Origin of the sequence: Paraburkholderia mimosarum LMG 23256 = NBRC 106338, from assembly GCF_000739815.1 — a bacterium.
GTDB lineage: Bacteria > Pseudomonadota > Gammaproteobacteria > Burkholderiales > Burkholderiaceae > Paraburkholderia > Paraburkholderia mimosarum.
Genome location: NZ_BBJJ01000057.1, coordinates 1 through 45679, shown reverse-complemented (window position 1 = coordinate 45679; position 45679 = coordinate 1). Strand labels below are relative to the sequence as shown.

Annotated in this window: 38 protein-coding genes and 2 pseudogenes; 23 read left to right on the top strand and 17 right to left on the bottom strand. The window is 61.6% G+C overall.

The window, feature by feature from the left end; all coding sequences use genetic code 11:
• Positions 1 to 619, top strand: a pseudogene (locus BMI01S_RS28280) (glycosyl transferase); the annotation flags it as partial.
• A gap of 449 nt (positions 620 to 1068) precedes the next feature.
• On the opposite strand, the gene BMI01S_RS28275 reads toward BMI01S_RS28280, so the two are convergent.
• Positions 1069 to 1521, bottom strand: coding sequence for a hypothetical protein (locus BMI01S_RS28275; protein WP_028231070.1), 453 nt, complete (start codon positions 1519 to 1521; stop codon positions 1069 to 1071).
• A 38-nt stretch (positions 1522 to 1559) separates the two neighbouring features.
• Positions 1560 to 2342: a COG4705 family protein gene (locus BMI01S_RS28270; RefSeq protein WP_028231069.1), complete on the bottom strand. Its 783-nt coding sequence runs from the start codon at positions 2340 to 2342 to the stop codon at positions 1560 to 1562.
• Between the two features lie 404 nt (positions 2343 to 2746).
• Between BMI01S_RS28270 and BMI01S_RS28265 the strand changes: the two genes are divergently transcribed.
• The 8 genes from BMI01S_RS28265 to BMI01S_RS41120 all read left to right on the top strand — a co-directional run bounded on the left by BMI01S_RS28265 (position 2747) and on the right by BMI01S_RS41120 (position 12007).
• A complete protein-coding gene (locus BMI01S_RS28265; protein ID WP_244145410.1) occupies positions 2747 to 3220 on the top strand; it encodes a hypothetical protein in 474 nt (157 codons plus the stop codon).
• Between the two features lies 1 nt (position 3221).
• Entirely contained in the window at positions 3222 to 3884 is a 663-nt protein-coding gene (locus BMI01S_RS28260) for an ABC transporter ATP-binding protein (RefSeq protein ID WP_028231067.1), read from the top strand.
• Positions 3877 to 4596, top strand: coding sequence for an ABC transporter ATP-binding protein (locus BMI01S_RS28255; RefSeq protein ID WP_042291288.1), 720 nt, complete (start codon positions 3877 to 3879; stop codon positions 4594 to 4596). Before BMI01S_RS28260 ends, BMI01S_RS28255 begins: the two co-directional genes overlap by 8 nt.
• Positions 4596 to 7244, top strand: a complete 2649-nt coding sequence (locus BMI01S_RS28250) for an ABC transporter permease (RefSeq protein WP_028231066.1) — start codon at positions 4596 to 4598, stop codon at positions 7242 to 7244. The genes BMI01S_RS28255 and BMI01S_RS28250 overlap by 1 nt, the downstream gene beginning before the upstream one ends.
• Before the next feature lie 1451 nt (positions 7245 to 8695).
• A complete protein-coding gene (locus BMI01S_RS43245) occupies positions 8696 to 9238 on the top strand; it encodes a hypothetical protein (RefSeq protein ID WP_244145409.1) in 543 nt (180 codons plus the stop codon).
• On the top strand, positions 9239 to 9712 hold the full coding sequence (locus BMI01S_RS43240) for a hypothetical protein (RefSeq protein WP_028231063.1): 474 nt from the start codon (positions 9239 to 9241) through the stop codon (positions 9710 to 9712).
• Positions 9713 to 9715: 3 nt separating this feature from the next.
• Positions 9716 to 10678, top strand: coding sequence for an ATP-binding protein (locus BMI01S_RS44440; protein ID WP_154671254.1), 963 nt, complete (start codon positions 9716 to 9718; stop codon positions 10676 to 10678).
• 558 nt (positions 10679 to 11236) lie between these two features.
• On the top strand, positions 11237 to 12007 hold the full coding sequence (locus BMI01S_RS41120; protein ID WP_154671253.1) for a hypothetical protein: 771 nt from the start codon (positions 11237 to 11239) through the stop codon (positions 12005 to 12007).
• A 25-nt stretch (positions 12008 to 12032) separates the two neighbouring features.
• Here BMI01S_RS41120 and BMI01S_RS28230 read toward each other — a convergent pair whose 3' ends face one another.
• The 8 genes from BMI01S_RS28230 to BMI01S_RS28190 all read right to left on the bottom strand — a co-directional run bounded on the left by BMI01S_RS28230 (position 12033) and on the right by BMI01S_RS28190 (position 22865).
• Positions 12033 to 13205, bottom strand: a complete 1173-nt coding sequence (locus BMI01S_RS28230; RefSeq protein ID WP_028231061.1) for a TniQ family protein — start codon at positions 13203 to 13205, stop codon at positions 12033 to 12035.
• Positions 13206 to 13917: 712 nt separating this feature from the next.
• Positions 13918 to 14361 (bottom strand): hypothetical protein, encoded by a 444-nt coding sequence (locus BMI01S_RS28225; RefSeq protein ID WP_051381420.1) that lies wholly within the window; start codon positions 14359 to 14361, stop codon positions 13918 to 13920.
• A gap of 1268 nt (positions 14362 to 15629) precedes the next feature.
• Positions 15630 to 17300, bottom strand: coding sequence for a phage integrase family protein (locus BMI01S_RS28215; RefSeq protein ID WP_028231059.1), 1671 nt, complete (start codon positions 17298 to 17300; stop codon positions 15630 to 15632).
• 564 nt (positions 17301 to 17864) lie between these two features.
• A complete protein-coding gene (locus BMI01S_RS28210; protein ID WP_028231058.1) occupies positions 17865 to 18956 on the bottom strand; it encodes a UvrD-helicase domain-containing protein in 1092 nt (363 codons plus the stop codon).
• A 1-nt stretch (position 18957) separates the two neighbouring features.
• Positions 18958 to 20583 (bottom strand): ATP-dependent nuclease, encoded by a 1626-nt coding sequence (locus BMI01S_RS28205; RefSeq protein WP_028231057.1) that lies wholly within the window; start codon positions 20581 to 20583, stop codon positions 18958 to 18960.
• A 73-nt stretch (positions 20584 to 20656) separates the two neighbouring features.
• A complete protein-coding gene (locus tag BMI01S_RS28200; RefSeq protein ID WP_028231056.1) occupies positions 20657 to 21454 on the bottom strand; it encodes an AbiJ-NTD4 domain-containing protein in 798 nt (265 codons plus the stop codon).
• 12 nt (positions 21455 to 21466) lie between these two features.
• A complete protein-coding gene (locus BMI01S_RS28195) occupies positions 21467 to 22276 on the bottom strand; it encodes a TIGR02391 family protein (protein ID WP_028231055.1) in 810 nt (269 codons plus the stop codon).
• 409 nt (positions 22277 to 22685) lie between these two features.
• Positions 22686 to 22865 carry a hypothetical protein gene (locus BMI01S_RS28190; RefSeq protein ID WP_036045015.1) on the bottom strand — a complete coding sequence of 60 codons (180 nt, stop codon included), beginning with the start codon at positions 22863 to 22865 and terminating at the stop codon, positions 22686 to 22688.
• Positions 22866 to 23341: 476 nt separating this feature from the next.
• Between BMI01S_RS28190 and BMI01S_RS28180 the strand changes: the two genes are divergently transcribed.
• The 7 genes and pseudogenes from BMI01S_RS28180 (at position 23342) to BMI01S_RS28150 (ending at position 30137) form a co-directional block, all read left to right on the top strand.
• Complete coding sequence (locus tag BMI01S_RS28180; RefSeq protein WP_051381419.1) at positions 23342 to 23758, top strand: DUF2471 family protein; 417 nt, start codon at positions 23342 to 23344, stop codon at positions 23756 to 23758.
• A gap of 118 nt (positions 23759 to 23876) precedes the next feature.
• Positions 23877 to 24659 (top strand): annotated as a pseudogene (locus BMI01S_RS28175) (efflux RND transporter permease subunit); the annotation flags it as partial.
• A gap of 69 nt (positions 24660 to 24728) precedes the next feature.
• A complete protein-coding gene (locus tag BMI01S_RS39435; RefSeq protein ID WP_306303740.1) occupies positions 24729 to 25268 on the top strand; it encodes a P-type ATPase in 540 nt (179 codons plus the stop codon).
• 84 nt (positions 25269 to 25352) lie between these two features.
• Entirely contained in the window at positions 25353 to 27551 is a 2199-nt protein-coding gene (locus BMI01S_RS28165) for an alkaline phosphatase family protein (RefSeq protein WP_161635528.1), read from the top strand.
• Between the two features lie 104 nt (positions 27552 to 27655).
• Positions 27656 to 28678: a type 2 periplasmic-binding domain-containing protein gene (locus BMI01S_RS28160; RefSeq protein WP_036045012.1), complete on the top strand. Its 1023-nt coding sequence runs from the start codon at positions 27656 to 27658 to the stop codon at positions 28676 to 28678.
• 455 nt (positions 28679 to 29133) lie between these two features.
• Complete coding sequence (locus BMI01S_RS28155; protein ID WP_028231048.1) at positions 29134 to 29700, top strand: hypothetical protein; 567 nt, start codon at positions 29134 to 29136, stop codon at positions 29698 to 29700.
• Positions 29701 to 29702: 2 nt separating this feature from the next.
• A complete protein-coding gene (locus BMI01S_RS28150) occupies positions 29703 to 30137 on the top strand; it encodes a hypothetical protein (RefSeq protein WP_409372324.1) in 435 nt (144 codons plus the stop codon).
• Positions 30138 to 30303: 166 nt separating this feature from the next.
• Here the strand turns inward: BMI01S_RS28150 and BMI01S_RS28145 are convergent, their stop codons facing one another.
• Positions 30304 to 32766, bottom strand: coding sequence for a cation-translocating P-type ATPase (locus BMI01S_RS28145; protein WP_028231046.1), 2463 nt, complete (start codon positions 32764 to 32766; stop codon positions 30304 to 30306).
• Between the two features lie 541 nt (positions 32767 to 33307).
• Between BMI01S_RS28145 and BMI01S_RS28140 the strand changes: the two genes are divergently transcribed.
• On the top strand, positions 33308 to 34609 hold the full coding sequence (locus BMI01S_RS28140) for an ATP-binding protein (protein WP_028231045.1): 1302 nt from the start codon (positions 33308 to 33310) through the stop codon (positions 34607 to 34609).
• Between the two features lie 18 nt (positions 34610 to 34627).
• Here the strand turns inward: BMI01S_RS28140 and BMI01S_RS28135 are convergent, their stop codons facing one another.
• The 3 genes from BMI01S_RS28135 to BMI01S_RS28125 form a co-directional block, all read right to left on the bottom strand.
• The gene (locus BMI01S_RS28135) at positions 34628 to 35434 is read right to left on the bottom strand and encodes an ABC transporter permease (RefSeq protein WP_028231044.1); all 807 of its coding nucleotides are present in this window, start codon (positions 35432 to 35434) and stop codon (positions 34628 to 34630) included.
• On the bottom strand, positions 35431 to 36072 hold the full coding sequence (locus BMI01S_RS28130) for an ABC transporter ATP-binding protein (RefSeq protein WP_042291303.1): 642 nt from the start codon (positions 36070 to 36072) through the stop codon (positions 35431 to 35433). The genes BMI01S_RS28135 and BMI01S_RS28130 overlap by 4 nt, the downstream gene beginning before the upstream one ends.
• A 123-nt stretch (positions 36073 to 36195) precedes the next feature.
• Positions 36196 to 37167 (bottom strand): YVTN family beta-propeller repeat protein, encoded by a 972-nt coding sequence (locus BMI01S_RS28125; RefSeq protein ID WP_028231042.1) that lies wholly within the window; start codon positions 37165 to 37167, stop codon positions 36196 to 36198.
• Between the two features lie 120 nt (positions 37168 to 37287).
• Here BMI01S_RS28125 and BMI01S_RS28120 point away from each other — a divergent pair, with 120 nt between their 5' ends.
• The 4 genes from BMI01S_RS28120 to BMI01S_RS28105 all read left to right on the top strand — a co-directional run bounded on the left by BMI01S_RS28120 (position 37288) and on the right by BMI01S_RS28105 (position 40430).
• A complete protein-coding gene (locus BMI01S_RS28120) occupies positions 37288 to 37593 on the top strand; it encodes a PadR family transcriptional regulator (RefSeq protein WP_028231041.1) in 306 nt (101 codons plus the stop codon).
• Between the two features lie 52 nt (positions 37594 to 37645).
• Positions 37646 to 38875, top strand: coding sequence for a chromate efflux transporter (chrA, locus tag BMI01S_RS28115; RefSeq protein ID WP_028231040.1), 1230 nt, complete (start codon positions 37646 to 37648; stop codon positions 38873 to 38875).
• 73 nt (positions 38876 to 38948) lie between these two features.
• Positions 38949 to 39941 carry a sterol desaturase family protein gene (locus BMI01S_RS28110; RefSeq protein WP_028231039.1) on the top strand — a complete coding sequence of 331 codons (993 nt, stop codon included), beginning with the start codon at positions 38949 to 38951 and terminating at the stop codon, positions 39939 to 39941.
• A gap of 75 nt (positions 39942 to 40016) precedes the next feature.
• Entirely contained in the window at positions 40017 to 40430 is a 414-nt protein-coding gene (locus BMI01S_RS28105; RefSeq protein ID WP_028231038.1) for a hypothetical protein, read from the top strand.
• A 40-nt stretch (positions 40431 to 40470) separates the two neighbouring features.
• Here the strand turns inward: BMI01S_RS28105 and BMI01S_RS28100 are convergent, their stop codons facing one another.
• From BMI01S_RS28100 to BMI01S_RS28090, 3 genes are all read right to left on the bottom strand, one after another.
• Positions 40471 to 40980, bottom strand: a complete 510-nt coding sequence (locus BMI01S_RS28100) for a hypothetical protein (RefSeq protein WP_051381417.1) — start codon at positions 40978 to 40980, stop codon at positions 40471 to 40473.
• Between the two features lie 61 nt (positions 40981 to 41041).
• Complete coding sequence (locus BMI01S_RS28095) at positions 41042 to 42406, bottom strand: ATP-binding protein (RefSeq protein ID WP_051381416.1); 1365 nt, start codon at positions 42404 to 42406, stop codon at positions 41042 to 41044.
• A complete protein-coding gene (locus tag BMI01S_RS28090) occupies positions 42403 to 43125 on the bottom strand; it encodes a response regulator (protein WP_028231036.1) in 723 nt (240 codons plus the stop codon). Before BMI01S_RS28090 ends, BMI01S_RS28095 begins: the two co-directional genes overlap by 4 nt.
• Positions 43126 to 43644: 519 nt before the next feature.
• Here BMI01S_RS28090 and BMI01S_RS28085 point away from each other — a divergent pair.
• Complete coding sequence (locus BMI01S_RS28085; protein WP_255217827.1) at positions 43645 to 45111, top strand: nucleotide sugar dehydrogenase; 1467 nt, start codon at positions 43645 to 43647, stop codon at positions 45109 to 45111.
• A 94-nt stretch (positions 45112 to 45205) separates the two neighbouring features.
• Positions 45206 to 45625 carry a c-type cytochrome gene (locus BMI01S_RS28080; protein ID WP_169745490.1) on the top strand — a complete coding sequence of 140 codons (420 nt, stop codon included), beginning with the start codon at positions 45206 to 45208 and terminating at the stop codon, positions 45623 to 45625.
• The last annotated feature ends 54 nt before the right edge of the window (positions 45626 to 45679 follow it).

Sequence of the window (45679 nt, the reverse complement as noted above, 5' to 3'; positions counted from 1 at the left end):
GTTGTTCGGTAGCGCGGCGGCGCTCAGCTGGAGCGTCTGGTCGATCATGAGCAGTCCGACGAACTCCCATGCCCAACTGCATCTGCTCGGCCGATGGCTGCCGCTCGACTGGGTGCTGCCGGTCAAACCGGTGCCAATCGCCGCCGCGCTGCTGATGACGTTCGGCTGGCTATGCCTGCTGCCGCTCCTCAGGCGTACCGTCAAATGGCGCGGCGCGCTGAGCTGGTGCGCGGGCGCGATACTCGCGTGGGGACTGGTGAGCACGTTGCTGCTGCCGTGGCTCGATTACGCGAAAAGCTATCGCTCGGTGTTCGAAGAGTTGGGCGCGAAGATGAATACCGCATGGAACGACGGCGACTGCATGGCCAGCGCGGGACTCGGTGAATCCGAAGCGCCAATGCTCTACTACTATACCGGCATCGAGCATCGGCCGAGCGCGGATACGCGCAACACCGAGTGCACGTGGCTGATCGTAGAAAGCCGCCGCGACAATGTGCGTGCACCGGCGGGCGAATGGCGCCTGTTCTGGTCGGGCGCGCGGCCAGGCGACACGGATGAACTGCTGCGGGTGTTCGTGCGCACGCCGGCGGCTGCACCAAGGGGGCGGCAAAGGCGGTAGCGCGGCGCATCTTCGATGACTTGCGCGCGTCGCAATGGCGATGGCCGTCTCTTCCTGGCCTTGACTGTGGCCAACATCGCCGGGAGGCCAAGCCCTCGATCCGCTTCGTGCAGAAGACCGTAGCGGCCCATAAGGCGGTCATTTATCGCATCGCGGGCGGCCGACCGCTCTAGGTCGACTGGTGTCCGACGCGGCCGATCTATGGCGGACCACAACCACCGGTCTGCGTCGGGCTGTGGCCATGAGGCGTCGTTCGGCACCTTCCTTGCTGAGGCGTTTCGGGCGCCTGGTCCACCGCAAAGCCGCCGTTCAATTGGCGAGACGACGCGTCCTTCAACGCAGCCTGGACAGCTTCGCCAATCATCGGGTCGTCTTCGACAAGCAGTATTCGCATACCTCCACTCCACGAGTGACAACCGGAATCAGCGTCTGCGATTTCCGCACGCGCGTCATGAGGTCTTGCCGGCGAGCCTGTCGAACGTGTGCAAGAGGTCGGTCATCGCGGCGGTGCAGTCGGTCTGCGTCGGGTGGTCGGCGCGCAGCGCTTCGAGTGCGCGGTCGATCGCCTTGTCGAGCACGTGCCAGTCGTCGGCCGCGCGTGGCTTCAGGCCAGCTTCGGCCTCGTCCCACGCGACTTCGAGATCCTTGATGCGTGTCTTGCCGCCAGGCAGGTCGCCCTTGGCGACGAGAACGGACACGTCGGCCGCAATCGTGCGGAACTGAGAGAGGTCGCCGAGCTTCGAAGTGCTCGCGGGCGAACTGCCTTGTGCAGCGGTGGAGGCGGACGCCGTGGTCGATGCGGCAGCGCTGCCGGTCTGTTTGGAGCAACCGGCCGCGAGGCCGAGCACAGCGCAAACGGAAACGGCAACGAGCCGACGCGAAAGCGTGGTTGGATAACGCATGAAAAATCCTCGATTCGATAGTGAAAGAAACGTGACGGTCATTCGGCGGTCTCGACGCGCGCGCGGCTGCTGGCGCCGATCTGCGCGACGGCGACGAGCACGACGATCACAGTGAGGAACAGCAGGCTCGTCGAAGCGGCCCCCATGCCGAACCCGCCGTAGGTGCGCGACTGCGTGAACAGGTCGCCAAGCGCGGCTCCGAACGGTCGCGTCAGGATGTACGCGATCCAGAACGTCAAGACCGCGTTGGCGCCACAGCGCCAGGCGGTGCAGACCGCAGCCAGCAGGATGCCGAACGATAGGGCGCCGAGCGAGAAGCCGAGACCCAGCGCTTCGGTCGCGAGATCGCCTGCAGCCGTGCCGAGCGCAAACGTGCAGAGGATCGCGGCCCAGTAGAACAGTTCGCGACGCGGCGTGTCGATCGCGTCTATCGCCAGGGTGCCCTCGACGCGATACCAGATCGCGAAGAATGCCGCGAGCACAATGGCGAATACGCCCGTGCTGATATAGAGGCTGACACCGAGGCCGTCGGTGAGCAGATCAGTGATCTGCGTGCCGACGACGCTCACGAGCACGACCGTAAGCCAGTAGATCCATGGCGTGTACTTGCGCGTGCGCATCTGCAGGATGAGCGCGATCGCAAGCAGCGACGTCATCAGCGCGCGCGTTGCGCCCTGGCCCCATCCCGCGTTGACCGCGAGAAAGTCGGCGCCAGTCTCGCCGACCGTGGTCGACATGATCTTGATGACCCAGAACGCGAGGGTAATCTCGGGAACCTTGTTGAGCCAGCGTGTGGCCGGTCGATCGGATGCGTAAGTCATACGGACGACTCCTCGGAAATCGGGTGACGGACGTGCAGTCTGAACGCCCAGACTTAGCAGATCCTTAACTGGGTGATCGGACGCCTGCGTTTGCCGGCGACCTCGATATTAAGAGAATGCATAATTCATGTCCTTTGCAGTAACGCCTCATCGAGAATGGAGTGCGACCTAAGCATCCGATAAGTCTTCACGGCTACCATGAACCATCTCGATCACAGTCGAGCCGCTTCCCGCGCCGTCAACGCCGATCCGGGACCGGCAATTGGGCGAGACGCGGTCCGGCGAGGCCAGCTTCGATGAAAGCCTCATACGTCGTATCCATGCTGAGCGCATGTTGCGCAATAACGGTTGCCTGCGAATCGTATGGCGACGTATTGCCCGCTGCCGGGCAGCAGTCTGCCGTCGTGGAAAAAAATCCGCCGGGCGATATCCCCGACAACCAGGTCTTCGTGCAGTACCAGTCGCCACTCGGGTTTTCGATCAAGATTCCCGAGGGCTGGGCCCGCCACGAAACGACAGATTCGGTCACGTTTTCGGACAAGTACAACACGGTCGCGATCGCGGTATCGCAGCGATCGCCGCCCCCGACACTCGACGACATCAAGGCCCGCGAAATCAGTCAATTGCGTCAGAGCGGCACGGCCGTCCAGGTGAACGCCGTCAAGACCGTCCGCTTGCCTTCCGGCAGCGCGTTCGTCGTTTCATACGCATCGAACTCGGTGCCCAATGCGGTCACCAACAAATCGATTCGCCTCGAGAACGACCGATATTTCTTCTGGAAGGAAGGCCGACTCGCAACGTTGACGCTCTCGGCGCCGTCGGGCGCTGACAATGCCGACCAATGGCTGCTGATGGCGAGAAGCTTCGGGTGGCGATGATATGGCAGCCGTTGCGGCATTCGACCTGTACCGCTTCTTTCATGCTCGCGAGGCCGAGACACTCGCGCTGCGCGGCGTGAGCCTGACGCTGGAAAGCGGCGAACTGGTCGCAGTCGTCGGCCCGTCGGGAAGCGGCAAATCGACTTTGCTCACTTGCCTCGCCGGCCTCGACGAGCCCGACGGTGGACACGTCGAGGTGCTCGGCCAGCGACTCACACGACGGCCGGAAGCCGAGCGTGCGCGAATCCGCGCGGCAGCCATCGGCGTACTGATGCAGAGCGACAACCTGATCCCGACGCTCACTGTCGCCGACAACGTCATGGTGCCGATGCGACTCGCAAGCTGTGTGGACACAACCCGCGTCGACCTGCTGCTATCGCGCGTCGGACTCACGGAACGCCGTCACGCGCGGCCCGGTCAACTGTCCGGCGGCGAGCTCGCCCGGGCAGGCCTCGCAGTGGCCCTGGCGGCAACGCCGAGCGTGTTGCTGGCCGACGAACCCACCGGCGAGGTCGATGCACTCACGGAAGCACGCATCCTCGAATTCCTGCAGGCCGAATGCGTCAGCGGCATGGCCATCCTGATCGCGACCCACAGCGTTGCGATCGGCGCCCGGGCGGACCGTGTCGTCAGGCTGCGGGACGGGAGAATTGTCGATGCCTGAGGTGTTCGTCCGCGGCAACGATGTGGCACGGCGTTTCCAGACCGGCATTGCCCGGGTGGATGCGCTTTACCCGGCTTCATTCGTCGTTTGCGGCGGCGACCGCATTGCGATTGTCGGCCCCTCCGGGAGCGGCAAGTCGACACTGCTCCATCTGATGGCCGACCTCGATGCGCCGACGAGCGGCGAGCTCGCGTGGCCGGCGTTGGGCATTTCGGGCACGCTTCGTCCGACGCGCATCGGTGTCGTGTTCCAGGCGCCCAGTCTCGTGCCGACGCTGAGCGTCGTGGAGAATGTCGAGCTCCCGCTGCGGCTCGCCGGCGCGGTGACGTTCGCACGGGAGAACGCATTGCGCGCGCTGCGCACCGTGGGACTCGACCCGGTTGCCGACAAACTCCCTGATGAGCTGTCGGGTGGCCAGGCGCAGCGCGTAGCGGTTGCCCGTGCGATCGTGACGCGACCGCGACTCATTCTGGCCGACGAGCCGACCGGACAGCTCGATCAGCGGACAGCGGAAGAGACGATCGATGCGCTGCTCGCGGCGACGGAGCCGACGGGAGCGGCACTCGTCGTTTGCACGCACGATTCGTCGATTGCACGACGGATGCGCATGACATGGCAGATGGATCATGGCCGTTTGCATGCGCCGAACGTCGGGACGGCACACACCGGAACCGCCTCCGGGCCGGACGCCAGTTCCGCGGAGCGGCGGTAATGGCGCTCTGGCTCAGATTCATCTTCTCCGGGCGCGCGGGCCGGGTGCTCGGTGCGCTGATCGGCCTGACCCTGACTGTCGGCCTGCTCGCCACGCTCGGCGGATTTGTCGTGTCGTCAGCGGAAAGCATGACGCGGCGGGCGACGGCCGGTGTCCCTGTCGACTGGCAGATCCAGGTGGCGCCCGGCGTGGACGTATCCGCGCTGATCGCTGCAGTCGGCGCAGCGACGCCGTATACCGCGCTGCAGCCGGTCGAATATGCGGACACCGCCGGGTTCGCCGCGACGACGGGCGACACCACGCAGACGGCCGGGCCCGGCAAGGTGCTGGGTGTGGAACCACGCTACGCGTCCCTTTTCCCCGGGCAGATCCAGCCATTACTCGGCGCGTGGGACGGCGTGCTGATTCTCGCGCAGACCGCGGCGAACCTGCACGTGTCGCCCGGCGATACCGTCACGATCATGCGCGTGTCTGCCCCGCCGGTGGACGTCAAGGTGGCCGGCGTGATCGCATTGCCGAACGAGGACGCCATGTTCCAGGCGATCGCGATGCCGAAGGGCCTTGCGCCCCAGGCACCGCCCGACAATGTGCTGGTGATGCCGTCCAACGCGTGGCACCGTATGTTCGATGTGCAGCGCGCGGCACGTCCGGACACGGCGACGACAGAGTTGCATGTGCGCATGGCCCATGAGCGGCTCGCGTCAGATCCCGTCACCGCGTACATCGACGTGCAACGTGCCGCGAACAACTTCGAAGTGCGTGCGGCAGGCCAGGCCGCAGTCGCAAACAACCTCGCCGCGCGGCTCGACAGCGTGCGATCCGACGCGCTGTACGCGAGGGTGCTGTTTCTGTTCCTCGGCGGGCCCGGCGTGATACTCGCATTGCTCGTGACGCTCGCCGTGGCGGACGCTGGCATGCAACGCAGGATTCGCGATCAGGCGTTGCTGCGCCTGCGCGGCGCGTCGATCCTGCAGATCTTGCGGCTCGCGTGGCTTGAGGCGGCGGTGATGGGAACGCTGGGCGTGCTTGGGGGGCTGGCGCTCGCTGTCGTGGTCGCGACGGCCGGGTGGGGCTTGACCAACCTTCGGCTCGTGCTGCCGTGGTTTGCCGGTGCCGCGCTGGTCGGTCTGGTCGCGGCGGCGGCCGCATTTCTGTTGCCGGCATGGCGCTATGCGGCCGGTTCGACGGTCCTGGCCGCGCGCACCGGCGCGAGTCCCCGCGCAGTGCCGCTGTGGCAGCGGCTTTCCCTGGATTGCGTGCTGCTGGCGATCGGCGTCGCTGTGTTCGTCAGCGTGGCCCGTAGCGGATATGAGCTTGTCCTCGCACCCGAAGGCGTGCAGCAGACGGTCATTCATTACGATGCGTTCATTGCGCCGCTGTGCCTGTGGATTGGAGCCAGCCTGCTGTGGATCCGTCTCGTGCGCTTCATACTTCATCAAGGGCAGCGCAGGCTCGCATCGGTCATCGCACCGTTGGCGCGCGGCCTCGCTCCACTGATCGCGGCTTCCCTGTCGCGTCAGCGGGACCGCATCGCACGCGGCGTCGCCCTTGTCTCGCTGGCATTCGCGTTCGCTGCCACGACGGCAATCTTCGACGCGACATACAGCGCCCAGTCACATGTCGATGCAGAATTAACCAATGGCGCCGACGTGACCGTGACGGGCAGCACCGGGCATCCTGCGGGCGCGTTGCTGGCGCGATTGCGCGCGACCGCAGGCGTGGTGGCAGCGGAGCCGCTCATGCACCGCTACGCATACGTTGGGGCGGACCTGCAAGACCTGTTCGGTATCGATCCGATGCAGGTCAGCCGCGCGACGACGCTCTCCAATGCCTACTTCGCGAACCACGACGCAGCGAAGACACTGGCGATGCTGGCCAGCACGCCAGACGGCGTGCTTGTCTCCGACGAAACCGTCGCGGACTACGAGCTCAGGCCTGGTGACCGGGTGAATCTGCGACTGCAGAATGTCGTTGATCACCAATACCACGTGGTCCCATTTCGTTTCGTTGGGGTTGCGCGCGAGTTTCCGACCGCACCGAAAGATTCATTTCTCGTCGCGAATGCGGCGTACATCGCACAGCACACGGGCTCCGACGCTGCCGAAGTCGTCCTTGTCCGCGCGCCGACCGACGCGGACAGCGTCGCCCGAGCCGCACTCCGCTTGACGGCCGGTGCGCCGGGGCTGAAAGTCACGACCCTCGGCGAGACGCACGCCCTCATTGGTTCCAGCCTGACCGCGGTGGATCTTGCCGGCCTTACGCAGCTCGAGCTCGGTTTTTCGGTGCTGATGATCGCCGGCGTGACAGGACTCGTGCTGGGACTGGGTCTTGCGGAACGCCGGCGCAGCTTCACAATCCTCTCGGCGCTCGGCGCGAAGCGGTCGCAGGTGGGCAGTTTCCTGTGGGTCGAGGGACTGTTTGTCATCATCGCTGGCGCTGTGCTGGGACTCGGCGCCGGAGCCGGCATCGCGGGCGTGCTGGTCGCCATACTGGCAGGCGTGTTTGATCCGCCGCCAGAAGCGCTTTCTATACCGTGGCTTTATCTCGCGTCAACCGCCGTTACCGGCCTGGTGTGCGGCGCACTTGCGATCGGTCTGATTCAGAAGCTGTCGACACGGCCAGACCTGGAAGCGTTAAGAGGTGGATAAGGCATGCGGACTGCGCACGCGTGTGTGACGATCGCACATATCGACCGCTATTTCCCGTCCTTTAGAAGAATATTTTGTCCGCAAACCCAAGGCCTTAAGGCTCCGCTAAGGTGTTCCGCCGCCAACGTCCAAATATTCTGCACGACTAATTACCGACATCAATCGTTGGTTTGCACAATTTTGTATCCGTGACATGGCGGTGGAAGCGCCGCAGTCCGGGCCTGCGGGAACAAATTTACGTCGCGAAATTCTGCACCATTTTGTTCCTTCGGCGAACATTCGAAGCAATTTTGTATCTTCGCCAACGTTTCTCGTATGCTCGCCGTGCGATTTCTCCCGTAGATGCCCTATGGTTTATAAGCATCGCCCCGTTGGGCGATCGGCCCGTCTTGGAGACGTTCCATGGAAGAGGGCATTGACGACAACAATTCCCCCTGGTCACGCCGAATGATAGACGGGCGAACCGTCAACACCTCCCAGTGGGCAACCCCGGACGAGGGAGCACTTACTGGTGACAGACGCGTCCTGTATCTTGCGAGAAAGCGGGCGGTTTCGCTGTATCTGTCTGGTGCCTCGGCCGAAAGCATCAGGCGGTTGACGTCACTTGGCGCAAAACAGGTGTATCGCCTCATCCGGGAGCGCTGCCTTCAGCCGCATCCCGACGGACGTCCTTTTGGATGGCGCGGGCTTGTACCATGGCTCCGAGTCACGCCGTACCGTCGTAGCAGGAAGGTCCATGTCGACCAGTTCGGCCGCGGCGCTGCGGGCGCGATGCAGGCGCTGCTCGACTGCCAGCCGGCGCTTCGTCAGGCATTTGAGGCGCGTATCCTCGCGAGTGCCTCAGCCAAGCGACTAGTCGAAACTAAGCAGTCGAGAAGGCGTCATTGCGCGTGGTTTCTGGACCAGTTGCGTAGCTTTGGGTATGAAGCGCGAAATGATTGGCCGTTCAGTACGGCGAGTCTTGGCTACTCTTCAATCTGTCGGTATATCGACAAGGTGCTGTCGGCCAACCCAAGGGCGCTGGCTGCGTCGACCGGTGGACCAAATTTGGCTTTGAAGCTGAAGACCGGGGACGGAGCTTGCCGCCCGGTGCTGAGGTTCATGCAACGCGTCGAGATGGACGCGCGCAAGCTGGACGGACGTTTCTGCGTGTCGCTTCCCCTCATGGGGGGCGGCTTTCGGGAGAAGATCGTACATCGCCTCTGGGTCGTCGTAATCATCGAGGTCGTTTCGCGCGCGGTGCTCGGGTACTACTTTAGTGTGAGACGGGAAGTATCGAAAGATGACGTCCTGCGCGCGCTGAAGCGGGCATTGGGCAGATGGTGCCTGCGTCCGGTCAGTTTTTGCGATACGCCGTACCTGCCTGAAGCGGGGCTTCTTTCCGCTCTGGGTAACGATTTCGTCGGGCTGTGCTGGGACGAGACCAGCGTAGATGGTGCGCTTGCCGAGACTTGTCAGCACGTGCGGGATGCGCTGCGCGACAGCGTCGGCTCGGCGCTACTGGACCCGAAGACCTACTGGACCCGAAGACATCGTTCTCCAAACGACGAAGCAAGGATGACCGCCCGTTCATCGAGGCGTTTTTCCGCAATCTGGCCGGACAGGGATTTCAGCGTTTATCCAACACCACTGGCGGCAAGCCTCAGGACCGCAGGGGCCGGCAGCCGGAGGAGGTTGCCCTCGCGAGCCGATTCCAGTACGAGTATGCCGAAGAGCTGTTGGACGTGCTTATCGCTAACTACAACGCGACACCGCACAGCGGCATTGGCAACCGCACGCCGCTCGCGTACGCGAAGTTCCTGTATCAGCATTCGCAGCAAACCTTGCGCCGAGCCGACCCGGCTGTCGTAGACGCGCTATTCAGCATCCGCAAACGCTGCGTCGTCCGCGGCGGCGCCGAGACCGGGCGCGCCCCGTTCGTCGAATTCTATTACGGCCGTTACACGAACGAGGTGCTACATAACCGGCACTACCTGGTGGGATCGGAGATCTGAGTGGTCTGCCACAAGGAGGACGACTGCCGGGTGGCGCTTGCCTCCACCCTGAACGGCATGGCACTTGGAGTACTGCGTGCGGCACCGCCCTGGAACATGTCACCGCACAGCCTGTCGCTGCGTGCCGCCATTTGTCAGGCGTGTGCTCGCGGACACTTTGTGATCCCGGCAGGCGCCGACGCCATCGATGTCTTCATGCGCTACGTGGAGAGTCAGGCCCACAATCGCTTGCCGGTCCATCCTGGCTACCTTGAGGCACGGCGCATTCTGGCAGCAGGAGTCGATTCATCAATCGGGGCCGCCATGCTCGATGCGGCAATGTCGCTGGCCGAGGAGGGCAGAACTTCTTCGGACCGCGGCAAGGGGGTGGCGCAGGAACGGACGTCCCGTCTCGCGCAGTCTGACGCCGCACACCAGCCGAAACCTCCGGCGGGTTCTAGTTTGCCGCCACGTCGAATGGCGCAGTCGAGGTGAGCCATGCCGTTTTCACTGCCGGAGCACATCGATCCGCGGCACTGCATCGTGACGAAGCAATACGCGGTGTATACGCCGCCCATGCACGAAATGATCGGGCAGATCGGCGAATGGATCGATCAGCAGTGCCCTGGAGGCTATATCTATGGCGCGTCACGCCTCGGCAAGTCCCGCTGTGTGCAGTGGTACGTTGCAAACGAATTGCAGGAACGCTTCAAGGCCGTGGTGCCACTGGTGGTGTGGAATCGTCGTCCGGATAGCCAGACAAGCGAAGCGGGATTTTGGCATCAGCTGTTGCTCGCCTCGCGCTTCGAATTCGCCCATCCGACGAAACCGCCGAAAAAAGTCGAAGGGATCCACCTGTGCAAGCAACGCCTCATTGCAATTGCCAACAACGCGCAACTAAATTATGTCGTACTACTGATTGATGAGGCGCAAGATCTGACGTTCCGGGAGTGGAAATGGCTGGTCGCGCTTGCGCTTCACCCGGACAAGACGAGGCTACCGGAATTTGGCCGCTATGCAGCGGCAAACCGCCAAAGTCGTGGTCTTGGACGGCCGGAGACCTTCACCTTTTTGGGTTTCATATTTATCTGCGGCAAGTCTCGTCGCGGTGCCTTCCAGCTTCAACGGAAGACTCGTGGCGACCGCATGCGGGAGAAACTCAGGCAGGTCAAGGAGGTGCTTCGGAGGCGTATGCACGACCCGATACCCGTGCAAGGAAAATGGCTAAGGCAGGTGGTGCGCGGGTACTTTGCGTATCACGCGGTACCTACCAACTCGCGCGCGCTCGGCGCGTTTCGTCACCACGTTGTTAACCTCTGGCGGCGCACGTTGAAGCGTCGCAGCCAGAAGGACGCGATGACGTGGGAGCGAATAACGCGGATCGCGAACACCTGGCTCCCACGACCTCGAATCCTTCATCCGTGGCCCGACCAGCGCTTTGCCGTCAAACACCCGAGGTAGGAGCCCAGTGCCCGAATTGGGCCCGCTGGGATCTGTGCGGGGGGTGTCCGGTAACGGGCATCCCTACCGCGATTGAACCAACGGGTCCGGCTGTCCGCCGGTGCCTGCAATACTGTATTTAACATAATTAACATTATCGCATTTTAGAACGATCGTGCTTTTTAGCTTCGATGTCTGGAGAGCGCCTTGACCGCCAGCATGCACATCGCGAACCTTGACATCTGATCGCGGGGCGTGGTCTTCCGCCTGCCATCGACATCAGGCTCACCGCGTCGGCTGGCCAAACAGCCGCGGATCCAGCGTAAAGGGTTCCGAGCCCGCCTACGTAATGTGTATCGGATATCCCTCACAAATCGTTGCGGAATTCCGGGATCCGATTTCCAACACGAATTGCGTCGAGGGTCGCTCGGTCGCAACCCCGAATTCCGACATGAATTCCGTCGGCAAAGGCCGTCGACCTGCGAGTTTCGACACGAATTACGTGGACAAACTTGATGATCTCACCCAAACCCAGGTGGGTTTGTATAGTAAACCAGGTTTCGTTCAAGGGACCGCTCTATGGGTCGGCCGGCCATTACCTTTACGTCAGACGAATGGCGGGCGATCGCTGCGGCAGCCACGTCCGCCAATGAGGCTGCACCTCATCACGAGAATAACGAATTCCTCGACCAGTTTATCGCGGCCGTTGCACGCACTACTGGCCAGGTGTATGGCCAGACGCTTTATGAACGGATGCTATCAGCGGTTGGGATTCGCCGGCGACCGTCGGGGCTGACTTGGTCAAAAGCTATCCGTCGCGCTCGGGAGGCAGGATTGCCGGAGCCGCGGTCGCGTAATGTGCGCGAGGCTGGGGAGCCGATCGCGCCACCCCCGGCGGCCAGCCCCGGCCCGCTGCCGGCTGATGAGCGAAGCGACGAAATGATGGACCTTCGCGTGCGCGTGGAGGTCTCGGAGATGGCATTGCGCGACGCCTACGCTCGCATGGCGAGATATGAAGCCGAATGCACAACCGTTGGCGTGCGCGCGATGTCAGCGGAGGCGCAGGTGCGGGAACTCACGCAGCAACTCGAGCGGGAGCGCGCCGAGCATGACCAACGGACGGCGGAACTGGTGCAGCGCCTTGATGCATTGACCGGCGCGGTTCAGCGCATGGCGGGACTGGAAAACCATATGCGTATGCAGACGGACAACCTGAGGCAGCAGATGTCCGAGCAGTGCCGTTATTGGAAAGGTCGAGCAGAAGCGCTTGACAAGGCACTGGCCGACGAGCGCGTCAAAGCCGATGCAATGCGACGAGCGCTTGGTAACCGAATCCTCCCGTCTGCATAGTCGTCAAGAGCGGACGGGGCCATGCTCAACCGTTACCGCCCTTCCGCAAAGCGCAACGATCGAGTATCGACGACGCGGCAATGAGGCACTCCAACTGATACCGCCGCAATGGCGAATGCGGTACGTCGTCATTGCCCGGAAAGACAATCAGGCCGCTGAACAGCTTGCCCTCCTGTTTGCGCACGCCGGCGGCGGCCGGCCCGGATTGTCGCAATTGCTCGCTTGACAGGCTCCTCCCCTGCTCGGTTGCCCGGCGGACGTCGTGGAGAAACGCTGAGCAAATCGCGCTCGTAAATGCCTGCATCTCTAGTCTCAAGACTGGCTGGCGTAACGCGCTCAGCAGGGGCACATCCGACCGCAGTGCATGGCGATGCGGATCGGTTGCGTGATAGATGTCCCAATTGTGTCCTTCAAACCAGTATCTGGTTAACCCGACAGCTACTACGGGCGGTGAATAAAGCGTGACGTCCGTCGCCCAGCGCTGTTCGAGCGCCCTTCCGATGTCCCGGAGCTGTCGCACGTGATCGGGCTCTCTGATGGCCCATCGGAGCAGCTTGCCAAGCGCGTTGCTATAAGCCGAACTTTTCACATGGTAGTCCGCTCGCATGCGGCCAGGGCGATTGGCCGACGCGCACCACTGAAACACATTCAACCTGCCGCTTGAATTCGCCGGATACCCTGGCATCGGCGCAAGGATATCGAACAAACTGGCGATCAGGTATTTCCCGGAATATCGGCCCGCCTTCCGGTCGGGGGATTCTATCGGCTCGAGCTCCGAAATCAGGCCGAGGACACCGGCATAGTCCCTCCACCATTTGTCCAGCACTCCAAAGTGAGCGGCAAGCGTGCCCGACTGATCTCTGAGGTCGATGTGAGCGTTCAGATCCGGCGCGGCGCCCGCGAGATATTGGCCACAGAAAACGCAGCGCATCCATCGCGCGTTGTGGCGGAAATAATCGTTGACGATCAAGGTGCCTGCGCCGCAATAGGCGCAAGTAGGTAACAACTGGCATGAATGAATCGGGCAGATGTGGAGTCCTCGAAACTGGTGCCAGACACTGTGGTACGCCGATTCGAGACAAATTGGACAGATTCGTAGCCGCTTCTCGAAGAGGAGATCGCGCAGCTTAGCTGAACCTTGGCTGACTTCTGTCGCGTTCCAGCCGGTCACGTTTGAGAATTTGCCCAGATCGACCATGCCGAGCTTTCGTTGTCCTGCCGTTTGGGAAAAAAGGTCGCGGGCGTCCCGGCGTCCAAGAACGTTTCGCCAGCAAGATCGCCAGAAAATGGAGATCGCTGATTCGAAAGGCAACGGGCCCAGGTCCGCCCCCGCCCGTCGATGGTGGTTATCGTCTCGAGCCGAGGAAGCGAAACTTATCGGTGGCATGACGTTTGGGCGCGTGTTCCATGAACGTGTCGGACTGGCTCGCGGGTCATCACGTTGGCCCATGTTGCCAACGCTGGCAGCGCAGGGAGCCGATGCCAGCGCCCTACTCTCGTGTGCCGCTCCATTGTTCTGCGTAGTTGATATGCGTGCCGATTCGTGAATTTGACCGGGCGGCACTACATGCTTATGCCAAAACTTTGTCGGCACGAACACGCCCGCTTCCACACTTCCATTCAGGCCCGACGCCGCAGATTGAGGGTGAGTCGGCACTTGGCGTACCAACGGCTCATGGCTACACGGACGGATGTCAAGAAGGTTGCGTCACGGGGCTTCCACAAACCAATTCAAAATTGAACTCCTTTCACGTCTGGCCTTGCCTGCCACGCTTTCACATACAGCAACTCATCAATTCGATGCCAGTGTTCCGCGTAATCGCGCAGTAGTTTGCCTACACGAAGAGATGACTTGATCGGTCAAACTCCGTGTAGGCGGCGGACCGCCAACTGTGCGCTGATCCGAACCCTCAGGCAACGTAGCCACCGTGCATGAACTGTACCGCTCTGATGACATCCTCTGGGCGGTCAAGTGCATCCATCGGCGCGACCGGCTCGCCATCATGGTCACCCGTGCCGGCGATCCAACCGTTTGGGAAATGAAACCAGGCTGCGATTGTCCAAGACTCGTATCGATCGCCAAACACAGCAAGAAGGTCTCGAATGATCGGCAATGGCTGGCACATGGAATCGAACTGGTAGCCCGCGAAGTATTCCTTGTCGTCGAAGGCCACGCCGAATATCCGGCGACTTTTCTGCCAATCACTAGCCGGTTGCTTCTTGTCAACAGGAGGCGCACTCTGACGCGCGTTAATCTGCTCGGCCGTGAGCCATTCACCTGCGGCCATAATCTCCCTGTGTGTCGCTTCTTCGCGACGTCGACCATCTTCAACGATCTGGCTTAGACTCTTCATGATTCTCTGGATCCGCGAAACTGCCGAAATAAAATCACCATCTTGCTGAGCTCAGCTGTCACCACAAACAGGCAGTTGAAGATGAAGAAAATTACCGGCTCCAATCGACAAGACGTCACGAAAGTTGTCACGGCGTCAGGTGTCACGGGCTACCGCGCCAAGTCGATCGCGACCTTGCGCGCGAAGATTGCCCAGCCGTGCAGCGAAGACCGGTCGGTAAGACCAATCATAGACCCCGACCGACTACACCAGCAACGGTTCGCGCCCGATCGCCAGTTGGCCAGGGGGAGCTACGCGTGGCTGCTCACGCCTCCGGCTCAGCCTATCGCGTGCCCCAAGGTCGACGTCGGCGTGCAGATTGGTTTGCCTTGCTCGCGGTCGAGGGCGGGAAGCGGATTGCTCAGGAATTCGCGAATCCGCGACTGGCGGCAGTGGACTACCTCGCTGGGGTACTGATGCGCTTGTCGTGTGGCGAGATACATGCGGCCGCGGTGGCTCCACGAACAGCTGTCGTCCTCTCGGGCGGCGTGGCGCCGGGAGATCTGCTCGCGTGCGCACGAAAGACGATTCGCCCTCGAACAGTACGCGCCCCCCGGCAATTTGGCGCTTCTCGGTGCGCGTGATGCCTGTCGCAATGCGCGTTCGATCAACGAAGAGCGTCGCGATGGCGAGTTGTGCGCGCCGATGCCCCCGGAAAGTCGCGCGGATTCCGCTATCCGAAGTGCCAATTCGATGTGGCACCGGAACGCCTCCGGACGGTGTTGCGCATGTTCGCGGACGCACGTGCAAACTGCTGGGTGGTGCACGCTTTCATGATGCGCAGGCGCGAAACGCCTCGACGGGAAATCGCCCGCCAAGGTCATTCCCGACAACCCACGGGACGTGCGGCGACTGATCGAACTCGTGGCACGCGACCTCCCCAGCGAACACGACGCCCTCTGGCAATGTGTCAAAGCAGTCCGTGGCGGGCCGATCCCCCCTGCCGCCGATCGGCCCGACGCATATCCTGCGCTGCCCACCCGGTCAGCAAAAGGACGTCGGCGCGCTTTGCTTTAGCAGAAAGCGTTGGTTTAGCTGCACAGCTAATACAGCTAATACAACACGCACAACGACCAGCGTGAACGGCAAGGACCGGAACATGCCGATCCAGAACATCGTGTAGAATACGATGTGCGGCTGCTGGAAAAGTGATGGCCGCGGAGCCGAGCTCCAACACACACTGGAAAACTCTCGCGCGTACCCGCAAATCGATATAAACCGCCTTCCACTCAACTCCGTGCGGCAAACGCTTGGTCGAACTGCCGGGCTCGCTGCACTTCGTCGCTGTGCAGATAGGTCGACGTCGTCGAAATTGACGCATGGCGCAGATTGTCGCGCACCATGATCAGCTCGGCACCCCGCGCGAGCGCGTGCGAGGCGTGCGTATGCCGCATCCAGTGCGGGCTTGCGCGGCGCAACTTTTCCCCCGTCGCGGGCCGTTCGCCCTCGATCACATCGGCGACCAGCACGAAGAACCGCCTCAGCACGCGCCAGAGCCTCGTGCTTTCGATGTGTGCGCCCTCCTCCTCGAGACTCGCGACGAGCGGCGTCGCCGGGTTCCAGCGAATGGGTGTGACCGGCAGGCCGCGCTGCACGAGATACTGATCGAGTGCCGTCCGGGCAAGCGGTGGCAGCGCCACCTTACCGCGCTTGCCACCCTTGCCGAGCACGTGCAGCCAATGATCGCCGTGCTCATCCCGGCGAACGTCGGCGAGTGTTGCGCCAACCAGTTCGCTGGCGCGCAGGCCCGTCGCATAGCCGAAGTCCAGCAGAAACCGCAGGCGCTGGGCGGCCGGCGCGCTCCAGCCGTACGACCATTCAAGCCCATCGGCGAGCGCGCGGATCAGCAGCCACTCGCCTTCGGAGAAACCACGAGACACGTCCAGTCCCGCGCGCGGCGCGTGGCTCTTGACCTTCACGCCGGCGAACGGATTCGCAAGGACGTAGCGCTGCTCGACCAGCCAGCGAAACAGCGCTGACAGGACGTTCAGTGCGTACGCCGCCGATCGGGCGGAGAGCGCGCCGGTAAACGGCCGCCATTCGACACTGTGCCGCGGCCGCGACGGCCCGACCCAACGCTCGTGCGGCGTGGGCCGGCGCAAAAATCCCCGGTACGCGATCGCGTCGTCGGTATTGAGCGACGACAGCGCGCGGCCGCGCTCGATGATCGCCCACAAAATCAGGCGTTCCGCCTCTTTCCGATAGGCGCGCTGCGTAGCGGCCGACTCGTGCAGCGATAGCCAGGACTGGATCGCTTCGTAGTCGTTGGGTGCGTTCAGCAGACAGGCGGTCTGCGGCGCCCGGAACTGTCCGTGCGATCCATCGACTTCGTGCGGCACGCGCAACTGCTCCCACGGCACGATGTTGCCGGTCGGTGCCGCGACAATCAACGCCCGCGCACGCTCGGTCAGCGCCGGGTACGTGGCAAAAAACGCCTCCACGCGACGCGCGCCGGCGCCGCCGAGACCGGCGATCGCGGTCCACCAGCGGCGCCGGCGCGGAATCCGCACGGTCAGATCGGCCAGCGTGCGGATGCCATGCGCCTGCAGGGCGGCTACCGCGCGCGGGGGCAACCACCGGTCGATCTCGTCGGCAATGTGCGGCACCGGTGCCGGCAGGCTGCGCAACGTCTCAATCGCGTGCGCGACGGTGGCGGCCGACACGGCGGATCGCTCGCCGAATGTTTCTGCGAGGTCGACCCGCTGGCGGCTCGTCGCGAATGCGACCAGGGTGCGGCGGATGTGGCCGAGCACGCCGCGCGCGGAGGCGCCAGGCGCCATGCGGTCGCCCAGATAGCGCGCGACGGCCGCGCGAGCGTCGAGCCCGGCATACCAGGCGCGCAGCGCAGCCAGCTCGGCGTCGTTGGGGAAGCTGATGGGGGCGGTCTCACGCGTTTTCATGCTTGCCAGTTTAGAGCAAAAACAGACATGGACAGATAATAAGGTTTATCTGTCCAGCATCGATTATTCCCTGACCGATCTCTTCCGTTCGCCCCCCGCTAAACGCTCGCGGCCGCCGGGAGCGCTGAGCGTCGTCGACTCACCATGAATTGCTGCAACCGCTCCCACGCTGCCCGGTACCGGTACAACCGCTCTCTGCAAACATTTGCCGCCTCACGGCCTTCACGGAATTTGCCAATTTTTCAAGCCATTGAATTACCGTCGAGCGGCATCGTCTGGATCCGTCGCGCAGCGATCGCGACTCCACGGTGAGATGGGCCTCGTGGTCGAGTTCGACGGCCATGATTACTACATCGCGCGGTAGCTTCATCCCAGGACCGCGATCGGTCTCGCGCGGGCGTTGCGGCGCGCCTTGCGTCTGGCCGTCGGCGAAGCCCGTCGAGTCTGATTTGCGGTGTCGCTCGGGTGTCGCGTCATCCGCCGCGTTTCGCGAGACAGGCGCCGGTGGCCGCCGTCCCGACCATGCGCTCGGCCTTTTCCGCTGCCGCCCGGGCTTGCACCCGGTCAGGGTGTCCACACCGCAATCTCGGGGACGTCGATGTTGTCGCCGATCACGATTCCCGCGCTGGAGCGTGCACGAGTCAGGGCCACGTAGCACTTCGCCCGAACGTCCGGCTTGAGTTCCGTGGTCCCGTCCTTGAGCCATCCCACGAAATTCTTGGTCGGATAAATCAGGACTCTTTCGAACGTGAGTCCCTTGGACTCGCCGAAATTCAAGACGGTGGTATCGTCGGACACGGACGTGCTTCGCGAGTAGCGCAACTGCATCGGCGCGAAGGCGCGGAGGTATGCCTTCACGTCACGTTCACGCACCAGGAAAATGCCGTCGTGCCCCGTGGCGTCCGTATTCGACGACGTCGAGCGGGGAAAATCCGGAAAGAGCGCGTCGGACAGCTCGCACAGCGCCGGATGGCAGCGATGGTTGACCGACAGGGAGGTTTCGTCGAGGAGGGTATCGGTCCGCGCCGCGACGAGCTGTCTGAAGTACGCAACAATGCCCGACTTCTTGAATTTCGTGTACTTCGGCGAATCGCTGGTCGAATACGTACCCTGACGGGGATCTCCGACCAGCAGGACGCCGGCGGCGGAGTCCATGAGAAGCTCGATGAGCTCGAGATCGTATCCCGCCATGTCCTGCACTTCGTCGATGAAGATCGCATCGAAGATGCCAGCGATGCGCCTGAGCACCCTCCCTTTCGACAACCCGTCGCATTTCAGGGCGAACTTCGACACCTTGTCGCGGTAGATCTGGTTTTGCCCGTTCAGGTAGTGTGCAAGACTGGTTTCTTTCGTGTACTGCGCCGAGATACCCTGATTGAAATGCAATCCCGCTATGCGCGTTTCGGTGACGCAACCTTGATAGGGGCGAACGCCGTGCTGCAGCAGAAAAGCGAACCACCCCGACAACGTGACGTTCGACGGTACGCATCCGTTCTTTTCGATGAATTTTTTCTCGATCTCGGCTTCATTGGCCTCGGTATAGGTGGTGATCAGGATTCTGGAGTCGGGCCTCGATAGCGCTTCGTTCACGAGGCGCGTCGTTTTTCCCGACCCGGCGACGGCGATGATGATCCTGTTCTGCTTCGCGTCTGCCATGTCAGTCGTCGATCGCGGCCGACACGTACGCGGGGAACGTCACGCTCTTGCCAGACGTGAAGATCTTCAGGGCGCAGTCGGTCTTGTTCGCGCGCATATGCTTCATGAGCTTTTCGTTGCAGTCGAACGCCGTCCCGAGAATCCGATTCATCGCGTCGCGACCGTTTGCGGCGAGCATCCTCGGCTCAAGCGTGTTGAAATTGAAGCTCTCGCCATCGATCTCCTTGCGCATGTCGATGGCATCGTCGAAGCAGATGCGGATATGCGCTTTCTCGTTCTCGCCGAGATAGCGCTCGTACTTTTTCTTCAGTGCGTCCACGTTGCCGTCGTTGTCGGTGACCACGGCGACGGACTTCTGCAGCTTCTCGGCGATTTCCAGGAAACGCAGAAAGCTCGTGCCAACGGAAATGATGTCGACGCCGCGCTCGATCGGCAGCTTGCCGTACTTGAGCTGGTAGGCCTTCTGGACGACGAGTTCGTCGGAATCGCCTTCGACGAGTATCGCCCTCTTGCAGAGCAAAAGGCGCAGCGTGTCGTATCCGGCGAGCTTTTGAAAGAACGTCGACGTCTCCGGGTCGAGCTCGCTTAACTGCGTTGTCTTGCCGTCGTGGAGCATGATGAGATGCGAGAGGTTCGCCTTGTTCGCGACGAAGCTGCTGTGCGTCGTCATGACGATCTGCTTCGCGCCGTTCGCAGCGGACATCATGTCGATCAGCTGGTTCAGGCGCGAATGCGACAGGTGGTTCTCCGGCTCCTCGACGAGCAGCACGTTCGCATCCTGTGCCCGCTTGTGCGCGAGGGCGATCGCAATCTTGGCGAGTGACTGTTCGCCCTTGCCGATGAAATGAAAGGGTATCCGGTCAATGCACGTGATGAGGTTCGATTCCCATGCGCTACGGGCGGCCAGGTCGACAGCAAGCGACAGCTCCCGTCCGTCGAGCAGATCATTGGCCTCATTGATCTTCCTGTTGACCTCGCCGACCGCGCCGTTCTGCCGGAACGCATCCGCCATTTCGCGATGAACCTTCGCCAGCGCGACGCGTTCCTTGTCTTCCAGAAAATCGCGGATGATGCGCGATACGTAGGCGTCGGAGCCGTTCTGATATCGGGCGCTCGAGGAATCGATGAACGCGGCCGACAACGAGATGCCACGCGTAGTGAGCGCCTTTCGCGCGAAAGATTCGACGACGATCTCGTAGTATTCGACCGGGAGCCCGGTGACGCCGCTCCTGAGGAACTGTTCATACTCGTCGCGATACTGCTCGTCGAGACGAACCGCGAACCTGATCCCGGCGGCGTCCTGGTCCTTGCGCGAATTGCCGTTGCCCTTGTATTCGTCGACCCCTTCGCCGGCAAGATAGAGCTCGATCAGCAGCTCGGGCGGACCCGCCTTCGGGTCGGCGACATATGCTTCGACGGCTTCGCGGTTGAATACGTGTTCAGAGAGGTCGTTGCGCAGGAAACGTCCATGGAAAACGCCCGAGAGCGCGAGATTGATGGCCTCCAGGATCGTCGACTTGCCTGAGTCGTTGTCGCCGACGAGGACGTTCATCCCCTCGTTCAATTCCAGTACAAAATCGCTTCTGAAACACTTGAAGTTACGGATCAGTACTTTAGAGATGTGCATGGGTCGGATTGAGACAAAATGATTGTCCGCGAAGGGCATCGGATCGGATTCTTCCTGTCGCCCCGGCGTCGGGTCATCCGCCGAGTTTCGCGAGATAGGCGCCGATCGCCGCGGCCAGTCCGACAATGAGCTCGGCCTCTTCCGCTGTCGGCTCGCGTCCCTCGATGAGATGGCGGCCGCGTTCCGACGTGAAGCCCCAGATCTTTTCGATGGCGACATCCAGGGGCCTGGGCATCAGATCACGGTGCGCCTTGATCACGTCGCCCAGCGTTGCCGTGCTGCCGGCGACCTCGCGCGCAACGCACTCAAGCGACGCCATCGCATGCTGGATCGCGCCGGTGCGATCGGGCTCGGGTCGGCGCGACAGATCGCCAATGGCCTGGTGCAGTTCGTTCGCGGCGGTCAGGTGGCCGTGCGCCGATACGTCGGTCTGCGCATGCTTCACCACCGTCTCGAAGCCTTCCGGGCCGCGATAGCGCAGTCCATCGTCGTGCAGTTCCCAACCGATGCCGCGCTCGACGAAATAGGCGTTCAGTTCTTCGCGGAAGTGCTCGGCGGCCTTTGTAGCATGGCCAGCCTGCACGGCCCGGTGGATGGCTTCCGCGATATCGTAGACCTTGTACCAGGGCGCGTCGTCGACGAGATCGCGCACCTCATTGTCGACGTTCGGGAAGTCGGACCAGTTGCCCGGGTCCGCGCGCACGCGCAGCGCCGGACACACGATGTTGCGCAGCGTCGTCGGCCTCAGTCCGCTCTCGTAGGCCAGATCGACGAGCACGCCGCGCAATTCGTGCGGCGCATCTTCCCGCACGGAGATCGGTGCGGGGCTCGAGGCCGCACCATAACCGAAGCGCCTGGAAAACGAAGTCATCGGTTGTCGTCCCTATAGTCTCGCGGGCATCACCGCCGCGTCGATTCGTCGGTGAATCAGTGACGCCAGCGTCAGCAGATCCTCGGCGTCGCTCCTCGTCATGTTCCAGTGCATGCGCGGCGCATGCGCCGTGGTGTTCCTGAACATGCCAAACATGCCCTTGACCAGATTGGCGAACCCCCGTTGTTCGCTCAGCTGGCTCTCGTCCCCCAGCTCATTGACCGCGAGCATCGGCGGATTGCCACCGAGGGCGCGGTCGACGAGCGCCGCGCCATCATCCGTCAGTCCGGTCCGTTCGCGAAGTTTGGCCGCCACGCTCTTGGTCGCCTCGAGCACCGCATGGAAATAGTTGTCAGCGACGAGTTCGGACCGGCAGAACGCGAGCACGTCCGGATGCGCGCCACGCGCCGCGAGGTCCGCGCGCAGGTCATTCGCCCGGCGGATGGCATCCGGGAGCGTCGATGCGCGGTCGCCCGACACGAGTTCGCCGCTCTGCTCGACCTGAAGCGCGGCGAACGCGAGACTGCGATTGAGATGCGCGCGCATGGGCTCGAATCGCTCGGGACTGCGCGCGTATCGTTCCGGTTTCATGGCAAACCGGATGAAGGCCAGGATGTGCCGGCGGTGTCCCAGCTCGTTCTGGCAGTTCAGAAAGGCGTTGAGCAGGCGCTTGCGTTTCGTGATGCCGGGGGCGATGTCGTCGATCCTCGCATTGGCGAGCAGCAGCCCGATCTCTGGCCCGGTCAGACCGTCAGTGGTGTCGCCCAATGCGTCCGCGATGCCCTCAAGCTGGCTCAACGAGAATGTCACGTCGTCGTTCACGCCGACTCCCCTTCTTCGTATTGATGTTGGACCGAGGATGCACGGCACAGGCAATAGACTTCGGCATGCTCTAGATATTACCGATCGCTGACGGCGTGCGCCTAATTCGGACACCGGGCGCGTTGCGGGCGTTCTCAAAACAGCGAGGTGTGCATCACATCGTCCTGCAACATCGAAGGTGGTGCGCCGGTGCGGACCCGACGTTGCGGCCTGCTGACCTGTCCAGCCAGTGCCGCACGCACGCGGGCCAGTTGCCGGTCGCGGTCCGACCCGTCCGTGGCCGCTGAAGTCGCCGTAAGTTGGGGAAGCCTCACCGCGAGCTGGGTGCAGAGATGGGTGGCCGCTGCCAGGCGCCGAACATCGTGATGATCCAACCTTCCCTCCCTGGTGGCCGAAACGCTGCCCTACTCTAGCATGCGTCTTCGTTCTCATCGTCCGGGAAGTCGAGCGCGAGCTGGGGTTCGCGCACCACTTGTCCCGGCTGGTTGGGTGCTGCGGCGGGAATGGCCATGCGCAGCACGTCGCGATGAAATACGACGTCGGCCGATATCTGCAGGAGTTCACCAGATTGTTTGAGGTCGTTGTCCATGCGTTCATTCATCTCGCCGACTCGGACGAACTGGCCGACACTGGCGCATTTACCCAGAAAGCGCGACGCGTGTCCAGCACGCGACAGTCCGCCTTGCTGTCCTCAAAAATGCTGTATATATTTACACCTGTATGGATGAACAGGGGCGAGCATGGAGCACCTGGTCCGGATCCTCAACGACGACGATCGGCAAACCCTCGCCTGGCTGCGCACACATGTCGGCGATGCCCGCGTTGCCGACGCCGCGCGGCGGGTGATCGCGCAACGCGAGCAGTCCGACGGCGGCTGTGCAAAACCGTATATATCGGCCGTTTGCCGGCATTTTGGCGTGTGGCCGCCGACGCCGCGTCGGTCGACTCGCGCAGACGCCGATCATGGGGTTGCCGACCGGCATCTCGCGCAGATGCGTCACCTGCTCGCGCAATGCACGGCGGCGGTTCGCCGGTCGGCACGATAGTCATCTGCGGGAGGCAAGGATGGTCGAAACCCTGGATACCTCGATGGACCAAGGCAATGCCGACCTGGCGGTTGATCCCGTCGCCCTTGAAAGGGCGATCCAGCGTGCGGCCCTCGACCTGCAGCGCATCGTCGTATTGCTCGCGCAGCGTTACGCGGGCCTGCGGCGGGGATTGCCGGGGCACCGGGTTCCGGCGCCGACGTGGCGCCTGCTCCTCGATATCGAGGAGCAGGCGTTCGCGGATCTGGGTTTTCAGGGGCGGCATCCGGCTGCTGTGCGTGAGGGTTTTGCGCGCCTTATCGAGTGCCGTCTTGCCGGCCCAGATCTCGATGCGCCCGTTGACTGGCAGCGTGATGATGATCCGCTGCCAGCGGTCTACGCGATTGTGCGCGGACTCGTGCAGGAATTCCCCATGAATATCGACCGATCAGGATAACTAATGTTGAAGTCATGATCGAAGCCGACTGCTGGACCGAAATCAATCGTATGCGGTCGATTAAGCACGCCTACCCAGTGACGCTTTGAGAGGCCGGCATGTGTCCACCAATCGGTTCGATCCCGCGAAGCTGATGCATTACGGCCTGTCCATCCAGGACGTCATTGCCGCGGCGCGGCAATCCACCGGTGTGCGCGGCACAGGATTCATCGAGAACGACAATCAGCGCATCGCGGTCAACGCCGATGGGCAGATTGGCACGCCGGGCAAGCTCGCCGGCGTAGTGCTGCGCTCGAGCAACGGGGCAGCGGTCCGCCTCGGCGACGTCACCAGCGTGACGTGGGGTAGCGCACCGCCCGCGGGTGGGGCGTCGATCATGGGCAAGCCTGGCGTGATGTTCCAGTTGGAGAGCCAGTACGGCACCAACACGATGGCCGTCACGCGCGACATCGAAAAGACGCTTGCCGGGCTCGAACCTGTGCTCGCACGGCAAGGCATCGATGTGACCGCGAACGTTTTCCTGCCCGCCAGTTTTACCGAGGCCGCGGTGGGCCACCTGCGCACGGCGCTCATCGTCGGTGCCGTGCTTGTTATCGCCGTGCTGTCCCTGTTCCTGCTCAACGTGCACACTGTGGTCATCTCCGCCGTATCGATTCCGCTGTCGCTGCTGGTCGCGATCATCGTGCTGACCGCGTTCGGGGTGAGCCTGAACCCGATGACGCTCGGTGGCCCGGCGATCGCACTCGGCGAGGTGGCGGACGACGCGATCATCGACGTCGAAAACATTTATCGGCGCCTGGGAGAGAACCGCAAGCTGCCCCTGCCGCTTCCCGCGTTTCGCGTCGTGTTGCGTGCGGCGCTCGAGGTCCGCAGCGCCGTGGTGTTCGCCACCTTCATCGTGTGCTGATCTTTAGTTCTCGGGCGTGGGCGGACGGCTCGCCTCGCACTGTTGCAGCAACCTCATGCGCGCGTGCGCCGCGTGGGCCACACGATCGAGGTCGAGATCGCCGACATCGCGAAAGACGACATGATTGCGGTCGAGCGCGGCGACCAGATCGTGGGCGACGGTGTCGTCGCTGCTTCCTCTGGGCTGCAAGTCGACGAATCGCTGCTTACCGGCCAATCCGTCCCGCAGGACAAGGCGTGCGAGGCGCCGTTGCTGTCCGGCAGCTTTGTCGTTGCGGCACAGGGCTCGTATCGGGCAACGGCTGGCTGCGCCCCTGATCCTTGCACCCAACGTAAATCGTCGGAGGCTCCCGTCGACACCGGGTCGACGGGTCAATATTCGGCCACGCCAGGATGCGAAGCGTCATCAATGGACACCACACATCCCATATACCGCGTACTGCGATCGCCTCTCCGGAGGCCGGGGGCGTCATGCGAGATACCAAAGAGCCAGCATTGGCGCGGCTTGAAGGGGATTCTCAATTTTCGGGTATGGCAGAAGGATCCAGGCCGTGCGACACCTCCAGGTGGGAACGCGTTTCGCGATGCTCGCCTCAATCGGTAGTTTTCCTGCTTTGTACGTCATCGTCCTGACATGACGTAAAAGCAAGAATGCCGGGATTGGCCGATTCACATGGGGAGGGTGAACATGTCTTTTGCAGAGTCCTTTAGGCGTACGACTGGCTTGGTCGCGGCGCTAGCGCTGCTGTCGAACCCCACGGTGTCGTTTCCGCAAGACGACTGGCCGCGAGACGATGGACAACAGCAAGGTCTCAGGCATGACGACGGCCAGCACGACAACGATGACCTTGACAAGTTGTCGCTTAAGGAAAAGATCGAGCTGCTGCGCCGCAAGGTGAAGTTTGTTTTCGTGATTTATCACGAGAATGAGTCGTTCGACCACTTCTTCGGCACCTACCCGGGCGCCAACGGCCTCTTCAGTGCGCCGCGCGGCGCGACGCCTGCCAAGGCGACGCCCGGTTTCACGCAAAGATACCTCGACACCTCGCTCCGCACGGTGACGGTCTCCCCGTACCTGATGCCGCAAGCGGTCAAAACCGCCGCCGGGCAGATTGTGCCGATCTATCCGGCCGACGAGATTTCGGTCGATCACAGCCACCAAGGGATGTCGAACAGTCTGCATGTCGACCCGGCCACCGGTATCGCGGCGAATGACCGTTACGCTATGGACCAAGAAGGTCTCACGACTGACGCGCAAGGCAACATCGTCGCCAAAACGGGCGTACCCGCGACCGCAATCTCGCTCGCGCAAAAGCAGAAAGCCGAGACGGATATCGGCCACATCGACTGCGACACGATCCCCTTCATGTGGCACTGGGCGAAGAACTTCGTGCTGTTCGATAACTTCCGTCAGTCAATCGTCGGGCCTTCGACCCCGAATGCGATCGCGCTTATCGCCGGCCAGTCCGGTCAGACGCAATGGGCACGGCACAATAATGAAGGCGCGACGGTGACCTATGCGAACCCAGCCTTCCCGAATCCCATTGGCGCGAGCTATGGCTCGCAGGTCATGCCGAGCACCAGCAATGCGTTCGTGCCGGTTGTCAACGATCCGGGCCCGTTCCCAGGTTCAAACCTCGACACCAACGCGGTCAAGCCCCCGTTTAACTTCGACGAGAATCCGGCCAACCCGACGTTGAATCTGACCTTCGCCAGCCAACCGTTGTCGTTCATGGGTAAGAACGTCAAGAAAATTACTGCGACCGACCAGAATCCGACTGCAGACCTCGCGGATATCCAGGAGGACATGAAGGTAGTTTCGGACCTTGACCCGGCGGTCAATTGGGGTTGGTACCAGCAGGGCTTCAATAACCATGATGCGTCCGACCCGTACGAGCCGCAAAACTCGACCACGCCGAATCCTGCCCACGACCCGGGCCTGAACACCGGTTATGTGTTACATCACAACGGTCCTCAATATTTCGGCTATCTCGCCGACAATCCGCAGGTACTGAACAATAACCTGCACGGCGCCAAGGACTTTTTCGACGCCGTTGAAGCCAGGAAGCTGCCGCCAGAAGGAGGCGTGTTCTACCTGCGCGGCGGCTACGACAACAATGATGGGCTGGTGCCAGTCAATCCAACGCCGGCCATTCAGCACGCGTTCCTCGGCAACGACGATCACCCGGCCTACTCGGATCAACAGATCTCCGAGGCGTTCGCGGCCAAGGCGATCAACGACATTGCCAATAGTCCATACTGGGCGGAAAGCGCAATCATCATCACTTACGACGAGACTGACGGGTTCTACGACCATGTTTCGCCGCACCGGCGCAGCACTTTTGCTGACGGCTCGCCGCTTGCGGCCGGTCCGCGTATTCCGACAATCCTGATCTCGCCTTATGCAAAGGCCGGCAAGATATCACATCGCTACAGCGAGCACGGCTCGGTGATCAAATTCATCAACGAACTGTACGGTCTCGTGCCGCTCGCCTCGCTGCCAGACGAGAAGCGGGGGCGCGAGTTGGGCGCCACGACACTGGGACAGCCGAACCTCGGTCCTTCGGATGATCCGGACAACGAGGTTGGCGACCTGACGGAAGCCTTCGATTACGACATTTTGCGGGGGGAAAAGGAGCCCATCGCAGCCGCGCGAGCGACCTTCCCGCAGAACGTCGTCGCAACACTGCCTCACCTGGCAACGCCAAACTATGCGCCGAACGGCTATACGAATGGTGCGTGCGAGGCGATCGGCATCTTGCCAACCGACTTTCCGTCTCTGGCAGCCTACAAGGCGGGTGAGCCGATCGATCCGTATCCGGTTGACGTCAATCCGCGTCCGACCCAATCGCCTGGCACGCCTACTTCCGGAACCTGGACGCCCTGATCCTGCTTCGCCTTGAAATGTTGCATGCGGGCTGAAGATCGCTCACGAGGGATGGAGAACTCGACCTCCATCCTTTTCGCTTTCCGACTTGGTTGGACTTTTGCATGCTTCGCCTACTCTCAGGTCTCTTGTTCCCCGGTCTCCTGGCCGTCGGCTTGATGGCGCTCGCCAGCGCCGTGCACGCGCAAACTTTGGATTCAATCCGCGCCACTCACCACCTGGAATGCGGCACGGTCCTCGGCGCCGACGACTGGAATGGAGAGGACATCCACGGCAATCTCTCGGCCCTGGAAGCTGAGGTGTGCCGTGCTGTGGCCGTCGCCATCTTCAACGACGAAAGCAGCCTCACGATTAGGTCCTTTCCTGCCGAGCCGGAGGCGTTAAATGCGCTGAAGGAAGGCACGATCCAGGTTGCAATCGGCATCTCGCCTTCGGCATCGACGGCGATGCATTTCGGCGTCGGGTTTGGACCGCCCATCTTTTACGACGCCCAGCGTTTGCTGGTCTCGAAGCACAGCGGCATTACGGATCTGCCGGGCCTGCGTGACAAGCTCATTTGCGCACTTGACATGAGCCCGACAGAACGAGTTCTGCGTGACGAAATGACTGCGCGAAGAATTCCTTACGGGCTCATGAGCCACTCTGAGCAGGGTGAAATGGACGCGGCCATCGCTGTCCGTCGGTGTGATGCTGGCGCAGGCACGGAGTCCCGGCTCGCGCAGTCGCGCGCGAACTTTCGTGGACCCAACGATTTCGTATTCCTCCCGGAACGGTTCGGACTTAATCCAATGGTCCCCGCATACCGCTTTGGCGACCAGAAGTTCGCGCTGTTGATCGATTGGACGGTCAGCGCATTGATCGAGGCGGAAGCCCTGGGAATCACGCAGGGTAACGTGGCAGCGGCGTCGAAACGGAAAGACATGCGGGCCGAACAGTTGCTCGGCCGCGACTTCGCGACTGCTCAGGCGCTGGGGCTGGCACATGATTGGGCCGCCAGGGTTATTGCTGCGACCGGCAATTACGGCGAGATATTCCAGCGTACGACGGGTGGGCCCTACCATCTGGATCGTGGTCTGAATGCGCTTTGGACCGACGGCGGGCTCATGCGTCCGCTGCCAATGAGATGACGAGGCAAGTGCCGTGTCGTTCCCTTCGAAATAGATACCGGAGGCCGCTCTCGCCCGAACGGCTGTCGGTCCCGAACCTGAACCTGGCGCTGCATAGCGCGCAATCTGCTGGACGAGATCGGCCGGTGAAGGGACATAATTCATAATTCAGCGCCCCAGCTCTCCGCCGCCCATGTTCAATCGGCAATCGACCGGCGAAGGCGCCGGCGATTTACGCCGACTCGGAATTGAAACATCAAAACACCCTCCAATGCCGTTCGATGGCCGTTTAGCTTTCATTTAGACAGGTTTCGGTTGCCACGCGATAGCAGTTCCCGTCATGCCGAATGTCTCTACGGCGTGGCACGCGGTCGCACGTCAGACGTAGTTTTCTTTGATGCACGTCAAGCGTGCAAAATCACGACCCGGCACGATATCTCACAAAAGGGGAATCCTAAACGCAGCGGAGTCTGATCATGGAAATCTCGTTACGCGACCTTGTGACCGTCTTGCATGGCATGGGATTTGGCGCACTCTTCATGCTGGCCTTCTCGGGCGCCATTTCCGAGCTATATCGGATGACGGCTCCCGGCGCACCTGCCGTCCCCAGTCCTCGAGAGCACAAACTGTTGATGCTCTACCTTTCCGCAATGGTCATTCTTGCGTGGGCCACTGTGTTTTCGGGCGCCTACGTCGTGTACCCGTGGTACAGAGCTGTGCCGCCTGCCGGCCTTACCGATCTGTCGGCATATCCGCAGCGATTCCTGCAGTCAAATCCCAACACGTCCGGTTGGCATGATCTCGGTATGGAATGGAAGGAGCACGTGGCCTGGCTCGCGCCAATCTCCATGACCATGGTTGCGTACGTCTTCGGGAAATATGGCCCAGCATTGGCGAAGCTCCGGCAGATTCGTCACGCCGTTCTCGCTTTCGCCGTCGTCGCGTTCATTGCAACCGGCGTTGCCGGCGCCTTCGGAGCCTTCTTGAACAAGTACGCGCCGGTGCGTGGCGGAACGGCCATCCATATCATGAAGGGAGAATGACGATGAATGCCTCTCATACACAAAGCCCCGCCAAGCGTATCGCGGAGAGGGGGGAACAGACCGACATCACCTCGGCTAAACCGGGCGCTGACTTATCACATAACCAGGAAAGCATGCTTTCGCTCAACAACGGTCCTGCTGCTGCCGCAATACTGGCGGCCGGTATCGGGTGTTTCGCGGTCGGCCTGTTCGCGCTGCTGGGTGATGCATTCAAGCCGGTTGCGAATTTCTTCAATTTCTACCACCCGACCGGTCCGCTTTCGGGAGTGACGACGAGTGCGATCGTGGTGTGGCTGCTTTCATGGTTCGCACTGTCACGTCAATGGCAGTCGAAATCCGTAGCACTCGGGCGCGTGACAGGGATCGCCTTTACGCTGCTCATTCTTGCCGTGCTCTTGACCTTTCCGCCATTCATGGATCTGCTGCAGGGCAAATAGATAGCAGCCCGTTGAGATGCGAATCGCGCTCCTGCACACTTCAACTTCGAGTGCAGGAGCAGCGCGATAGAGATCCCGTGTTACGGGGCTCGGCTGGATTGGCGACTCCCATGACGATCACACGCGCCGAGAACTTCTGTCAGCCTGTCCCCGCAACTTGCGGTCGTCAGGTCCGGCGACGCGCCGTTTCCTTCGGTGCGCGCGGCTTCTGCAATCTAATCAGGCTTTTCCTCAATTCCACCGGCACAAGCAACAGCAGCGCCAGCGCGATGGCGACGATCAGGTCGCCGGGCGCCAACGCTCCAAAGTGGAGCGCTTCGCGCAGAGGTGGCAGATAGACGGCGAGCAGCAAGAAGCCGATCGCTGCTATCGCCCACAGATTCATGACGCGATTGGAGAAAAGACCGTCGCGTAGAATCCAGTCGCGATCATTACGCGAAATAAAGGCCAGAGCCATATGGCCCGCCATCCAGGCAGCAAATGCACAACTTTGCACGGAAGCCACCGGCAATCCACGCCAGCGTGCCCAGGCATATGCGGCCATGACTGCGGCGAAGAGCAACCCGCCCTTGAGGAGGATCAGGCGCACTGCAGCGCCGTCGATGAGCGCGGCACCCGCGCGGCGAGGTGGACGGAGTTCGATATCGGCTTCGGCGGGCTCAGCGACGAAGCCGGCCGAAGCAGCCAGGTCCATGAAAAGCTCCAGAAGGATGATCTGGATCGGCGAGAAAGGAAGCGGCAGCCCAGCCAGAACTGGCAACAGAAAGATGGCGATCAGGCCGACCTTGACGGCAAGGTAGTAGTTAACACCTTTTCGCAGATTATCGAAAAAGTGGCGACCCTCAAAGATGCCGCGCGCAAGGGTGGCGTAGTTGTCGTCGGCGAGTACAGCTTGGGCGGCCTCCTTGGCCACGTCCGTTCCTTTGAGTCCCATGGCAACGCCGACATCGGCGGCTTTCAGCGCCAGCGCGTCGTTGACGCCGTCGCCGGTTACTGCAACGATCTCGCCATTCGCTTGCAGCGCGGTCAACAACCTGTATTTGTTCTGGGGCGTGGCCCGCGCGAAGACCGACACCTGGCTTGCGGTCCTGGCCAACTCTGCATCGTCGAGACGATCCACCTCTTCTCCGCAAACAATCCGATCCGCAGGAATGCCAACCTCGCGAGCAATGGCAATAGCGGTTGCGGGGTGATCGCCAGTCACCATCATTGTCCGAACGCCAGCGCCGGTCACTCGTGCAAGTGTCTCCTTGACGCCTGTGCGCGGCGGATCGGCCAGGCTAATGATGCCTACGACGTCGAGGTCGTGCTCGAGATCGTCGAGAGATTTGCCAACATCAGAAGTGTCGACCGCGCGTATTGCCACCGCGATAACCCGTCGTCCCTGGGCAGTCTGCGCATTGAGCTGAGCGGAAAGTGCGGCCGGCACACTGCGGGAGCGCCCGAAGACTTCCTCTGGTGCGCCGGTCAGGTGGAGCCGTAGTGACCCGTCATGGTGACGCCACAACGCGGCCTTGGTACGCCGGCCATCGCCAGGATGACGCAGACGCAGGATCTCGCCCTGCAGCGGCATTATGCCAAGCGCCCGGGCGCGCTCCGAAACGGCATGCTCCAACGGGTCGGGCAGCGCGAGCGAGGCTGTCGCCAACGCGGCGTCAAGCACCGCGTGCTCCTGTGCCGCGGGCCAAATGACGGCCACGTGCATGCGGCTTTCAGTCAAGGTGCCGGTCTTATCGGTGAGGATCACGGTGGCATCGCCCAGCGTCTCCGCGGCGCGCAACCGCTTCACCAGGAAGTTCTCGCGTGACAGCCGATAAGCGCCCAGGCCCAATACCATCGTGATGATGATCGGCAACTCCTCGGGAATGACCGCGAACGCAAGCGACAAACCGGTAAGGACCATCAACCGCACGTCGCCGCCGCGCGCTATGCCGATCAGCGGGATGGCAATCGCAAACACTACCGCCACCCACACCAGCTTTCCGGCCAACGATCGCATGGCCAGTTGCAACGGCGTCTTGGGCGGGCTTACGACGGCAAGCTGCGTGCCCATTTGGCCGAGGCGCGTCGCGCTGCCCGTTGCCGTTACCTCAGCTTCGCCTTCGCCTGTTACCACGATCGCGCCGGCACTGACGGCGTCGCCCACGCGTTTCTCCGACGGCAGGGATTCGCCCGTGAGCGTCGACTCGTCCATACTGAGGTTGACCGCGCTCATGAGCTTGCCGTCGGCGGCCAGCCGGGCGCCTTGCACCAGAACAAGAACGTCGCCGGGCACCACCGACTCGATGTCCGCCATCGTGATCTTCCCGCCGCGACGTACCCGCACCTTGGGCGTGGAGAGACGTTCCAGAGCGGCGATGGCGCGCTTGGCGCGGAACTCGTTGCCGATTTCGGCGCCGACGAGCAGCAGGATCACGGTGAAGATCGTGAGCGCGTCGCCAAGCCCGCCCCAGACCGTGTAAAGCACACCCACCACGACGAGCAGCAGGATCATCGGCTCGGTGATCTCTTCGGCCGCAACGGCCCAGAAGCGGATGGCAGCTGGCGTGAACAGACGGTTCGGCCCGAAACGAGCGAGACGAACCGCAGCTTCGTCTGGCGTAAGGCCGGTATTATCGGTGCGGCTCACGTCTGCCCCCGTTACTCTCGGTAAACCGCCAACCACTATGGAATCCAATGGTGAGCATGGCATTGAGGCAGATCAAGGCGCGTCGAGCCTGCCATGCCGAATGAGCTGCTCGTGCGAGCTTCCAGTCCGAGCGGCACTCAGCCCCAGCGGCGGTCGCACGTGCCAAGATGGATAACAAATGGCCTTGGCTGTAACCGCGCGTAATCGCATGGAAAATGTAATGCATGTTCATGGGAGCCAGGTGCACGCTAGACTTCCTCTATAGACATTTTGAATTGCGCGTTTGTTACCTGATCGCCTTATGCGCAGGTCGAAACATTTCTCGAGCTGCACGCTAATTCCGTCGGGCGGTGAGATCGATCTTCCTGAACAGGGCGCAGAGATTGGCAATGCCTCCACCGGTGCGAGAACAGTTGGACTGCGCATGGCGTTTCCGTGTTCGCGGTTGCCGGACGACGCGTCAATTGCGCAAGCCAGCAGGACGCTCACCCGCGGTTCGCGTTAGTTGATGTCAGCGTAATTCCATGGATTGCCAGGCGGTATGCGACGACCATTTGATTCGTTGTTCGGGCGCCTCGCGCTGCTTGTCGTAGCGGTCCTGCTCGCCTCCCATTTCGCTTGGTTCCTGCTCCTACGTATCGAACGAAGCGAATCGCACACGCTCCGTGCCGTGGAAGAGACGGTTTTTTTGCTTGATGCGGTACGCGATCATCTAGCGCATGAGCCGAATCAGCCGCTTCCGTCACGTGTGCATCTCGTGGATTCCACCCGTGCCGAGGCGATGACGAGTACCCTTCGTGTACCAGTCGAACTGACCAGTTTTGTCGAACATGTGCGCGATCGCCTTCCGAACGGATCAATGGTGCGTATCGGTTTGCAGGCGGGGTTGCCAACGCTCTGGGTACGCGAAGCAGGTGACGGTAGCTGGATCGTCATGCCCTTGCCCTCGCTGCGACCGCCGCATTCGCAGGGCCGGAAGGTGGTGTGGCTCGGCATCGTCTTCTCGCTCGCGGTCATGGCTGCGCTCCTTTCGGCGTGGCGGCTCCAGCAGCCGTTGACGGTCCTTACGCAAGCAGTTGGACGTTTCCGACGTGGAGAACAGGTGCCTCGACTACCCGAGCGGGGACCAGGAGAACTCCGTGCGCTCACGCACGGCTTCAATCAGATGGTACAGGAGGTGGCGCGCACCGAGAGCGATCGCGCGGCGATGCTGACGGGTGTCGCTCACGACTTGAGAACGCCGCTCGCGCGGCTGCGTCTGCGCGCCGAGTTGACGGACGATGTCAAGCTGCGCGACTGCGTCATGCGTGATGTCGACGCAATGGCTCATATTGTCGACCAGTTCCTCGTCTTCGCCCACGGCAATGCAGACCGAAGCGAACCCGTCGAGGTCGATGCTCAGTGTGTCCGCGTCACTCGCAGTTACCGGGCCGTATCCCAGGGGACATCACCCGTTCAGACCAAACTCATGGCCGGATCAGACTTTCTGCTGCCGGCCGCGACGCTTGAGCGTATCGTGACCAACCTGCTCGACAACGCATACACCTATGGGGCGCCCCCCATTCGCGTGGCGACATCGAGAACGCCTTCAGGGTGGCTCCTGTCGGTCAGCGATCAGGGCCGAGGTATCGCGCCAAAGGATTTGGCCGATGTGAGCCGCCCGTTCGTACGCCTCGACCCCGCACGCGGCGGAGACGGACATAGCGGGCTCGGTCTTGCAATTGTCGAGCAGCTTGTGAACAGTGCGGGTGGCATCCTCGAAATCAGCAATGCAAAAAGCGGCGGCCTGCGGGTAGCCATGACTTTCCCAGGCAAATGCCTTGGCAACGCGGACGAATCGTGACAGCCAGGTCGCAGTAAGTCACCGCGCACTGCGTTCGACGAGTCGTGCAACAAGGAAACGATGTTCGGCCGAAAACAGCCTTCGCCAGGCGAGCAGCACGGCACCGACCGTGCCAAGCGCCGATGACGCGGCGATCAGGAACATGATGACGATTTGGTAGCGGACAGCCTGAACCGGCGATTGCCCGGCCAGCACCTGACCCGTCATCATGCCCGGCAGGCTGACGATGCCGACCACGGCCATCTGGTTAAGCGTCGGGATCATCCCCGCCCGCACAGCCTGACGCGCGGGTTCCTGGACGGCTTCCCAGCGAGTTGCACCCAGAGCCAGCGCCATCTCGATCCGGTCGCGTCGCGAGGTGAGCTCCTCCGTCATGCGTTCGACGCCAAGGGACACGCCGGTCAACGTGTTGCCGAGGATCATCCCGAGAATCGGAATGGCGTAGTGCGGCGAGTACCACGGATGGATTCGAATTACGACGAACAGCGCAATCGCCGAGACGACCCAGGAACTCGCCCAGATCGCCATCACGCTGTCCACGCGCTGTCCGGTGTAGGTCCTCGCTCCCCGCTGCGCACCGGACAACCCAGCGATGACAGTCATGAGTATCGTCAGGGGAAGCACCGCATACCAGCGGTCGAATGCAAACACCCAACCGAGCACATAACCGATCAGCAGCAGCTGTACGACGGTGCGCACCGCGGCTATCGCGAGCTTTCGCTCCAGCCCGAGAGACAAGGCGACCGAAATCGCGCCGTTCACAATCACCAGCAATGCGGCAATCGCGACATCCAGCAGGCTGAGGTCTTGCAAACCGGCGTTCATGGATATACCTCGGCAGCCGCTCCGAGCACCCCTGCCCGCATTGACAGGCGCCGCTCGCTCATTCGCTCTGCCTGCGCCGGATCGTGCGAAACCCAGACGAAGGCGCGCGAGGCCGGGGTTGCCTCGAACCATGCCGTGACAAGCGCTTCTATTGCATGCGACGAATCAGGATCAAGCAACGCGGTCGGCTCGTCGAGCAGGAGTACCTCCGGCGTGAGTTGCAGCACGCGAACCAATGCCGTGACCTGCGCTTCCCCGCCTGACAGTTCACTCGCCCGTTTGCTGAGGAAGTCGCTGTCACGCCCGGCTCGTGTGGCGAACGACACAGCCTGCGTCCGGTCGAACTGCAAGTCACGATAGACCCGCAGCGAGTATGGGTAGCGCAAGTTGTCTTCCACGGTTCCGTCGAGGATCGCGGGACGCTGTCTGACATAGGCGACGTTGCGTCGAAACCGGAGAATGGCCGTCCGTCCCACCGGCCGACCGTGCCAGAAGATCTGCCCGGCATCGACTGGATCCAGTAAGGCCAGGGCGCGCAGAAAGACGCTCTTGCCGGATCCGGAGGGTCCCGTGATCGCCACGCGGTCGCCGGCGACAAGTGCGAAATCGGTGGCGCCGAGCAGGGTCCGTCCACGCATCGAATCGCGGCGCGTCAAGCCGCGCGCCTCAACGAGAATACGAGTGGCCCCAGGCACCGTAAGCGATGAACAGGGTGTGCCGCTGGCGATCGTGCCGCCCGCGGCAGCGAGCTCATCCACGGGTTAGTTCATCCACGGCTTGCGGTTGTAGAAGTACAGGCCGTGAGGTGAACGGCCCACAGGAATGACGGAAACCAGCTTGTCATTCGTCAGGTCGACCACGCCCACGCTCTTCGAAAAGCGGAACGTGACCCAGAGGAAGCGTCCGTCGGGTGTCAGCTCCATGTCGTCCGGTCCCGGGCGAAGGCCGGTGATGTCCTTCACCTTGGTCAGAGTGAGCTCGTCGAGTTCACTGATCGTGCTCTCGACCCGGTTCGTAACAAGCACATGACGGCCGTCGTTAAGCGGACGGAAGTTGTGCGCGCCCTTGCCTGTCTTGATCTGCTTGACGATCTTGCGGTTGCGCCAGTCGACGACCTCGACATCGTCTTCTCCCGTCATGCCGATCAGCAGGTACTGGTCGTGGGGAGTGAGCCAAAGCCCTGCGGGAGTCTTGCCAACCGGCATTTTCCACAGCACGCGCTGCGTGGGCAGATCGATGGCCGCAAGCTCGTCTGAATCCTGCAGCGTGACAAATACGATCTTGCTGTCAGCCGAGAAGGCCATGTGGCTCGGCGTTTGACTGAGCGGGATACGACGCGCGAGTGTGATGCCGCCATTGGCATAGCTGTAGATATCGACCCGATTCAGGCGCAGCCCGTTGGTCACGAACCATTTCCCGTCGGGCGAGAATCCCAGCTGGTACGGGTCTTCGACGTCCTCGAGCGTTTTCGTCACCTTGCCGGTCTTCGGATCAACGAACATCAGACTATTACTAACCGAGTTGGCTACGAGCAGCTTCCCGTCCGGCGTCTGCATCAAATGGTGGGGTTCCTTGCCCACCGGGTATACGTCAGTCACGCTTCTGGTTTGCTGGTCGATCAGGGTCACGCTGGCGGCCGCGGAGTTCAGTACGACGACGGGGTAATTCGCCCAGGCGTGCGACGCGAGGGTAGCTGCAACGAGGCCGAGCAGGCGCTTGATCATAAATGACATGTCCGATGTCTGAGTCAGAGAAGGCGAAAATGCGTCGCGCGGCGTTGACCACGCAAGGGGCGACGAGCTAACATCGCATCATAATCGAAATTCGATAGTCACAGAACAGCAAAAACGAGCATGGATGATCGGGATCTTTACGCGGGTCTTATTCGGCTTCACGTCCTTCACCACGCCTCAGAGGAACCGGTGTACGGCCTGGCCATGATTGAGGAACTGGGCCGGCATGGGTACAAGATGAGCCCAGGGACCCTCTATCCGATCCTTCACGGCCTGGAGAAAAAGGGATATTTGAAATCGGTAGTGGAGCGGTCAGGACGAAGTGGCCGCCGTGTCTACCGCATCACCGCCTCGGGACGGCGCGCCCTGAAGGGAGCCAAACACAAGGTTCGCGAACTATTCGGCGAGTTGTTTGAGGAAGGCTAGCCCGAACGCCCCACGCCTGCTACTTATCTCGATTACTGAACACAGGAAATGTATGCAAACCAGTGTCACCTCGTCGCGCCCTGCTCGCCCCGGCGCCGCTCCTGAGGTTCTTGCGGTATTTCTGAAGCTGGGCTTGACATGCTTTGGCGGACCTATTGCCCACATCGGCTATTTCCGCCGTGAGTTTGTCGAGCGGCGCCGCTGGCTTGACGACGAGACGTTCACCGACCTGGTCGGTCTATGCCAATTCCTGCCGGGCCCTGCCAGCAGTCAGGTTGGATTCTCGATTGGCCTGCTTCGCGCCGGATGGCTCGGCGGCATTGCCGCCTGGTGCGGATTTACGTTGCCTTCGGTCCTGCTCCTGCTGGCCTTCGCAGCCATTGCGCCGAGCCTGGGCGGCCCCCTCGGCACGGGCCTGATCCATGGTCTGAAACTGGTGGCCGTGGCCGTCGTGGCTCAAGCCGTGTGGGACATGGCCCGGCGCCTGTGCCCGGATCATCGCCGTACAGCCATTGCGCTCATCGCAATGGCGCTCCTCGGTATCCTGACAACCGTCTATTCGCAGCTCATTGTCATCGTTGTCGGCGCCGCGCTCGGCCTGTTGCTGTGTCGGGCATCCGTGTCGCCCAATGCCGTGAGCCAACATGCGCACGAATTTCGTGTCTCGCGCGCGGTCGGAGCCGTGGCGTTGACGCTGTTTTTCTTGCTCCTCTTTGGGCTTCCCGCACTGGCCGCGACGGACATCAGCCACGTGGTCCGGGTATTTGATGCGTTCTACCGCTCCGGCGCGCTGGTCTTTGGCGGCGGCCATGTGGTCCTGCCGCTGTTGCAACAGCAAACGGTCGCGACAGGGTGGGTAACCCCGAATGATTTTCTTGCAGGCTACGGTGCGGCCCAGGCTGTTCCGGGTCCCCTATTTACATTTGCCGCTTTCCTGGGCTGGATGATGTCCGGTACACCGAATCACTGGGTTGGAGCGGCAATTGCTACCGCAGGCATATTCTTGCCGGGGCTGCTCCTCGTCATCGCGGCGTTGCCCTATTGGCAAGCCCTGCGCGCCCACCCGTCGATGGCGGCTGTACTGGCCGGCGTGAACGCGGCGGTCGTCGGGTTGCTCGGGACCGCACTGTATTCGCCGGTGTGGACAAGTGCGATTCACACGGAAATCGACTTTGTCATCGCGGCTATTGGCTTTTTTCTGCTGACGCGCTGGAAAATTCCGCCCCTTGCCGTCGTCGCATTTTGCGCGGTGGCGGGCATCGCAGAAGCGCTCCTGCACTGAAATCGGTGCGACAGTTACCGCCCTTCAATTCAAGCAGGAACAGACCTGTCCGCTGTAATGGTATGAGGCCTTTATGATTCACGATGTCGTCGCCCAGCTCGACAATCTCGTCTCGACGCTTCAAACGCTGCTGTATATCGACGTGGTCCAGCCGTTGCTGTTCAAGTTTGGCTTCATGGGCTACGACGAGGAGTCGTACGACGCTCTCTACTGGGTGATCATCGGTGCGCTGGAAATCCTGGTGACGTACGTGGTGCTTCGGCCGCTTGAAGCGCTGCGTCCTATCGAGGACTGGACGAACCGCAAGGCCGTCCGCGCCGACGTTCTCTATACGTGGATCGCCAAGCTTGGCATCCTTGAGCTCGGTTTCTTTTTTGCCATGCAGCCGTTCTTCAATCATTTGCAGAGCCTGATGGCGATTTACGACATCCCGAGTATCGACATCGACAGCCTCTGGCCCGGCGTCACCGACCATCCGCTCGTATCGTTCACCATCTATCTCGTGGTGCTCGATTTCGCCGGTTATTGGTATCACCGCTGGCAGCATCGAATTGGCGTCTGGTGGGAGCTGCATGCCGTGCACCACAGCCAGCAGCAGATGTCACTATGGTCGGATGACCGCAACCACCTGCTCGACGACGTGATCAACTCGGCCTACTTCGCGGCCTTGTCGCTTCTGATCGGCGTGCAGCCGTCCCAGTTTGTCGTGCTGGTGGCTGTGGGCAACTTCCTGCAGAGCGTTCAGCATGTCAATGCGCGTCTGCCTTTGGGCTGGCTGCTTGAGCGCATTTTCGTGAGCCCGGCGTTTCACCGTAGGCACCACGCGGTCGGTTATGGTCATGAAGGTACGCGTTACGGCTGCAACTTCGGCGTCCTGTTTCCGTGGTGGGATATGTTATTCCGTACCGCTTCATGGAATCGGACGGTAGAGCCCACCGGGATTCGCGATCAGTTGCCGCCGCCCGCCGGCACAAGTCGCGATTACGGGCAGGGCTTGCTTGCTCAGCATTGGTATGCGTTTGTGCGAATCGTGCAACGCCTGCAGGGGCGTCGCGCATATCAGTGACCGCCGGCTGGTGAGTGCTGAAAGAGCGTCCGCCGCGACAGAGAGTGCATCTGGAAAGTCAGACGAGGGACGCACATGTCGAGCCGCTCCCGCTTGATTCGCGCCGTAGTCTCGACGGTGGTCGTCAGTGTCCCTCTCGGCGTCGCCGCTGAAGAACGCGGCGGCATGCTCGAAATGACAAGAGCCGACCAATTTGCACACGCAGCCGCGCGTGCCGAGCAGTTGGACGATGTGCGTGTGAATCTTCAGCATGCTCTCAACTGCCTTGTCGGGCGCGATGGCGACGGATTCCGCGCGGAAGCGAGCGATGAATGTCATGGCAACGGGGCACTGAACACGCTACCCGCGCAATCTGTCAACCGTATTCGAGTGCGCAAGGCAATTCAATTGGCACGCGTCGGCGTCACATTTCATGACTTCCTACCCGCCCACTATACGGCCCTTGCTGTCCAAGCCGTGCTGGATGAAGGCATTGCTCCGCAGCGCTAGAGCAGCGCACGAAACGCGATCGTTCACGGTCCTCAACGCACTACTTCTTTCGCCATGTCGAGATCCAATGGTCGACCGACCAGCGCCCGCTGCCCGTCTTATACAATTCGCTGACGAGCTCAATCGCTCCGATCATCACGGCCCCGGTGGCCCAGTCCCCTTGGGGCATGACAATCCCTGCAAGCATGCCGGCCAGCCAGGACGAAGAATTCGCAAAATTGGCAGCCGCCAGAAGCGATAGAATCAGCAACGCTGGAATAGCGGTTACCCTCACTGCGAGGCCAGCCAGGAAACTGATGCCGACAAGTAGCTCGATGGCTCGGACAAGCAGGCCAAGCAGATAGGTGGCAAACGAGTATGTTTGTGTATTGACAGCGAGCGCGGGAAGTACGTGCCCAAGCCCTCCCCCGACTGGAAACACGAGCATGACGCCGATTATGATTCGCGTCGGGACAACCCACCTCAGACCCTCTGTCTGAAATAGCCCAGACCAACGGCTCCCACTGATGTTTGATGCAACCATGCCCAGCATCTTTCGTATCGCGACCATGAGATTTCCTTACTAGACGTTCCAGTTGAGCATGATCTTCCGAGTCGTCGCGATCTCGTAATCAATCGAAATTGGTCGGCACTTCGCCGTCCACTTTCCGGTGTTGAGATGCCAATTCAACGCGTGTTCCGGATAGGCTGCGGCGAGGCAGACGGACAACAGCCTCGAGGCCACCTGCTGGGCGATTGCGCAAAGTCAGATCTCCGCCATGCGCGCGCGCGATGCTGCGGGCGATCGTCAGCCCAAGTCCGGATCCTCCGGTGTCGCGATTCCGGGAGGGTTCGATTCTGTAGAAGGGCTCGAAGACCGCCTCGAGTTCTTCTTGCGGAATTCCTGGCCCATCATCCACCACCGCTATCTCAAGCACCTGCTCCCGATCGCTGATCGCGATGTGCGCACTGCCGCCATACTTGGCGGCATTCCCGACCAGATTCTCCAGACATCTACGAAGCGCCAAGGATCTCGCGGTGTAGGGCGCACCGGCTCTGCCCTCCACCGTCACGGATACCCCAAGTTCACCTGCGTCGGCGGCGATGGTTTCGACGAGTGCATTGATGTCAACCGCGCGCAAGGGCTCCCCCTGGCTGGTTCCGCGAAACAGATCAAGTACGGACGTCGTCATCGCTTCCATGATGGTGAGATCCCGGAACAGCGCTTCGCGCAACGCCGGATCATCGCGAACGAATTCGGCCCTCAGACGCAGGCGCGTAAGCGGCGTGCGAAGGTCATGCGAGATGGCAGACAGAAGGCGCGTTCGTTCGTCTACGTACTGCCTGATGCGCGCTTGCATGACATTGAATGCCCGGGCGGCCCGTATGACTTCCCGGGTTCCTTGCTCCGGCAAGGGCGAGGAGTGCAGATCTTCGCCTAGACGTTCCGCGGCCTGCGTAAACCGCTCCAAGGGCCGCAGGGCAAATCGCGCCGCAATGAAAGTCAGCACGACGGCGGCGATCAAGAGCAAGCCATGGCTCAGAAGCAATTCGAGAGGCCAGCCGAAGTGACCGGGGGCTTCGTAATTGACGATGACCCATTGCCCGTCGTGCAGGCCCACCTCGAATGTCACGCCGCCCAGCACCGAACTCGACAGCGCGTGAAACGCATATTGAGGTCCAAGCAGTTTCGAAAGCGTCCGATCCTCGGCCGTCAAGGTGGTCGACGTGCCGCTCGCAGCAGATCGCAACTCGAGCGAGAGGCGCCGTGCCGCAAGCGCAGGCAATACCTGGGGCCGCTGTGTGGCCGGTAGCGAATCGAGCAACTTGACGGCCGATGCGATTCGTGAAAACCATTGGCTTTGGTCGGCCTGGAACAACAGGCGATCTCGCTCCTGGACCGTGACCATTTCGCTCAAGGCTTGCGCGAGTATCAAGCCGCCGAGCAAGATGCAGACGATGCGTCCGAAAAGCGTGGTGGGTATCCAGCGCTTCACAGTTCCGGTTCCACGTCTGCGTTGAGGAAGTATCCTTCGTTGCGCACGGTCTTGATGAGCGCGGCTTCCTTTGCGCTATCGTTGAGATGCTGACGCAGACGACTCACCTGCACGTCGATATTGCGATCCAGCGGTCCGAGCTCCCGGCCGCGTCCAAGCCCACTCAATTGCTCGCGAGTCAGCACGCGACGAGGATGATCGACAAAGAGCTTCAGCAGGCGATACTCCGTCCCCGAGAGTGCCACCACTATCTGATCGGGAGACAGCAACTCTCGTGTGCGCGTGTCCAACGACCAGCCCGCAAAGTGATAGGACCGGACAAACTCGGGTTGCAGGTTCTCGGGAACCTGCCGGACGCGTCTCAGGACATTTCTTATGCGCGCGACCAGTTCCCGCGGATTGAATGGCTTCGACACATAATCGTCGGCGCCCAGTTCCAAACCTAAGACTCGGTCGACCTCCTCGCCCCGCGCGGTCAGCATGACGACTGGGATGCGACCCTTTATGCCAGCATCGCGGAACAGACTGAGGCCGTCTTCGCCGGGCAACATCAGATCGAGGACGATCAGATCGGGCCGGGCTTCCGCCAGCGCCTTCCGCAATTGCTTCCCGTCCCGCACGGCGGTGACCCGGTAGCCGCTCTCGTCGAGATAGCGTTCCAACAGACTACGGATTTCGGAATCGTCATCGACGATCAACACATGATCAGGGGTTGCCATGGTGCACTTCCAAGCATCAGAGCCGCGCTTGTCGCGCACATGAGATTTCGTCCAGTCCCCGCTCTTTGCGGGACCATTCATTATCGACATTCGTTAGCGTATTACATCACAGTCAGTCCGTGCCGTGAAGGAGCCGGCCCAGACGGGGCGTCAACTCAAACGTGTCGGGAGCCGGGTGGTTGGGCATCGCCGGCCGTGCCCGCCCTTCTTCGCGCGTCCGATGGCGGTCGCATCAACGAGCCCACTCTTTTACATGTTCGTGCCGGGGTTGTCCGAGTCCAGCGCTGGATGGCTACTTCCGGTTGACATGATAGGTGTGCCCGCTGCTGCCGAAAACTGGGCATCGCTGGGAATTTTGTTGCGTTGTGTAAAGAGGAAGCGCATGCAAGATTGATTTACAAATCGTGGTCCGCGTCGAAATCCTCGCGCGCTATGGTGTCGTCTCGACGCTCACCGACGGACTCTTCGCATACCCCCGGGAACGACCTGGCGTATCGCGTCATTTCGCTGATGGAAACCATGATGGAACAAGCTATTGTCACCGTAGATCGTGCTGATCCCCGAGCCCAAAATCGTATCCAGTCTCTTGACGAGTCTCTCTCGACACTCGAAAACCGCCCTCTCCTCGCGGCACACGACGAATCGTCACCGGCGTCGCGAGCAACGGGAGAATTGCTCCGACGTATCGTCAAACGCGAAGCACACGTCGCGGTGGTCGGACTCGGCTATGTTGGGTTGCCGTTGGCAATGGCCGCGACCGAAGGTGGTTTCAACGTCGTTGGCCTGGATATCGACGCGCAAAAAGTGGCCATGCTGAATGCGGCGCAATCGTACATCCAGCACGTCAGCGACGACCAGCTCGCCAAATTCGTCGCACAAAAGAAGTTTTTCGCCACGACGGCGTTCTCGGCAATCCGCGATGTTGACGCCGTGCTGATTTGCGTGCCGACACCGCTCACCCGCCATCGGGAGCCGGATCTGTCATACGTCGTCAGCACGGTCGAATGTATTGCTGAACATCTGCGACCGGGCCAACTGATCGTACTGGAATCTACGACGTATCCCGGCACCACGCGGGATATCGTACGTCCACTTCTCGAGCGTACCGCTCTGAAGTCGGGCGACGATTTTCTTCTGGCATATTCTCCGGAACGCGAAGACCCCGGAAACCCGGAATATCTCACGACGCGAATTCCCAAGGTCATCGGCGCAGATAGCGCTTACGCACTGGAGGTCGCTCGCTCACTGTATGAGCGCATCGTAGCCAAGACGGTCCCGGTTTCGTCGCTGGAGACAGCCGAGGCGGTCAAGCTCACCGAAAACATCTTCAGAGCGGTCAACATCGCCCTTGTCAACGAGCTCAAGCTTATCTACGAACCGATGGGCATCGACATCTGGGAGGTTGTCGAGGCAGCCAAGACGAAACCGTTCGGCTATATGGCATTCTATCCGGGCCCGGGTCTGGGAGGACACTGCATTCCCATCGATCCGTTTTACCTGACGTGGAAGGCTCGTGCTTTTGGCATCACGACCCGACTCATCGAGACCGCGGGCGAGATCAACACGTCGATGCCGCGTCACGTCGTGGATCATATACTGTCCGCGCTATCCGATCGATACAAGAAGAGCTTGAACGGGGCACAAATCCTGATTGTTGGCGTGGCGTACAAGCGCAACGTCAACGACGTGCGCGAGAGCCCAGCGTTCAGGCTAATCGAACTGTTGACGGAGCGAGGCGCAGCCGTCGAATACCACGATCCGCACGTGCCGGAGGTGCCGCCAATGCGGGAACATCCGGCCATTCAAGGCCTAAGGTCGGTTTCCTGTGAACCATCTCAGCTTCGCCAATACGACGCCGCCGTGATCGTCACGGATCACGATGACGTCGACTATCGGCTCATTGTCGAGAACTGTCCGTTGGTTGTGGATACGCGAAATGTTTGCGCACGCCGTGCGATCGCCGCAGGTAATGTTGTGAAGGCGTGAGCTCGACATGGTTCCAAATCGAAGATGGGGCACAGCTTCCCGACATTGCCCCGACTCATCGTCTCGATCTCTTTTCGTTCGCAGGAGTGCGACTGTGGCAAATCATTCTCCTCTCTTCATGCTCGCATTGGCGCTTTCGGTTAGCAGCCTCCTTCACGCTGGTGCCTCGATTGCGCGCGGCAAACATCACCACGATGAGGAGCAGGACTGGACTCCCCTCACATCGGCGGAAACTCAGCATGCGCAGACACTATTCGGAAAGACGTGCGCGGGCTGCCATGGCGCTGATCGCGCCGGCAAGATCGGCCCTTCGTTACTCGGGGTTGGCTCGCGTTACTCGGCAGCCAAGATCGAGCGGATCATTCTGCAAGGGAAAGCCAAGAGGCAAGCCGTGGCGATGCCTGCCGGGCTTGTCTCGGCTGAGGAGGCCAAGCTGCTTGCCCGCTGGCTGATCGTTGCGCCACACGGCGCTGACCGACAAGACAGCGCAAGCGCCACCTTATACGATTCTTGATCGGCCAGCGCGCAACGTCGGGTGTTTCCCGGGCGGACGAAATTTGGGCATATG

Bases quoted from the DNA above. Each gene is read 5' to 3' on its own strand.
- BMI01S_RS28275 (WP_028231070.1), bottom strand. From the start codon at position 1,521: ATGCGTTATCCAACCACGCTTTCGCGTCGGCTCGTTGCCGTTTCCGTT.
- BMI01S_RS28270 (WP_028231069.1), bottom strand. From the start codon at position 2,342: ATGACTTACGCATCCGATCGACCGGCCACACGCTGGCTCAACAAGGTT.
- BMI01S_RS28260 (WP_028231067.1), top strand. From the start codon at position 3,222: ATGGCAGCCGTTGCGGCATTCGACCTGTACCGCTTCTTTCATGCTCGC.
- BMI01S_RS28255 (WP_042291288.1), top strand. From the start codon at position 3,877: ATGCCTGAGGTGTTCGTCCGCGGCAACGATGTGGCACGGCGTTTCCAG.
- BMI01S_RS28250 (WP_028231066.1), top strand. From the start codon at position 4,596: ATGGCGCTCTGGCTCAGATTCATCTTCTCCGGGCGCGCGGGCCGGGTG.
- BMI01S_RS44440 (WP_154671254.1), top strand. From the start codon at position 9,716: ATGCCGTTTTCACTGCCGGAGCACATCGATCCGCGGCACTGCATCGTG.
- BMI01S_RS41120 (WP_154671253.1), top strand. From the start codon at position 11,237: ATGGGTCGGCCGGCCATTACCTTTACGTCAGACGAATGGCGGGCGATC.
- BMI01S_RS28230 (WP_028231061.1), bottom strand. From the start codon at position 13,205: ATGGTCGATCTGGGCAAATTCTCAAACGTGACCGGCTGGAACGCGACA.
- BMI01S_RS28225 (WP_051381420.1), bottom strand. From the start codon at position 14,361: ATGAAGAGTCTAAGCCAGATCGTTGAAGATGGTCGACGTCGCGAAGAA.
- BMI01S_RS28215 (WP_028231059.1), bottom strand. From the start codon at position 17,300: ATGAAAACGCGTGAGACCGCCCCCATCAGCTTCCCCAACGACGCCGAG.
- BMI01S_RS28210 (WP_028231058.1), bottom strand. From the start codon at position 18,956: ATGGCAGACGCGAAGCAGAACAGGATCATCATCGCCGTCGCCGGGTCG.
- BMI01S_RS28205 (WP_028231057.1), bottom strand. From the start codon at position 20,583: ATGCACATCTCTAAAGTACTGATCCGTAACTTCAAGTGTTTCAGAAGC.
- BMI01S_RS28200 (WP_028231056.1), bottom strand. From the start codon at position 21,454: ATGACTTCGTTTTCCAGGCGCTTCGGTTATGGTGCGGCCTCGAGCCCC.
- BMI01S_RS28190 (WP_036045015.1), bottom strand. From the start codon at position 22,865: ATGGACAACGACCTCAAACAATCTGGTGAACTCCTGCAGATATCGGCC.
- BMI01S_RS28180 (WP_051381419.1), top strand. From the start codon at position 23,342: ATGGTCGAAACCCTGGATACCTCGATGGACCAAGGCAATGCCGACCTG.
- BMI01S_RS28165 (WP_161635528.1), top strand. From the start codon at position 25,353: ATGTCTTTTGCAGAGTCCTTTAGGCGTACGACTGGCTTGGTCGCGGCG.
- BMI01S_RS28160 (WP_036045012.1), top strand. From the start codon at position 27,656: ATGCTTCGCCTACTCTCAGGTCTCTTGTTCCCCGGTCTCCTGGCCGTC.
- BMI01S_RS28155 (WP_028231048.1), top strand. From the start codon at position 29,134: ATGGAAATCTCGTTACGCGACCTTGTGACCGTCTTGCATGGCATGGGA.
- BMI01S_RS28150 (WP_409372324.1), top strand. From the start codon at position 29,703: ATGAATGCCTCTCATACACAAAGCCCCGCCAAGCGTATCGCGGAGAGG.
- BMI01S_RS28140 (WP_028231045.1), top strand. From the start codon at position 33,308: ATGCGACGACCATTTGATTCGTTGTTCGGGCGCCTCGCGCTGCTTGTC.
- BMI01S_RS28135 (WP_028231044.1), bottom strand. From the start codon at position 35,434: ATGAACGCCGGTTTGCAAGACCTCAGCCTGCTGGATGTCGCGATTGCC.
- BMI01S_RS28130 (WP_042291303.1), bottom strand. From the start codon at position 36,072: ATGCGTGGACGGACCCTGCTCGGCGCCACCGATTTCGCACTTGTCGCC.
- BMI01S_RS28125 (WP_028231042.1), bottom strand. From the start codon at position 37,167: ATGTCATTTATGATCAAGCGCCTGCTCGGCCTCGTTGCAGCTACCCTC.
- BMI01S_RS28120 (WP_028231041.1), top strand. From the start codon at position 37,288: ATGGATGATCGGGATCTTTACGCGGGTCTTATTCGGCTTCACGTCCTT.
- chrA (WP_028231040.1), top strand. From the start codon at position 37,646: ATGCAAACCAGTGTCACCTCGTCGCGCCCTGCTCGCCCCGGCGCCGCT.
- BMI01S_RS28110 (WP_028231039.1), top strand. From the start codon at position 38,949: ATGATTCACGATGTCGTCGCCCAGCTCGACAATCTCGTCTCGACGCTT.
- BMI01S_RS28105 (WP_028231038.1), top strand. From the start codon at position 40,017: ATGTCGAGCCGCTCCCGCTTGATTCGCGCCGTAGTCTCGACGGTGGTC.
- BMI01S_RS28100 (WP_051381417.1), bottom strand. From the start codon at position 40,980: ATGGTCGCGATACGAAAGATGCTGGGCATGGTTGCATCAAACATCAGT.
- BMI01S_RS28090 (WP_028231036.1), bottom strand. From the start codon at position 43,125: ATGGCAACCCCTGATCATGTGTTGATCGTCGATGACGATTCCGAAATC.
- BMI01S_RS28085 (WP_255217827.1), top strand. From the start codon at position 43,645: ATGATGGAACAAGCTATTGTCACCGTAGATCGTGCTGATCCCCGAGCC.